Source organism: Streptomyces sp. 5-10, from assembly GCF_014712245.1.
Lineage (GTDB): Bacteria > Actinomycetota > Actinomycetes > Streptomycetales > Streptomycetaceae > Streptomyces > Streptomyces violaceusniger.
On sequence record NZ_JACVYG010000046.1, the window covers coordinates 1 to 56,142 of the forward strand.

Genomic DNA, 56,142 nt, shown 5'->3' on the forward strand with positions numbered 1-56,142 from the left:
GCGCCCGTGCCGCCGCCCGCGCCCGCGCCCGAGGCGCCCGCTCCCGGCGCGCCCGTACCCGTACCCGGCGCGCCCGTACCCGGCGTACCGGCGCCCGGGGCGCCCGCGCCGGAAGCGCCCACGCCCCTGCCCGCCGAGTACACCCCGACCGAGCGGCTTCCGGTCATGGGCCCGGGGCACACCATCAAGGACACCCCGCTCGTCCCGCCGCAGGACCGCCCCACCGTGGCGCTCACCCCGGTGCCCGAGCCCGAGGACGGCCCGCTGGCCCAGGACGAGGGCCCCGGCCCGCTGTACGTCGTGGGCGATGTCCACGGCTACCACGAGGAGCTGCGCGAGGCACTCGCCGCCGAAGGGCTGATCGACGCCAAGGGCAACTGGTCCGCGGGGAACGCCCGGTTGTGGTTCCTCGGCGACTTCACCGACCGCGGCCCGGACGGCATCGGCGTCATCGACCTGGTCATGCAGCTCTCCGCCGAGGCCGCCGCCGCGGGCGGCTACTGCAAGGCGCTGATGGGCAATCACGAGCTGCTGCTGATCGGCGCCAAGCGGTTCGGCGACACGCCGGTCAACTCCGGTGCCGGAACCGCCTCCTTCCAGGCGGCCTGGCTGCTCAACGGCGGCCAGCGCAGCGACATGGAGCGGCTCGAGGACCACCACCTCCAGTGGATGTCCCGGCTGGACGCGATGGCGGAGGAGGACGGCCATCTGCTGGTCCATTCCGACACCACCGCCTATCTGGAGTACGGCGACTCCATCGAGGCCGTCAACGACACCGTCACCGAGACGCTGCAGCGCAGCGACGCCGACGAGTGCTGGGACCTGTTCCGCAAATTCACCAAGCGGTTCGCCTTCCGCGACGAGGACGCCGGGCCCACGGCGGCCCGCGAATTGCTGGACACCTACGGCGGGGAGCGCATCGTCCACGGCCACAGCCCCATCCCGTATCTGCTCGGCGAGGTCGGCTCCGAGGACGGCGAGGACGGCGGCGCGCCCGCGGTCGAGGGCCCGCATGTCTACGCGGACAATCTCGCGGTGGCCATGGACGGCGGCATCACGATGGCCGGAAAACTGCTGGTCGTTCAACTTCCCCTGGCGAACTGAGGATTCAGCGGACGCTGTCCGGGGCAGATAGAGGGTTTCACCGGCGCGGGAGCAATTCGGGAAACTTGCTGTCACCCCGCGCCGGATCGGCTCTACCATCGGCTTATCCGTCGCAGGCTCTCCTCCGTTTCCGCCCGACTGCCCGGCAAAGCCGGCCGTCACGGCCCTACGGAGCATCGGGGGATGCACCATGAAAAGCGCTCCGCACCTGCTGACCGAGGACCGCCCGGAGTTCGAGCGGGTTCTCGACGAGGCACTGCGCACCGCGGACCGTCGCCCGGACCTCAGGGGTCTCGGGCAGCGGCTCACTGCCGAGCAGCTGCGCACGATGGCGCTCGGGGCATCGGCCGCCATAGCGGCATGCGCGGCCGACGAGTACCAGACCTACCGCGAGACTCGCGCCAAACTGCGCGAGCCCGCGCCGCTCTTCCCGCTCGCCGGGGACGTGGGCCGGCGCGAGCAGCCGGACGGCACGGTGGGGCTCGCCGGCGCGATGCAGGACGCCGCGGGAGCGGGGCTCGTGGCCATGCTCGCGGTGCTGGCCCCGGTGCTCGCCGGCGCCGCCGCGATCATCTTCCTCATCGTCGGCTACGTCCTCAACGTCCTGGACCCGGCCCCGTCCATCGCCCGGCCGATGGTCACCGCGGGCTGGTTCTTCGCCGCGCTGACCGCCGCGGGCATTCTGATCGCCGCCGTAGGACTGCTCCTGACCGCGCTGCGCAACGGCTCCAGCGCGATCCGCGGCGAGGCGCGCAGCGAGCGGCTGGAGGAGGTGGACCGCGCCAGAGAGGTCTGGCGCGAGGCCCTGCTGGAGCGCGGCATCCTGCCGTTCCTCCGCGAGGCCCTGGCCAACCCCTCGGCCCCGTCGCCCGCCGCGTACGTCCCGACCAACCCCGAGGCGGTCAGCCGCACCCCGCACCTCGGCTACAGCCGCCCCGGCTTCAGCACCGACGGCGAAGGCCCCAAGGCCCGCCCCCGCTACAGCAGCCCGGACTACACCAGCCCCGACTACGGCGGGCCGGAGCACCAGCCGGATTAGCGCTGGCGTGCGGTTTGTCCCCTGATTGATCAATTACCCACCGATCGAGGGAACTTCCGCCTATTCGGGGGAATTGGTGGACGGTGATGTTTAGCGTCCGTTGGTGGAGGTGATGCGCGATGCGCAAACACAACACACCGCCGGGCCCGTCCGCCCGGCACGACGCCATGGACGTCAACGACTTCGTCTACGCGGCCACGGGAGCCCGGCTTCGCCGACTGACCATGCCGGATGGCGAACACTGGTTCCCGACGGTCGACGTCTGCGCGGAACTCGGCCACAGCAACCCGCGAAAGGCGTTGGCAGATCATGTGCAGCCTGGCGGAAAGTCTACGCTCGAGAACGTAACCTCACGTTACAGTCTCAGCATTCCCGCAGGTAGGGAGTGGCGCCGAGACTTGCATCTGGTGAATCTGCAAGGGCTGATTCAGCTGGTGAATGGCTGCACCAAACCTGCGTGCCTGCCCTTCAAACAGTGGGTCTCACGGGTGATCGCCACCATCCAGCGCGAGGGCTCTTACGCGCTGGAGGTCTCCGAGGTCTCCCGCCCCACTCCACCGAGCGAGCTCATGGACGCGATCGTCCGACTGGAGATGCGGACCGAACGCTTCCATACGGAGGTACTGGATTCCCTGCACCGGTCCGAGCAGGCCTGGTCACAGATCCTCGACGCTCTGGGCTGCCGACCGGATGCGGAGCCCGAGGCGGACAAGCGGGAGCTGAGGCTCAGGACGGAGGATCTGTTCGCACAGTGGAAGGCCCGGCTGAGCATCACCGAGGATGTGTGGGCGGTGGCCGTCTACATCCTTCCCACGCTGGCGGAAGCCGGCCGGATCGGCTACTCGCTGGAGACGCTCGCGGACAAGACGGGGCTCACCCGGCAGCGGGTGCACGACTGTCTGCGGTTTCTCCAGAAGCACCGCTGCATCCGTCAGAACGGGCTGACGGACAGCGGGAACCCGATCTACGTGGCTGAGCTCCCGCCCGCGTAGCGACACGCGGAGGGTCCGAAGTCGCAAATCGAAGTTGCGGCTTCGGACCCGCCCTGCAACATACCGCCTGATGCGGCCACTCTGCCGGGCGTCACCCGTGATTTCGGCCTACGCGTCCACGCCTCAGTCCGCGATCGGCAGATATACGCGGTTGCCCGCCTCCGCGAACTCCCGGGACTTCTGGAGCATCCCCGCCTCGATCTCCTCGGGCGTCGCGTCGGCGTCGCCGCCGAACTGCTCCGTGATGCTTCTGCTGATCTTCATCGAGCAGAACTTGGGCCCGCACATCGAGCAGAAGTGCGCCGTCTTGGCCGGTTCCGCCGGGAGGGTCTCGTCGTGGAACGAGCGGGCCGTGTCCGGGTCGAGGGCCAGGTTGAACTGATCCTCCCAGCGGAATTCGAAGCGTGCGTCGGAGAGCGCGTCGTCCCATGCCTGGGCGTCCGGATGGCCCTTGGCCAGGTCGGCCGCGTGGGCGGCGATCTTGTAGGTGATCACGCCGGTCTTGACGTCATCGCGGTCCGGCAGGCCCAGGTGCTCCTTGGGGGTGACGTAGCAGAGCATCGCCGTGCCCCACCAGGCGATCATCGCGGCGCCGATGCCCGAGGTGATGTGGTCGTAGGCGGGGGCGATGTCGGTGGTGAGAGGGCCCAGGGTGTAGAAGGGGGCCTCCTCACAGACCTCCTGCTGGAGGTCGACGTTCTCCTTGATCTTGTGCATCGGGACATGGCCCGGGCCCTCGATCATCGTCTGGACACCGTGCTCCTTGGCGATCCGGTTGAGCTCGCCGAGCGTGCGCAACTCCGCGAACTGCGCCTCGTCGTTGGCGTCGGCGATCGACCCCGGGCGCAGTCCGTCACCCAGCGAGTAGGTGACGTCGTACGCCGCGAGGATCTCGCACAGCTCCTCGAAGTGGGTGTAGAGGAAGGACTCCTGGTGGTGGGCGAGGCACCACGCCGCCATGATGGAGCCGCCTCGGGAGACGATGCCGGTCTTGCGGCGGGCGGTCAGCGGGACGTACGGCAGCCGGACGCCGGCGTGGACGGTCATGTAGTCGACGCCCTGCTCGGCCTGTTCGATGACCGTGTCCTTGTAGATCTCCCAGGTCAGCTCCTCGGCCTTGCCGTCGACCTTCTCCAGCGCCTGATAGAGCGGCACGGTGCCGATGGGGACCGGGGAGTTGCGCAGCACCCATTCGCGGGTGGTGTGGATGTTGCGGCCGGTCGAGAGGTCCATCACCGTGTCGGCGCCCCAGCGGGTCGCCCAGGTCATCTTCTCGACCTCCTCCTCGATGGAGGAGGTGACGGCGGAGTTGCCGATGTTGGCGTTGACCTTCACCAGGAACCGCTTGCCGATGATCATCGGCTCGATCTCCGGGTGGTTCACATTGGCCGGGAGGACGGCGCGGCCCGCCGCGATCTCCTCCCGGACCACCTCGGGGGAGACGTTCTCGCGGATCGCCACGTACTCCATCTCCGCCGTGATCTCGCCCCGCCGCGCATAGGCGAGTTGGGTCACGGGGGCGCCCGGGCGGCCGCGCCGCGGCTGGCGCGGACGGCCGGGGAAGACCGCGTCGAGGTTGCGCAGCCCCCCACGGGGCGAGGTGTGCTTGATCCCGTCGTCCTCGGGGCGGACGGGACGGCCCGCGTACTCCTCGGTGTCGCCGCGGGCGACGATCCAGTTCTGCCGCAGCGGCGCCAGGCCGCGGCGGACATCCGTCTCGATGGTGGGGTCGGTGTATGGGCCGGAGGTGTCGTACAGCGTCACATCCTGGCCGTTGGTGAGGTGCACGCGGCGGACCGGGACCCGGAGGTCCGGGCGCGAACCCGCGACATATCCCTTATGCCAGCCGAATTCGGCCTTCTCGGCGCGCGATGGTGCATCCTGCTGAGTCATGAGACCCACTCCCTACGCCGGCATTACCCGGTAACAGGTTCAGCGGTCGGCGCAGCTGTCAGCGTCAGCGCCCTCTCAGCCCGGTGCTCCGAGCTCCCGCGATTGCAAAGGTTCGTCACCACGCTAACGGTTTATCCACAGCGCTGAACAGGGGGCCCACGTCTCTTGCGATGATGCGACCGTGACCACCATCCAGCAGGACCACCCGCCCGAGCAGCCCCGCCCCTCCGATCAGGCGCATGGCCACGGCCATGGACATTCCCATGGCCACTCCCACGGCCATGGCCCCGCCGCCCCTGTCTCCGCGCGCCTCCGCAAGATCATCGCGGCGGTGCTCATCCCCTTCGCCGTCGCCGTCGTGGCCGGTCTGATCGTGCTCTGGCCGGGCGGCACGCCCGACCACAAGGCGCACGGCCGCAGCGGTCTCGGCTTCGACCAGACGACCGTGGCCGGACGGGTGGTGAAGGTCGAGGAGGTGAACTGCGCCGATGTCAACGCCCAGCCGCAGGCGCCCACCGAGCCCGGCCAGGACGGCGCCGCCCAGAACGGCGCCCCCGGGCAGGGCGGGAGCTCCGGGCCCGCTGGGCAGGGCGGGAAGAAGAGCGTCTGCGAGAAGGCCACGATCGAGGTCACCTCGGGCAAGGACAAAGGCCGCACATTCCCCGAAATCGTCCAGCCCAACGCCTCGCGCCAGTTCAGCGCCGGGCAGGAGCTGAAGCTGTCGTACGCTCCCAAGGCGCCCAAGGAACTGCAGTACTCCGTGTCCGACGTCGACCGGTCGATGCCGATGGCGCTGCTGGCGGGGCTGTTCGCGCTCGCGGTCGTGGTGGTGGGGCGGCTGCGCGGGGTGTTCGCGCTGGTGGCGCTGGCGATCAGCTTCGGGGTGCTGACACTGTTCATCCTCCCGGCGATACTCCAGGGTTCCAATCCGCTGGTGGTCGCGGTCGTCGGGGGCAGCGCGATCATGCTTCTCGCGCTGTACATGTGCCATGGGCTGACGGCGCGTACGTCGGTCGCCGTGCTCGGCACCCTGGTGTCACTGCTGCTGATCGGGGTGCTGGGCTCGCTGTTCATCGGCTGGGCGAGCCTGACCGGCAACACGGACGACCAGACCGGGCTGGTGCACGGCCTCTATCCGAACATCGAGATACGGGGACTGCTGCTCGCGGGCGTGATCATCGGCTCGCTGGGCGTGCTGGACGATGTGACGGTCACCCAGACCTCGGCGGTGTGGGAGCTGCGGGACGCGGACCCGACCACGTCCCGGCGCAAGCTCTACGGGGCGGCGATGCGGATCGGGCGGGATCACATCGCCTCCGTCGTGAACACCCTGGTGCTCGCGTACGCGGGCGCGTCGCTGCCGCTGCTGCTGCTGTTCTCCATCGCGGACAGCGGGGTGGGCACGGTCGCCACGAGCGAGATCGTCGCGGAGGAGATCGTACGGACGCTGGTGGGCAGCATCGGGCTCGTCGCCTCGGTGCCGGTGACCACCGCGCTGGCCGTGCTCGTGGTCTCCGCGGACCGCACCCCGGCGGCGGACGGCGGCGCGGAGCGGGTGGCCGACGCGGGCGGCGCCCAGGCGGCCCGGACCGGCCGGGGCGGGCGCGGGCGGCGCCGCCGGGCGAAAACGCGCTGAGCCGACGGGTGAGGATGCCTTGAGCTGGCGCCGAGCCGTCGGGCACACTGCCCGGCCGGGGCGTACGCGGCACAACACCGGCCCTCGGCCCGCCGCGCATCCGGCGCTCAGCCCGCGTACCGGTCCTCGGCCAGGATGCGGTGGAGCTCGGCATCGAGATCGCCGACCGGGTCACAGGCCGCCGGCTCCTGGCCGAAAGGCACCACCCGGTCCGTCCGATCGAGGAAGGCCACCAGCGGAGCGGCCCCGGCCCGGAACAGGGCACGTTCACATCCCACTTGGAGTCTGATGAAGACGTCCGAAAGCCCCTCGGGGGAGGCGGGGGCGATGCGCACATCCCCCTCGCCGGTGGGTTTGCTCAACCCGTCCAGCAGCAGCTCCCGCGCGAAAGCCCAGCTCACCGGCGCGTCGCCGGGCAAATGGAAGGTGATCTCGACGGCATAGGGGTCGCTGCTGTCGTAGGACAGCTCGACCGGAATCCGGAAGGAGAGATCCTGCGAGACCAGGAAGGTCATCGTCACTTCCGCCTGAACTGTGTCACGCATCTCACGCATCGTTCGCCGCCCCGGGTTGTTTGCGCTTCGCCGACTCTGGAGCGTAGCGACTCGATTGCGGTGCGGAGTCGGTTTGCCTCGTGTGAGGGAACGAAACTGGCCAGTGTTGCCGTGAGGAGACCCGCGGGGCCGGGCGGCGCGGACGGCGCGGGCCCGGTGGGCGGGAGATCGGGGCCGGCGCACCGGCCGTATCGAAGATCGCTGTCGTCAACAGGCACCCCCGGGGTGTTGTTGCGAGGCAGACGCCGAAGGAAGAACGCCGAGGACTCGCACTGTAACGGCAGGGGTGGCGCCGGGCGGTGCTCCCGCCCCGGCGGTATCCCTCGCGCGGCGTATCCGCGCGAGGCGGGGTCCGTCAGGGCCCGCGTTGGACGCGTCAGGGCCTGCGCGGTGATGCGTCAGGGCCCACGGGGACGCGTCAAGGCCTGCGGGGACGCGTCAGCGCCTGGGTGACGCGGCGAGCGCCGCGCGGCGGGTCAGGAAGTGAACTTCCGTACGACGTAGATCAGCCCGGCGATCAGCACCACCAGCAGCAGCGCCTTGAAGACGAGGCTCACCACGAACCCGATCACGCTCATGATCAGGCCGCCGAACACGGCGAGGACGAGGACCGGTATCGCGATCCAGGTCACCCACCACGGCAAGCCCTGGAATATCCCCTTCGTGGTCACGTGACTCCCTGCTTTCTCTCCGAGCCGTGGGTCCGGACGCCGACGGCCGGTCTTCCCTGCCGTCGATGCTAGGACGGGACGAAGGCACGCGGGCGGCCCGCGCCCCCCGTCCTCCCCTGACCGGACCCCTACGGGACCGGCCGGCCACACGTCGGCTCCGCGATGGACAGGCCCTGGGCCGGGATCGGCTCTCCGGCGGCATCAAGCCCCGCGACGGCCTCAGCCCTCCGGCGGCGAGAACACCACCAGCACCCTCAGGTCCTCGGTGATGTGGTGGAACTTGTGCGCCGTGCCCGCCGGGACGTACACCACGCTGCCCCGCCCCACCTGCGTCGTCTCCATCCCCACCGTGATCGACGCCCGGCCGCTCATCACGACGTACACCTCGTCCTGGCCGTGCGGCGACTGCGGGTCGGCCTGGCCCGCGTTCAGCGCGTACAGCCCCACGGACATGTTCCGCTCCCGCAGGAACTGCAGATACGCGCCGTCGTTCGCGGCCCGCTCCGCCTCCAGCTCATCCAGCCGGAACGCCTTCATTCGCCTCTCCACCCCTACCTGACCCATGCCTACGGTGCCCCTGCCTGCGCCGGGGCCTGTCTGCGACGATCTCAACCATGAAGAATTTTCTCGTCAAGACGATCGCGAACGCCGGCGCCCTCGGCGTCGCCATCTGGCTGCTCAAGGACATCACGCTGACCGGTGACAACACCGGCCGCCAAGCGCTCACCCTCATTCTCGTGGCGCTGCTCTTCGGCGTGGTGAACGTGGTGGTCAAGCCGATCGTCAAGCTGCTGGCCTTCCCGCTGTTCATCCTGACCCTCGGGCTGATCACACTGGTGATCAACGCCCTGATGCTGTTGCTGACCTCCTGGCTCGCCGGAAAGCTGGACCTGACCTTCCACGTCGACGGCTTCGGCACCGCGGTGCTCGGTGGCCTGATCGTCTCCATAGTCGCGTGGGCCCTGCACGTCGTGCTGCCCGACGACAAGGACTGATCACGGCCGGAGATGATGAAAGGCATGAGAGACCCGTCGCCCTACCGTGTCTGCTTTGTCTGCACCGGCAACATATGCCGCTCGCCGATGGCCGAATATGTCTTCCGCGCCCATGCCGTGGAGGCCGGGCTGGACGGCCTCCTCGAGGTGGACAGCGCGGGCACCGGGCCCTGGCACGAGGGCGACGGGGCCGACCGCCGCGCCATCGACGTACTGACCGCCCATGGCTATGAGCAGGATCACACCGCGCGCCAGTTCCAGGCCGAGTGGTTCGATCATCTCGATCTGGTGATCGCCCTGGACAGCGGCCATCTGCACGAGCTGCGCGCGCTCGCGCCGACCCCGCACGACGCCGCGAAGGTACGGCTGCTGCGGCTTACGACCCGGACGCGGACCACGACGCGCTGGGCGGCCTCGATGTGCCGGACCCCTACTTCGGCGGGCTGGACGACTTCGAGGAGTGCCTGGAGATGATCGAGTCCGCCAGCGGCGGGCTGCTGGACGCGGTCGCCGAGGCCATCGACACCGCGGAGAAGATCGACCCCGCGGAGCAGGGCGCGGAGAGCGCCCGTGGCGAGCACGCGTCGGCCGCCGGTGGCCCGGACGCGGGGAAGGAGACCGCATGACCGGCGACGGCACCCGCACCGTACGGGCCGGACTGCCCGAGGCCGAGGCGTACGAGCCGACGCTGCCGGGCCCGGTCTTCGCCGCCCACTACCACCTCCCCGGCGACGCCGTCGGCCCCTACACCTACGGCCGGGACGCCAACCCCACCTGGTCCCTGCTGGAGCGGGCGATCAGCGAGCTGGAGTCGCCGGGCACCGACGCCGAGACGGTCGTCTTCTCCTCCGGTATGGGCGCGATCTCGGCCGTCCTGCTGTCCCAGCTGCGCCAGGGCGACGCGGCCGTCCTGCCGTCCGACGGCTATCAGCTGCTCCCGGCGCTGATCGAGCGGCTGGCGGGCTACGGGGTCACGGTACGTACCGCCCCGACCGGCGAGGACGCCCAGCTGGCTGCCCTGGAGGCCCTGGGCGACGGGACGAAGCTGCTGTGGCTGGAAACCCCGTCCAACCCCGGACTGGATGTCTGCGACATCCGCCGGCTCGCCGACGCCGCGCACGCCCGGGGCGCGCTGGTCGCCGTCGACAACACCCTCGCCACCCCGCTCGGCCAGCGCCCGCTGGAACTCGGCGCGGACTTCGCCGTGGCGAGCGGCACCAAGGCGCTCACCGGCCATGGCGATGTGCTGCTCGGCTATGTGACCTGCCGCGATCCTCGGCTCGCCGCGGAGGTGCGGGCCTGGCGCAAGACGGTGGGCGCGATCCCCGGCCCCATGGAGGCCTGGCTCGCCCACCGCTCCCTGGCCACCCTCCAACTGCGCGTCGACCGGCAGGCGGCGACCGCCCTGGCCCTCGCCGAGGCACTGCGCGACCGCCCCGAGATCACCGGGCTGCGCCACCCCGGTCTGCCGACCGATCCCTCCCACCGGGTGGCGGCCGGGCAGATGCGCGGCGGGCGCTTCGGCTGTGTGGTCTCCTTCACCCTGCCGGACAAGGAGCACGCGGAGCGCTTTCTGACCGCGCTGCGGCTGGTGGACGACGCCACCAGCTTCGGCGGGGTGCGCTCCACGGCGGAGCGGCGCGGACGGTGGGGCGGCGACGCGGTGCCCGAGGGTTTCATCCGGTTCTCGGTGGGCGCGGAGGACGCGGAGGACCTGATCGCCGATGTGCTGCGAGCGCTCGACGCGGCATCCGGCGCGGACGCGCCATCCGGCGCGGACCCGGCATCCGGCGCGGCGTCCACCGGGGCGGGTGGTTGACGACACGGCGTCCACTGGGCGGGTGGCTGAAAGCGGGCGGGTATGCCTGTGCGGGCGTCTCAAGCCTCCCCCCTCGTGGCTTGAGACGCCCCGGCTCTTCTCGTGGAGAACCGCTCGAACAAGGCTAGTTGACTCAGCGTCAGTGTCCAATCACAGTAGCGACATGGACCTATCGGCATATTTATAGTTGGCATGCGTTCGGGGCGCGACGAGGCGAGGGGAACCGCATGGATCTGGCCCTCTTACGCACCTTCGTCGCGGTTCACCGCGCCGGGTCCTTCACCCGCGCCGCCGGGCTGCTCGGGCTCTCCCAGCCCGCCGTCACCGGCCAGATACGCACCCTGGAGCGGCAGCTCGGCCGCCCCCTGTTCCTCCGTACGGCGCGCGGCGTCGTCCCCACCACGGTCGGGGACGAACTCGCCCACAAGGCCGCGCCGCATCTCGACGCCCTGGTGGAGATCACCGAGGCGGGCCTCGACGACCGCTCGACGCTGCGCACCCTGCATCTCGCGGGCCCTCCGGAGTTCACCGCGCTGCGCGCCCTGCCCGCGCTGACCACCCTGGTCACCCAGGGGCTGGCGGTGCGCTGCGCCTTCGGCAGCGCCGAGGAGCTGTTCGAGGGGCTGGGCGCCGGCCATCACGACCTGGCCATCACCACCGCCCGGCCACGGGGGCGGCTGCTGGCCGCCACCCCGCTGTGCGACGAGGAGCATGTGCTGGTCGCGGCCCCGCGCTGGGCCGCCCGGCTCGGCGGCCCAGCGGTGCTCCAGGTCAAGGGGGTGCGGGCGCTGGAGGCGCTGCCCGTCGTCGAGGTGCATGAGAGCCTGCCGCTGGTCACCCGCTACTGGTCGGCCGTCTTCGACGCCCGGCCGGTCACCGCCGGCACGGTCATCGCGCCCGATCTGCGCGCGGTGCTCTCCTGCGTCGCGCGGGGCGCCGGGCTCGGCGTCCTGCCGCGCTATCTGTGCATGGACGCGCTGGACGCCGGGGAGGTGGTGGCGCTGCTCAACCCGCCGGTGCCGCCGCTGCGCACCTATTTCCTGGTGGTACGGACGGGGGCGCTCGCGCTGCCGCATATCGCGCGGGCGCACGAGTGGCTGTTGCGCGCGGCTGTCGATTGGTGAGTAAGTGGTTTCGCGGGACCAAGGGTGCGGCAGATGTCCTGCATGACCGAACGACCCGTGGTCAAGCGCACCGCCCGTGCCATTCTCCTCGACGGCGACACCGCGCCCCGCATGATCCTGATCAAGCGCACCAAGCCCGGCCAGGCGCCGTACTGGATCACCCCGGGCGGCGGGATGGAGCCCGAGGACGCGACCGTCGTCGAGGCCCTGTACCGCGAGGTGGACGAGGAGCTGGGCGCGAAGGTGGTGGACGTGGTGCCCGCCTTCGTCGACACCGTCCCGCATCCCGACGAGAGCGCGGAGGGCTCGGGGGGTGTGGGTGCGGCCGGCGTGAAGGTGCAGCACTTCTTCGTCTGCAGACTCGCCTCGATGGACCTCGCCCGGCGGCACGGCCCGGAGGTGGACGAGCCGTGCGGGGAGTACGAGGTGGTGAGCGTCCCGTTCACCCGCGAGGGGATCGCCTCGGTCGAGGTGGTGCCGCCCTCGCTGCGGGCCTATCTCGACGCCAACATCGAGGGCGTGCTGGCCCTGCTCGCGGACGACCTCGGCTGAGCGAGGCCCTGCCGGGTGGATCTTCGCGGACAGGACCAGCGGAACAGGACCACAGGACCACAGGACCAGCGGAAGAGGATCCTCTGCCGGGCCAGGCCCTAACGGAACCAGCCGCTGAACGGCTGCTGGGTCTTCCGGGCCGCCCGCTGACGCGCCTCGGCCAGCACCCGCTCGGCCTCCTCCCGCCAGTCCTCGGGCCCCGCGTCGGGCCGGACCGGCGGCCGGATGGCCGGGCTGAGATCACGCACCACCGAGGGCTCAGCGGCCCGCCGAGCGAGGTCGGCCGCTTCGGGTCGCGCGGCCGGTTCTGGCTGTGCCGCCGGGTCGGGCCGTGCCGCGGGTCCGGCGGCCGGAGCCTGAGGGCCCAGGGCGTCCTGAGCGGTCGGAGCGGTCTGGGGAGGTAGGCCCACCGGCCACGAGACCGGTGACGTGGGCGGGGCGGGAGGGATGGCCAGGACCTGAGTGTCCGAGTCCGTCAGGGGCTGAGGATCCGGGGCGGCCTGGGCGGCCGGAGCCTGCGGGCCCGAGACCTCCAGCTCGGCCTGAGCAACCGGAACAGGCCGGGCAGGCTGACCCGGCAGGTCCACCGCCCACGAGGGCCTTGAGACGGGCGGGGCAGACGGAACGGGCTGGGCGGGAGAGGTAGACCGAGCAGGCGGCGCGGGCGGCGCAGGCCGGGCAAGCGGGGCAGACGGAGCGTGCGGCGCAGGCCGGGCAAGCGGGCCGGACGGAGCGTGCGGGCCGGACGGAGTGGGCGAAGCAGGCGGCGCGGGCGGGACCCGGCGGCCCTCGCGGGCCTCGGCCGCGGCGCCGAAGAAGTCGCCGCCCTTCCGCTTGACGTCGTCCGTCCCCCAGTCCCGCTCCCGGCCGTGCTCAAGGGCCTGGTCACCGGAGAGCCCCCGGCGCCCGGCGGCGTCGCCACCGCCGGTGCGCCGCTGCGCCGGGACCTTCTGGAGGTGCGGGATGTGCTTGGCGCAGTGGATGTACGCCTCCTCGACGGTCACCTCGACCCACACCACCGCGCGCCGCCCCGGCACCGGGTCCAGCGGCAGGTCGGCGTGCGCCTCGCGCATCTCGGCGTCCTCCACCACCCGGGCCCGGCCGTTCACATGCAGCCCGATCCGGTCCCGGAAGAAGTCGACCATGAGAATGCCGAGGTGGGGGTTCTCCTGGATATTGCCGAGGCTGGCCAGGACGCCGTTCCCCCGGTATTCGGGATAGGCCAGCGTGCGCGTGTCGAGCACTCTCAGAAAGCCGGGCGGACCCGCCCGGAACGTGCTGTCGCACTCCCCGTGCCGGTCGGAGGTGGCCAGGAAGAACATTTCCTGGCGCCCGATGAACTCCCGCATCCGGACATTCAGGTGATCCAGCACCTGGTCGTCGTAGAAACGGTCGGCGCGGTCGACGGTGCCCAGTCGCCGCTGCAGATGGTGTTCGCCGTCGCTCCCCGGACGCCAGGCGCGGTCGTCCAGGTGCTCCGCACTGTCCACGGTTCTCGTCCCCGTCCTGATTCGCCGTCCGGAATCGCCGGAATGCCTGCCTAGTGTTGGTGTTTCGTCGTATGCCGTCCGTGCCCGCGTCCTATTCCGCGGCCGCGGCGAGCTCCTCGATGGAGTCGTGCCGGATGCGGTGCGACGGAATGCCGATGCCCATCAGTGCGTCGACACCGCTGCGGATCATCCCGGGCGGCCCGGAGAGATAGGCGTCGAACGCGTTCCACGGGCCGTACTGCCGCACGGCGTCGGGCAGCCGGCCGCTGAGGCCGTTGGTCGGGCCGTCGGAGACGACGGGGCGGACCGCGAGCCACGGATGCTTCTGGGCCAGCCGCATCATGGTGTCGATGTCGTACAGGTCGTGATCGTTGCGGGCGCCGTAGAAGACCTCGACCGGACGGTTGCGGCCGTGGTCGGCGACGTCCTCGACCAGCGCCTTGATCGGCGCGATACCGGTGCCGCCGCCGAGGCAGAGCAGCCCGTTGTCGCTGGCGTGGTCGACCGTCATGGAACCGGCGGGGGGACCGAGGCGGATCACATCGCCGGGGCGGGCCCGGTGCACCAGCGCGGAGGACACCCATCCGGCCGGGACGGCCTTCACATGGAAGGAGAGCAGCCCGTCGGGGCGCGGCGCCGAGGCGAACGAATAGTGCCGCCATACCCGCGGCCACCAGGGCGTTTCCAGTGAGGTGTACTGGCCCGCCAGAAAGGGGTACGGCTGGTCCGGGCGGACGGTGATCACGGCGATGTCATGGGTGCGCAGCTCGTGCCCGACCACCTCGGCCTGCCACCACGCGGGGGCGATCAGCTCGTCCTCGGCGGCCGAGTCGATCATGATCTGGGAGATCTGGGTGTAGGCGCGCACCCAGGCGGCCTCGGCCTCGTCGCTCCAGGTGGTGACGGCGTAGCGGGTGAGCGCGCCGATCAGGCATTCGCCGACCGCGGGGTAGTGCTCGGGCTGGGTGCCGTACTTGCGGTGGCCGCGGCCGAGCCGGGAGAGGAACTCGGTGAGGATGTCGAGGTCGTCGATGAGCCGGGCGGCGGTGAGGATCGCCTTGAACAGCCGGTCGCGCTGGGCGTCCATGGCGGCGGGGAAGAGCGGCCGCAGCTCGGGGTGCTGGACGAAGAGCAGCGCGTAGAAGTACGAGGTGACCTTGTCGCTGATGGGCTCGACCTCGGCCATGGTGCGGCGCAGCAGGATCGCGTCGGGCGAGGCGGTCTCGGGCGCGATGAACGGCGAGTCGGGGCCGGGCCGGACGTCCTGCGGAGCCGGGGCCACCTCGTCGGGGCGCTGATGCTCCTCGCGCCCGGGGGCCGCGGGGCCGGGGGCGGCGGGGCCGTGCCCCGCGGGGCCGGGGGCCCGGCGGTCGGCCGTACGGCGGTCGTCGGTACGGCGGTCGTCGGTACGGCGGTCGTCGGTACGGCGGTCGTCCGGGCGACGGTCATCCGTACGGCGGTCGTCGGTGCGGCGGTCGCCCGCTCCCGGGCCGGGCGCGGGGGCCGGCTCCGCGGGGGTACGGCGGTCGGCTCCGGTGCCGACCGGCCGTATCGGGTTCACCGGGCGGCTGGGCGCGCGCTCATCGCTCTGCTGGTCCGGGGCCCTGCGGTCCTCGGCCGGTTTCCTGCTCGGGGTGAACCAGCCCCAGTCGCCACTGTTTCCGCCGGAGCCGTCGCTGCCGGCCGACGATGTGGTGGTCGGAGCGTCCATGGTTGCCTCGCCTCGAACATCTTTCTGTCGGTCTTCGCACTTCCGCTGCCGGAATGTGCCCGCAATTCCCCGTCCTGGTGCACTGGTTCAAGTGAGAATGGTCGTGCCGACCCTCTCCGTAACTCTCATCCGGGCAGCATGCCATGCTCGTTCCCCGCCCCGGGCACATAGCCCCGAAGTCCGGCAAACGGGGGCTGCGTTCCCCTTATGCTGGTTTGCCCTGGGATGCCCGTTCTGACCCCGTTACAGCACGCCGCACGGAACCGGACCCGACCCTACCGGCCCCGGATGAATTCACAAGCCCCAAGCGCCCTACATCTGTTACACCCACGAACTCATGTAATTACCGATAGTTACGAGCGGTTACCCATCAATTCGTAAGCCTCTCGGAGATCACGACCGCTATAGGCGTGGGATGCGATTTCGCTCACATGGTGGTCGGCGTTCACGGCGACCGAGACAGGAACCACCGTGAACAGTTCGGCGTCCGACAGAGAATCCCCGTAGGCCACGCAGTGATCCCTGGTCAAACCGAACTTCGCGCAGAGTTCATCGGCGATCCCGACCTTCGCGGCCGGGGTCAGGATCCCCGCCGGATCCACCGGCTCCCGGAACGGCACGGCGGGCCAGGCCGAGCCGTACGTGGCGTCCGCGCCCCACTCCAGCAGCCGCGACACGAAGAAGCCCGGCGAGAGCGAAATCACCGCACAGCGCTCGCCCCGCGCCCGGATGTCCGCCCATACCTCGCGGATCCCGGCCAGCCACGGCGCCCCCTCGAACGCCGCCGCCACATGCTCCTCCGTCAGGGCCGCCCACAGCGCACAGGCCCGTTCCGCGAACTGGGCCGTCGTCAGCTCCCCGCCCGCGAACGCCCGCTCCAGCGCGGCGATCTCCCGCTCCAGACCGAGCTGCCGGGAGATCTCGATCGCGGCGGCCGAGCCGTGGATGAGCGTCCCGTCCAGATCGAACAGATGCAGTCTGGTCATACCAGCCGAGCGTAGATGCACCCGCCGACGCCCACCGCCCCGGCCCGACGCCAACTCGCTGGGCCCGGAGCCATCGCACACCGACCCAGAGCCATCGCCTCGCCCCGGCGACCCCGGCCCGCCCGCGCCGCCGGGAGTACGCGCGGATACTCCCGACGTCAGACGCCCCGGGGCCGCCGCGCCGCCACGGTGGGGGCATGCGGCAACTCACCCGCCCCGTGCGCCGGGGCCTCCTCGTCCTTCATGTCGTCGTCTCCGTCGGATGGCTCGGGCTGACCCTCGGGGTGCTGGCCCTGGGGATCACCGGGGCCATGGCCGGCTCGGCCGAAGAGGCCGGGGCGGCGTACCGGTCGATGAATGTGCTGGGCGACTGGCTGCTGATCCCGATCAGCCTGCTGTCGCTGGCCAGCGGGATCGTGCTGTCGCTGGGGACGCCCTGGGGGCTGGCGCGCCACCGGTGGGTGTATGTGAAGTTCTGGCTGACGCTGATCACCACCGCCGCCACGGCGTTCGCCCTGCGCGCCCGGATCGACGCCGCGATGGCCGATGTGGTGGCGGGGCGGGCGGTCGGGGCGACCACGGATCTGATCCTGGCGCCGTCGGTCAGCCTGGGCGTCTACACCTTTCTCACCGCGATCTCGGTGATCAAGCCCTGGGGGCTGACCGCCCGGGGGAGGCGGCTGCGGGCGACAAAGCACCGATAATTGCATACGCGGTCTATTTCATCCCTGGACTATCCTGGAATCCGCTCACCCACCAAGGAGGGGTTCCATGCCGGACGAACCGCACGGCGCCGTCGCCCCGCCCGCAGAACAGGCCCTGGCCCAGGGCTGGTGCGCCCTGTCCTCCCTGCACGGCCGACTGGAGACGCATATCGAGCGCGCGCTGCAGGCCAAGCACGATCTGAGCGTCCGCGAATTCTCCGTGCTCAACGTACTCAGCGGGCAGCACGACGGCGACGGCGGCCATCTGCAGATGAAGCAGCTCGCCGACTCCGTCGTCCTCAGCCAGAGCGCCACGACCCGGCTGGTCACCCGGCTGGAGGACCGCGGTCTGCTCTCCCGCTACATCTGCCCCGACGACCGCCGCGGCATTTACACCAACGTCAGCGACGAGGGGCTGAAGCTCCTGGAGGAGGCGCGGCCGACGCATGACGCCGCGCTGCGCGAGGCCCTTGCCGAGGCCGCCCGGCGGCCGGAGCTGGCACCCCTCGTCGCCGCCGTGGAGGGGCTGACCGGGACCGCGTGCCGAGGGGCCTGACGTGCTGATCCCCGGTGGCCGTGGGCCCGTCGCCACCGTCCGGGGCTCGCGGGCCCCCACGTAGGCTCCACCGCATGAGCGACTTCGAGATACGGCGCGCGACCGCCGATGACATCCCGGCGATCGTGGCCATGCTGGCGGACGACCCGCTCGGCGCCCGCCGGGAGTCCCCGGACGACCTGGCCCCGTACCGCGCCGCCTTCGATCGGCTGGCCGCGGATCCGCAGCAGCGGCTGGTCGTGGCGGTCCGGGAGGGCCGCACCGTCGGCACCCTCCAGCTGACCGTGATCCCCGGGCTGTCGCGGCGCGGCGCCACGCGCTCGATCATCGAAGGCGTCCGGATCCACTCCGAGGAGCGCGGCGGCGGGCTGGGCACGCAGCTGATCGAATGGGCCGTCGAGGAGTCGCGCCGCGAGGGGTGTGTGCTGGTGCAGCTCACCTCGGACGCGACCCGTATCGACGCCCACCGCTTCTACGAGCGGCTCGGCTTCGAGGCCAGCCACATCGGCTTCAAGCTGCCGCTGGCCTGAACTGACCTGGTCTCATCTGTTTCACCTGTTCTCACTGGTTTTATTGGTCTCACCTCCCCGTCGGCGGCCTCACAGCGTCGCGAGGTCGACGGCCTCGGCCATCCGCCGGTAGCCCGCGTCGTTCGGGTGCTTGAAGTCGCCCGAGTCGTACGCCGGGTTCAGCCGCAGCGGATCGGACGGCGCGGCCATGACCTCCGCGAAGTCGACGACCGCGTCGAAGGCGCCCGAGGTGCGGATCCACTCGTTGATCGCGGCGCGCTTCGCCTCCGAGCGCGGGGTGTGGTACTCGGTGCCCTTGAACGGGAGGATCGTTCCGCCGATGACCTTGATCCCGCGGGCGTGCGCGAGAGCGATCAACTCCCGGTAACCGGCGATCACCTCCTCGGCCGACACCTGCGGATTGGGCTTGTAGGTGGGCAGGTCCACCTCGCTGAAGCCGATGTCGTTGAGCCCCTCGAGCAGGATCACCGACCGTACGCCCGGCTTGTCCAGGACATCGCGCCGGAAGCGGGCGCCCGCCCGGTCGCCGTACCAGGCCGAGTCGTGCAGCAGCAGATTGCCGCCGATCCCGGAGTTGAGGACGGGGCGCGGGGTACCCGCGGCCGCGAGGCGCTCGGCCAGCAGATCCGGCCAGCGGTGGTCGGCGTCGTAGGTCGAGCCGAAGCCGTCGGTGATCGAGTCGCCGAAGGCCACCACCGTGCCCGGGCGGCGCGGACCGCCGGTGACCTCGACATCGGAGAGGTAGTACCAGGAGTGGGTGGTCTCGGTGAAGGGCGTCCCGGCGCGGTCGGCGCGGTGGTCGCCGTCCGCGCGGAAGCTGCGGGCGTACGCCTGGGCGTGGAAGGTGGCGGGACCGGTCGGGCGGTCGAAGTACAGCGTGACCGTGACCGGCTGACGAGCCGCCACGCGCAGCGGGGCCGCGTCGCTCACCGTCTCCCCGCCCGCCGGGATCTCCACCGACCTCCGGTGTACGAAGGTCAGCGGGCGCAGGCTCGCGCCGTGGACGGAGGCGCCGTGCGCGGTACGGGCGATGGTCGCGCCCGCGATCCGCAGCGGCGCGGTGCCGTAACGGTTCGACAGCCTGATCCGGGCGGCCGTGCCGCCGCCGGTGACCCGGACGACCTGACGCAGGGTCTGGGCGGTGCGCTCGGCGAAGCCGCTCTCGGCCCAGTTCTTCTCGAAGCCCGAACTGGGGCGCTGGACGGGGGCGGCCCACCCGGCCGACCAGACGGTCCCCGGCCGGTCGCGGCCGGCCGCCGGGCCCCCGGGCCGGGCGGTGGCCGTCCCGGAGGCGGCCATGGAGGCCGCCATGACGGTGGTGAGGGCGAGCAGGGAGGCGCTGAGACGAAGCGTGGACAAGCGCATGGCGGGGCTCCTGGGGGAGGGGCGGATGAGTGGGTTGGTCAGGCCGCTCCCGTACGGGTCACGGGGGTACGTGAGCACGTGAGCACGTGAGCTCCGGCGTATCGACGCACCGGCGTACCCGACGAACCGACGTACCGGCGAACCGACGCACCGACGCACCGAGGTACGGGAGAACCGGTGACCAACCTGCCGCCCACCGCACCGCCGACCCAGCCCCCGGCCGTGCGTACCACTGGCGGGGTCAGGCTACGGCCGCCGGGTCCGGGCATGGCCTCCCCCCAGGAATGGCCTCCCCTCGTCCGGCGCGGTCACGGCGCGCCGAAGGCGGCCGACGGCCCGCTGAGGCCCCGCATGGCCCGCCCGGCGCAGCCCGGGGCCAGTCGCGGCCACAAAACCGCGCGGTGCGGCGGCAGGGGCCGGAACGCCGCAACCCCGCACCCTCCCGCCCCGCCTCCCCTCAGGGCACGCGCCAGCCCTCCGGGTCGACCCCGCCGGGCACCACGTCATCCGGGGCGTAGGGCTCCCGCGTGAACACGAAGGTGCCCAGGTCCAGATGGGCCGGGGCGCCGCCCTCCCCCTCGACCACCCGCAGCGTCTCCCCCGCGTAATAGCCGTCGAGCCCCGTCCAGGTGCCGTCCGGCTCGGCCCTGAAGCGGGAGGCCCGGCCTCCCCCGGCGGCCGGGGACAGCTCCAGTCCGCGGTCCGCGCGCAGTCGCAGATGGTAGGCGCGAGGGCCCCAGTACCAGGGGCCGGTCAGCGCCAGAAGCGCCGGATCGACCTCGGTCAGCGGCCGCCACGGCTCGGGGATACGGGGCTCGTGCTCCGCCACGATCCGTATGAGGTCGGCGGCGATGGCGCCGATCGCGGGCCCCGAGGTGGTGTTGGCCAGTGCGATCCCGGCCAGCCGGTCCTCGGCGCTCACCCACAGCGAGGCCAGGAAGCCGGGCATGGAGCCGGTGTGGCCGTGGAGGAACCGCCCGCCGTGCCGGACGAGCTGCGTCCCCAGGCCATAGCCGCCGTCCCAGTCCCCCTCCTCGGGGGCGACGGCGGGCGCCCGCATCTCGGCCAGCGACTCCGCGCCGAGCACCCGCTCGTCCCCGTCCAGCAGGAAGGCGGCGAAGCGGGCCAGATCCCCGGCGGTCGACCAGAGCTGTCCGGCCGGGCCCATCCGCCCGGTGTCCTCGGCCGGTTCGGGCAGCAGCACATCCGCCCAGGGGTGCACGGCCCATCCCCCGGCGTGCGGCGCCCGCGGCTCGAGCGACGTACGCCCCATCCCCAGCGGCTCCAGCACCTCATGCGCGAGCACCTCGCCCCAGGGCGCTCCGCGCAGCCGCTCGACCAGCGCGCCGAGCAGCGCGAAACCGGGGTTGGAGTAGTGGTGACGGCGGCCCGCGGGGTGGATCAGCGGGCGCTCGCCGAAGATATCGGCGGTTTCGGGCCGCAGCGCCCCGGGTGTGCGCTCCCACCACGGGCCGCGGGCCTCGGCGGCGAGACCCGAGGTGTGGGAGAGCAGCTGGGCCACGGTCGCGCCCTCGGCCTCCGGCACGTCCAGATGCTTGGCCAGCGGATCGCCGAGGTCCAGCAGCCCCTCGTCGCGCAGCCGCATCACCAGCACCGCCACAAAGGTCTTGGTCAAGGAGCCGATGCGGTACTGGGTGTCGGTGTCCGGTGCGGATCCGTCCACAGAGCTGCGCGAACCCGTCCACACCAGCCGCCCCTCCCGCACCACGGCCCCGACCATGGACGGGGCACGGCCCTCGGCCTGGCCGCGGGCGAGGCGCCGCAGCAGGGCACGGCGGGTGGCGGGCAGCGGCTCGGCGAACTCATCCACGTCGGGTGTGGTCATATCGGCACTGTACGGCGAGGGTCTGACAACGGTCAGTCATCGGCCTGGCGGCCGGGTACCACCCGGCCCCGCACCGCGCTCTGGCCTTGACGCCGGGGTCAAGGTCTACCGTCGAAGCCATGCGGATCGGAGAGCTGGCCGAACGGGCGGGTACGACCACCCGCACCCTGCGCTATTACGAGTCGCTCGGGCTGCTGCCCGCGCGTCGCACCGGCAATGGTTACCGGTCGTACGACGAGGACGATCTACGGCTGCTCCAGCAGATCCGCACGCTGCGGGACTTCGGCTTCGAGCTGGAGGAGACGCGCCCGTTCGTCGAGTGCCTGCGCTCCGGCCATCCGGCCGGTGACTCCTGCCCCGCCTCGCTGGAGGTCTACCGGCGCAAGCTCGCCGAGCTGGACGAGTGCATCGCCCGGCTGAGCGTCATCCGGGAGCGGGTCGGGACCCAGCTCGTCCAGGCGGAGCGGGCCCGCGCGGAGCTGGAGGCAGCGGCGGCGGCACCCGAGGGGGCCCCGGAGCCGCGCTGCGAGCTGACACCGCCCGGCCCGTGAGGCCACCGCCTCCGCGCCAGCTCCGAACAACGACCCCGACGACCCCGAAGCAACGACTCCGAGCAAGGACCCCAAAGGGAGATACGACATGCCACTGACACACGCCGGGGGAGTGGCCACGGTCACGGACGCCACCTTCGCCGAGGAGGTGCTGGCGGCCGAGCTGCCGGTGCTGGTGAAGTTCACCGCCTCGTGGTGCCCCCCGTGCCGGATGATCGCGCCGGTGCTGGCGGAGATCGCACAGGAGGAGGGCCACCGGCTGAAGGTGGTGTCCCTGGACGTGGACGAGAACCCCTCCACCACCAACGCGTACGGGGTCCTCTCGATGCCGACGCTGATGCTGTTCCGGGCGGGCGAGCCGGTGCGGTCGCTGGTCGGGGCCCGCAGCAAGCGGCGGCTGCTGGAGGAGCTCGGCGATGCGCTCCGACCCTGTCCCTGACGCGATCTGACGCGCGCCGGAGCGGCGGCCGAACCGCCCCTGCTACGTTGGCCGGACATGACCATCAGCGGGGGCGGCCGTCAGCGGCCGTGAGCGGCTATCAGGTGGCCGGCAGTGGGGGCGGAAAAGGTGAGATCAGCGGTGCGCGTCCTGGTGCAGGGGAAACCCGTCGACTCCTATCCGGCGCTGCCTCCCGAGGCCGGGCGCGGTTCCCCGCGCCGGATCACCGAGGTCGGCGAGGAGGTGCTCCGCCGCTCCTGCCGCGAGGTGACCGAGTTCGGCACGCCCGAGCTGAGCGCCCTCATCGACGACATGTTCCTCACCATGTACATCGCCGACGGCGCCGGGCTGGCCGCCAATCAGGTCGACGTCGACCTGCGGCTGTTCGTCTACGACTGCCCGGACGACCACGGCGTACGCCACGTCGGCCACATCATCAACCCCGTCCTCGACCAGCCCGACCCGGCCCACCGGCAGCTCATCGAGGAGGCCGAGGGCTGTCTGTCCGTACCGGGCGCGCGGATGGACGTACCGCGCACCGACCGCACCGTGGTCCGCGGCGTCGACAAGGACGGCAACCCGCTGGTGATCGAGGGCACCGGCTACTTCGCCCGGTGTCTGCAGCACGAGGCCGACCACCTCTCGGGGCATCTCTACATCGACCGGCTCTCCAAGCGCGACCGCAAGGACGCGCTGCGGCAGATGGCGGACCGGCACGAGGAGGTCCTCGCCCGCCGCGTGGAGAAGGCGACGGCCCTGGGCCACCAGCTCCAGCCCTGACCCGGCCCCGCCCGGCCACCGCCTAGCGCAGCCGTCGCGCTCGCAGCACGGTGTCATGGGTGTGGTGGGTGCCGGCGGGGGCGGGGGCGGTGCGTGGACGGGTTTCGTTGACGACAACCGCCCAGCCGTCGTCGAGCACCCCGGCGATGTCGTCGGGCTGGTAGTAGTCCCCCGGGTCGAAGCCCTGCTCCGGGTGCGGGGTCAGATCGGCGAGGTCATGCGTGGCGAACAGCAGGGTGCCCCCGGGCGCGACGGCGTCCAGCAGGCCATGCAGCGCGCCGTGGTCCGGCTGGCGCTTGAGCGGAAAGTACTGGACGGACACCAGGTCGAACGCCGCGGCCGGAGGCGGCGTGCCGGTCAGATCGGCCCGCGTCCACGCCACCCGGCCCCCGATGTCCGCGGCCGCCGCGGCGGCGCGCTCCAAGGCGACCCGGGAGATGTCCACCGCGGTCACCTGCCACCCCCGCCGAGCCAGCCAGACCGCGTCGCCACCCTCCCCACACCCCACATCGAGCGCCTGCCCCGGCGGAAGCTCGGCGACCTCGCTGACCAGCACCCCGTTGGGCGCCCCGCTGAACAGCTGATCGCGGCTGCGATACATGTCGTCCCAGAACTCCGTGTCCATGCCCGCCAACCTGCCCCCACCCAGGACGAGCTGACAAAATTCTTTGCGAAAGCGGCAAAGCGCGGGCCAGGCAGAGGCAGCGGCTGTCAGGTCTGGGCCATGTCCACGAAGCGGGAGTAGTGGCCCTGGAAGGCGACCGTGATCGTGGCCGTCGGGCCGTTACGGTGCTTGGCCACGATCAGGTCCGCCTCGCCCGCGCGCGGCGACTCCTTCTCGTAGGCGTCCTCGCGGTGGAGCAGGATGACCATGTCGGCGTCCTGCTCGATGGATCCACTCTCTCGGAGGTCCGAGACCATCGGCTTCTTGTCCGTGCGCTGCTCGGGGCCTCGGTTGAGCTGGGAGAGCGCGATGACGGGCACCTCCAGCTCCTTGGCCAGCAGCTTCAGGTTTCGCGACATGTCCGAGACCTCCTGCTGACGGCTCTCGGGGCGCCGGGCGCCGCCGGACTGCATCAGCTGGAGGTAGTCGATGACGACCAGCTGGAGGTCATTGCGCTGCTTGAGCCGACGGCACTTGGCGCGGATCTCCATCATCGACAGGTTCGGGGAGTCGTCGATGTAGAGCGGGGCCTGGGAGACGTCCGGCATCCGCCGGGCCAGCCGGGTCCAGTCCTCGTCGGTCATGCTGCCGGAGCGCATGTGGTGGAGCGCCACCCGGGCCTCGGCGGAGAGCAGACGCATGGCGATCTCGTTGCGGCCCATCTCCAGGGAGAAGATGACGCTCGGCATGTTGTGCTTGATGGAGCAGGCGCGCGCGAAGTCGAGGGCCAGGGTGGACTTGCCCATGGCGGGGCGGGCGGCGATGACGATCATCTGGCCCGGGTGCAGCCCGTTCGTGAGGGAGTCCAGGTCGGTGAAGCCGGTGGGCACGCCGGACATCTGCCCGCTGCGCGAGCCGATCGCCTCGATCTCGTCGAGCGCGCCCTCCATGATGTCGCCGAGCGGCAGATAGTCCTCGCTAGTGCGCTGCTCGGTGACGGCGTAGATCTCCGCCTGGGCGTTGTTGACGATCTCGTCGACGTCCCCGTCCGCCGCGTATCCCATCTGGGTGATGCGGGTGCCGGCCTCGACGAGGCGGCGCAGCACGGCGCGCTCGTGGACGATCTCCGCGTAGTACTCGGCGTTGGCGGCGGTGGGGACCGACTGGACGAGGGTGTGGAGATACGAGGCGCCGCCGACCCGGGCGATCTCGCCACGCTTGGTCAGCTCGGCGGCGACGGTGATCGGGTCGGCCGGCTCGCCCTTGGCGTAGAGATCCAGGATGGCCTGGTAGACGGTCTCGTGGGCGGGCCGGTAGAAGTCATTGCCCTTGAGGACCTCCACCACGTCGGCGATGGCGTCCTTGGAGAGCAGCATGCCGCCGAGGACGGACTGCTCGGCGTCGAGGTCCTGGGGCGGAACGCGCTCGAAGCCGGAGCCTTCCCAGGGGGAGCCGCCGCCTCCGTCGCGGTCGTTGCCGTCGCGGCCCCGGCCGCCGCCGTCACCGCGGCGGAAGCGGGGGGACGGGAACCGGTCGGACGGGCCGGAGTCCGCCCATGGGTCGTCCATGGGCTCGGGCACGCTCACCCCGCCACCTCCTCCCGTCCGCGAAGCGAACCTCGCCGTGCCCGTCCTTCTTAGGGCACGGCTATGACACAACTGAGCGGCCGGCTTTCCGGACACGGCGCATCGGAGGCTGGGGGTTCCAGGGCCGGATCGGGTGGCGGGCGCCGGACCACGGTAGGCCCGTCGGCACCGCCAGCCAACTTGGTTATCCACAGGGCCTGTGGATGATGGGATCCATCCTGTGGGTAAGTCGCGCGAACCTGTGCACGGGCCGGGGGACAGTGCTGTGGACAAACACACAATCACCCCGAGAGTCCATGCCTGACCTGCGGTTTCTCTATCCAGTGGCTGTGCAGAAGAAAAACTTCCGCCCCCAGCGCAAGATCACAACAAAGGGCGCAGAGAAGATCGTCCCGCGCGCCGCCTTGTAAGGACCAGTGACAGCTTGTGTCTCTTACCTGTGGACGATTAGATTGCCCTCATGACACAGGCCCCCACGAGCGCGCGGAGCACCCAGCGCCACCACGACCGCGAGATCATCGCACTCGCGCTTCCCGCCTTCGGCGCACTCGTGGCGGAACCCCTCTTCGTCATGGTCGACAGTGCCGTCGTCGGCCATCTGGGCACCGCCCAGCTGGCCGGTCTCGGCGTCGCCGCGGCCCTGCTCGCCACCGCCGTCAACATCTTCGTCTTCCTCGCCTACGCCACCACCGCGGCGGTGGCCCGCCGGGTCGGCGCGGGCGACCTCGCCGGGGCGATACGGCAGGGCATGGACGGCATCTGGCTGGCCCTGCTGCTCGGCGCCGCCGTCATCGCCGTCGCCCTTCCCACCGCCCCCGCCCTCGTCGACCTCTTCGGCGCCTCGGACACAGCCGCGCCCTACGCCATCACCTATCTGCGGATCAGTGCCCTCGGCATCCCCGCGATGCTGGTGGTCCTCGCGGCCACCGGTGTGCTGCGCGGCCTCCAGGACACCCGGACCCCGCTGTATGTCGCCATCGGCGGCTTCGGGGCCAACGCCGCGCTGAACGCCACCCTGGTCTATGGGGCCGGGCTGGGCATCGCGGGCTCGGCCTGGGGCACGGTGATCGCCCAGAACGCCATGGCCGCCGTCTACCTCGCCGTCGTCGTCCGAGGCGCGCGGCGCCATGGCACCTCGCTGCGGCCCGATGCCGCGGGAATCAGGGCCTGTGCCCACGCCGGGGCACCGCTGCTGATCCGTACGCTCTCGCTGCGCGCCGTGATGCTGATCGCGACGGCTGTGGCGGCCCGCCTCGGCGACACCGAAATCGCCGCCCACCAGATCGTGCTCACCCTGTGGAGCCTGCTGGCCTTCGCCCTGGACGCCATCGCCATCGCGGGCCAGGCGATCATCGGACGCTATCTGGGCGCCGGCGACGAGGAGGGCGCGCGGGCCGCCTGCCGTCGCATGGTGCGGTGGGGCATCGCCTCGGGCGTGGTGCTGGGCCTGCTGGTGGTCGCCGCCCGGCCGCTGTTCATCCCCCTGTTCACCACCGATTCCGCGGTACGGGACGCCCTGCTGCCCGCCCTGTTGGTCACGGCCCTCATCCAGCCGGTCTCGGGGGTGGTCTTCGTCCTCGACGGCGTGCTGATGGGCGCGGGCGACGGGCCGTATCTGGCCTGGGCGATGATCGCCACACTGGCCGTCTTCGCCCCGGTGGCGCTGCTGGTGCCCTCGCTCGGCGGGGGCCTGACGGCGCTGTGGTGCACCATGGCGCTGATGATGTCGGTCCGGATGACGACCCTGTGGCTGCGCACCCGCTCCGGCCGCTGGATCGTCACCGGCGCGGTACGAAGCTGAGTCCAGGTCCCACCAGTCAGCCCCCGGCACGGCGGAGGGCAGCGGAAGGCCGGCACGGCAGAAGGCCGACATGGCGGAGGGCCGCACCCCACAACAGGGTGCGGCCCTCCGGTGCGCTGTGCACGGTGCCGACGGCGACCGTCATGGCCGTCGTCAGGCGGCGACGACCTCGACGCCGACCTTGGCGGCAACCTCGGCGTGCAGACGGACCGAGACCTGGTGCGCGCCCAGGGTCTTGATCGGGGCCGACACCTCGATGCGGCGCTTGTCGACCTCCGGGCCACCCGCGTCCTTGATCGCCGAGGCGATGTCGGCCGGGGTGACGGAGCCGAAGAGCCGACCGGCGTCGCCGGCACGGGTCTTCAGGCGCACCTTGACGCCCTCGAGCTGAGCCTTGACCTCATTGGCCTGCTCGATCGTGGCGATCTCGCGGATGCGACGACCGCGGCGGATCTGCTCGACGTCCTTCTCGCCGCCCTTGGTCCAGCGGAGCGCCAGACCACGCGGGACCAGGTAGTTACGGGCGTAACCGTCCTTGACGTCCACGACGTCACCGGCGGCACCGAGGCCGGAGACCTCGTGGGTGAGGATGATCTTCATGATTCGGTCACCCTTCCCTTATCGCGCGGTGGAGGTGTAGGGCAGCAGCGCCATCTCACGGCTGTTCTTCACGGCCGTGGCGACGTCACGCTGGTGCTGGGTGCAGTTGCCGGTGACCCGGCGGGCACGGATCTTGCCGCGGTCGGAGATGAACTTCCGCAGCAGGTTCGTGTCCTTGTAGTCGACGTAGGAGATCTTCTCCTTGCAGAACACGCAAACCTTCTTCTTCGGCTTGCGAGCAGGCGGCTTCGCCATTGTCTCTCTCCAGTGTGATCAAGAAGTGTGTGCTGGTCGCCCTGACCAGACCGCGCGCTGTTTCACGTGAAACAACGCCTCGGGCCTAGAAGGGCGGCTCGTCCGAGTAGCCCCCGGAGTTGCCGGAGCCGCCGCCCCAGCCACCACCACCGCCGCCCTGGCCGCCGGCCGGAGCGCCGGTCGCCCACGGGTCGTCGGCCGGAGCGCCGCCGCCCTGCTGCTGGCCGCCGCCGCTGGGGCCACCGCCCCAGCCGCCGCCGCCCTGGCCGCCACCGCCGCCGTAACCACCCTGACCACCGCGACCGGTGGTCTTGGTGACCTTGGCTGTGGCGTTGCGCAGGCTGGCGCCGACCTCGTCGACATCCAGCTCATAGACCGTGCGCTTGATCCCCTCGCGGTCCTCATAGGACCGCTGCTTCAGACGGCCCTGCACGATGACGCGCATGCCGCGCTGAAGGGACTCGGCCACGTTCTCCGCGGCCTGCCGCCACACCGAGCACGTGAGGAAGAGGCTCTCGCCGTCCTTCCACTCGTTGGTCTGCCGGTCGAAGGTACGGGGAGTGGACGCGACGCGGAACTTCGCGACCGCCGCACCGGACGGGGTGAAACGCAGCTCGGGGTCGTCGACGAGATTGCCGACGACCGTGATGACGGTCTCGCCTGCCATTGGGGGAACCTCTCGGCGGGTACTGCTGGGCTGCTTGCTACTCGTTGCGATTCGGCCCCGATGACCGCTGAACGCTTATGCGGTCAGTGGGTCTCGGGACGGAGGACCTTGGTCCGGAGGACCGACTCGTTCAGGTTCAGCTGGCGGTCGAGCTCCTTGACGACCGCGGGCTCGGCCTGCAAGTCGATGACCGAGTAGATGCCCTCGGGCTTCTTCTTGATCTCGTACGAGAGACGACGACGGCCCCAGGTGTCGACCTTCTCGACCTTGCCGTTGCCCTCACGGACGACGGAAAGGAAGTTCTCGATCAGCGGGGAGACAGCGCGCTCCTCGAGATCGGGGTCGAGGATGACCATCACCTCGTAGTGACGCATGTGGAACCCACCTCCTTTGGACTCAGCGGCCACGGTCGTTCCGTGGCAGGAGGGTCGTGATGCGTATCCGCTTCGGCGTCAGTGCAGACACCACCGCGGACGGTACACAGTACCCGGCTTCGGCCGCCCGCTTGAAATCCGGGCGTCTTGGCCCGCAATCTGTACACATCGGGTGTGAGCGGCGTAACAGTTCGCCGCCTTGCTCTATGTGCCTACCTGGAGGTGCCCCATGGCACAGGCAGCACGATCCCACCACGGCTTGTTCACCTTCCTGGACACCGATGGCAAGTCGCATCCCGTAGAGAACACGGTCGCCGTGGCGACCCTGGTGATCGGCGTGATCGCCTTTGTCACGGCTCATTTCCCCCACCTCCACCTGGTCAGCTCATGGGTCGGGCTGATCGGGATGATCAGCGGTGCCTGGGGCCAGCTGAGGTCCGTGACCACTGGTGAGCGGTTCCTGCTGATCATCGGGCTCGGTGCCTCCGGGGTCGGCTTCTATCTCGGCATGGCGCATGGAGGGCTCTTCGGCGGCGTGCTGGGCTGAGCCCGCCCGGAGCCCGGTTGTCCCCGGGCCCGAACGGGGCGTGTCCCGGTCGCAGTAGGCTTCGGCGCGAGAGCCGGAGCCCCGACCCTGGGGACAAACCTGCCGAGGAGCGCCCCACATGAGCCTGACCTTGAGGACGATCAGCCGAGAGCAGCATCTGGCGTACATCCAGAGCCTGCCGGCGGCAAGCCACATGCAGGTGCCTGCATGGGCTGACGTCAAGTCGGAGTGGCGCTCGGAGAACCTCGGCTGGTTCGACGCCACGGGTCAGCTCGTCGGCGCCGGTCTCGTCCTCTACCGCCAGCTGCCCAAGATCAAGCGCTATCTCGCCTATCTCCCCGAGGGCCCGGTCATCAACTGGTACGCCCCCAACCTCGAGGACTGGCTGCGTCCGATGCTCGCGCATCTGAAGCAGCAGGGCGCCTTCTCCGTGAAGATGGGCCCGCCGGTCATCATCCGCCGCTGGGATTCCGCCGCGATCAAGTCCGGCATCCAGAACCCCGACGTCAAGCGGCTGCGCGATGTCGAGGCCACCTTCATCGAGCCGCGCGCCTTCGAGGTGGCCGAGCGGCTGCGGCGCATGGGCTGGCAGCAGGGCGAGGACGGCGGGGCCGGCTTCGGTGACGTCCAGCCGCGGTACGTCTTCCAGGTACCGCTGGAGAACCGGTCCCTGGAGGATGTCCACAAGGGCTTCAATCAGCTGTGGCGCCGCAACATCAAGAAGGCCGAGAAGGCCGGTGTCGAGGTCGTCCAGGGCGGCTACGAGCATCTGCCCGAGTGGCAGCGGCTCTACGAGATCACAGCGGAGCGCGACCACTTCCGGCCCCGCCCGCTCAGCTACTTCCAGCGCATGTGGACGGCCCTCAACACCGAGGACCCCAATCGGATGCGGCTGTACTTCGCGATGCACGAGAACGAGGCCGTGGCCGCCGCCACGATGCTGATCGTCGGCGGCCATGTCTGGTACTCCTACGGCGCCTCCGCCAACCACAAGCGCGAGGTCCGGCCCTCGAACGCGATGCAGTGGCGGATGCTCCGCGACGCCTACGCACTGGGCGCGACCGTCTATGACCTGCGCGGCATCAGCGACTCCCTCGATGAGACGGATCATCTCTTCGGTCTGATCCAGTTCAAGGTGGGCACCGGCGGGCAGGCTGCCGAATACCTCGGCGAGTGGGACTTCCCGCTCAACAAGCTCCTGCACAAGGCGCTCGACATCTACATGTCGCGCCGCTGACCACGATTCGCTGTCTCCCATACCTCCAATACACCGCGGCTATGAGAAAGGTTCCGGGACCGGCCAATGGCGCTCACCCTCTATGTCGACACCGCGCGCTGGCGGGCGCACCAGCAATCGGTGATCCAGCAGTTCCCGGGGATAGTCCCGGTCTGCAAAGGCAACGGCTACGGCTTCGGCCATGAGCGGCTGGCCGAGGAAGCCGCCCGTTTCGGCAGCGACATCCTCGCGGTCGGGACCACGTACGAGGCCGCCCGGATGAAGGACTTCTTCAGCGGTGACCTGCTGGTGCTCACCCCCTTCCGCCGCGGTGAGGAGCCGGTGCCGCTGCCGGACCGGGTGATCCGTTCGGTCTCGTCGGTCGACGGCGTCTACGGCCTGGTGAACGCGCGCGTGGTCATCGAGGTCATGAGCAGCATGAAGCGGCACGGCGTCACCGAGGAGGACCTGCCCAAGCTGCACGCGGCGATAGAGAACGTCCGGCTGGAGGGGTTCGCCATCCACCTCCCGCTCGACCGCACCGACGGCCTGGACGCGGTCGAGGAGGTCATCGCCTGGATGGACCGGCTGCGGGCGGCGCGCCTGCCGCTGCACACCATGTTCGTCAGCCACCTCAAGGCCGAGGAACTGGCCCGGCTGCAGCAGCAGTTCCCGCAGACCCGCTTCCGGGCGCGGATCGGCACCCGGCTGTGGCTGGGCGACCACGACTCGACGGAGTACCGGGGCTCGGTGCTCGACGTCACCCGGGTCTCGAAGGGCGACCGCTTCGGCTACCGCCAGCAGAAGGCCGCCTCCGACGGCCATCTGGTCGTGGTCGCGGGCGGCACCTCCCACGGCGTCGGTCTGGAGGCGCCCAAGGCGCTGCACGGGGTGATGCCCCGCGCCAAGGGGGTCGCCCGCGCCGGTCTGGCGACCGTCAACCGCAACCTCTCGCCGTTCGTGTGGGCGGGCAAGCAGCGGTGGTTCGCCGAGCCGCCGCACATGCAGGTGTCCATCCTGTTCGTGCCCAGTGACGTCCAGGCACCCCAGGTGGGGGATGAGCTGGTGGCGCATCTGCGGCACACCACGACCCAGTTCGACCGGCTGCTCGACCGCTGAACCCACGCCGCCGGGAGGAGTTCCGCACCGCCGGGAGGGGCTCCCGTCCGGGGCTCACTCCCGGTGGACGCCCCAGTCCACCAGCGCCGCGCCCTCATAGCGGGACGCGCGCCGCGCCTCTCCCAGCACGAACGCGTCCGGGGCCCGGTCCAGCACGCCTCCCCCGGGGTCGTCCGACCCGTCCCGGCGCACCGGGTCCCGCTCCGGCACCAGCGCGTCCCGGACGATCAGGGCGCACAGATACAGCGTCCCCAGCAGATGCACGGCGATCGCCAGCTGATAGCCCTCCGCGGGCAGCCCCCGGTGCTGGTCGCCGCTGCCCGTGTACGCGAGGTACATCCAGATCCCCAGGAAGTACATGACCTCGCACGCCTGCCAGACCAGGAAGTCCCGCCAGCGCGGCCTGGCCAGTGCGGCCAGCGGGATCAGCCACAGCACGTACTGCGGTGAGTAGACCTTGTTGGTGAGCACGAACGCCGCGACGATCAGGAAGGACAGCTGGGCCAGGCGCGGACGGCGCGGGGCGCACAGGGCGAGCGCCGCCACCCCGAGGCAGGCCAGGGCCATCAGCACGGTGCCGTAGGTGTTGACGTCCTCCAGGGGGTTCCCGGTGCGCTGGGANTTGACGTCCTCCAGGGGGTTCCCGGTGCGCTGGGAGATGATCAGCCACACCGAGCCGAAGTCCACGGGGCGCTCCTGGCTGAAGGTGTAGAACGTCTTCCAGCCGTCGCGGATGTGCGGTCCGCCCTGCGTACTGATCATCACGGGGAGGTTCACCACGAGCCAGGCGGCCAGGGCTCCGCCCGCGGTCGTCCAGAAGGCCCGCAGCCGCCCCGCCCGCAGGCAGAGCACCAGCAGCGGACCGAGCAGCAGCCCTGGGTAGAGCTTGGCGGCCGTCGCGAGCCCCAGCAGCACACCGGCGGCCAGCGGGCGGCTGCGGGACCACATCAGCAGGGCGGCGGCCGTAAGGGCGACGGCGAACAGGTCCCAGTTGATGGTGGCCGTGAGCGCGAAGGCGGGGGCGAGGGCGACCAGCAGCGCGTCCCAGGGGCGGCGGCGGTGCGTACGGGCCACACAGACCGCGATGACCGCGGTGCAGACCATCAGCATGCCCGCGTTGACCAGCCAGTAGATCTGCTCGCGGTCCTGGATGGAGCCGCCGTGCGGGGTCATCCAGGAGGCGACCTCCATGAAGAGGCCGGTGAGGACCGGATACTCCAGGTACTGCATCCCGCCCGAGACGTTGTCCGGTATGCGGTCGAAGTACGGGACGAGGTCGAGGGCGAAGCCGCGGCCGTTGTAGAGGTGCGGTATGTCGGAGTAGCAGGCGTGGGTGTACTGGGCGGTGGCCCCGTAGAACCAGCCGCCGTCGTAGCAGGGCAGCTTCTGCACCATGCCCAGGGCGAACATGCCGATGGCGACGATCGCCACGATCCGCACCGGGGTCCACCAGCTCGTGCCCAGCAGGGCCCGGCGCCCGGTCGGCCCACCGATCAGCTCGCTGCCGGCCGCGGCCACCGGGTCCTCGGCGGTCGGCCGTACGGGCTGGGCCTGTGGGTCCTCGCGCACGCTCATGGCCCCCATCCTGCCGTACGAGCCCCGCCGGAGGAGCCAGGACCGGCCCAGCGGCCGCTGAGTGCGCCGCGGACGCCCCGGCGGTCCCTGGGGCCGGGGAGAGGTGTGCCAGAGGCGCAGAGAGCCGTCCAGGGCCCGGAACGGCGCCGGCCGCGCCGGAGCGGGTTCGCTCCGGCGCGGCCGGCGAGGGTGGACGGGTCGTACGGGACCGCGTGCTATTCCTTCCTGCGGGTCCCGGACGGGCCGCCGAATATGCCACCGGGGCCGCCCGGGTCCTCCGTGGTCGGCGATGTGGACGGGCCTCCCGGACCGCCGTTCGCGCCGCCGTTCTGGTTGCCGCCGTTGCCGTTGCCGCCGTTGTCCTGGCAGTTCAGGTCCAGCGGGTCACAGGTGTCCGTCGGGGTCGGGCTGCCGGACGGCGACTCCGAGGGGGACTCCGACGGAGATTCCGAAGGCGACTCCGACGGGGACTCGGACGGCTTCTCCGTCGTCTGGGTCGGGCTCGGGCTGGCGTCCTCGCCGAAGACCTTCTGCCCGATCGGGGTGGCCGCGGGGAAGTCCTTGACCGGCACGCCCTTCAGGGCACCGCGCATGTAGTCGGCCCAGATCTCCGCCGGGAACGACGCACCGTGGATCGTCTCCTGGCCGCCCACACCGCGCATGGACAGGAACTTCTGGCTCTTGGCCTGGTCGTCCACCCGCCACATGCCGATCGCCGTGGACAGCTGCGGGGTGTAGCCGGAGAACCAGGCCGACTTGTTCTCGTCGGTGGTTCCGGTCTTGCCCGCGACCGGACGGCCGATCTTCGCCGAGGTGCCGGTGCCGCGCTGGACCACGTTCTCCAGGACGTCGGTGACGTTGTTCGCCACGTTCGAGTCGAACGCCCGCTTGAGCTCGGCGTCCTGCTTGTGGTTGTAGACCGGGCCGTTCTTGTCCTCGACCCGCTCCACCGAGTACGGCTCGGCCTGCTGACCGCTGGCCGCGAAGGTGGCGTACGCCCCGGCGAGCCGGATGGCGCTGGGCGCCGAGGTGCCGAGCGAGAACGTCGGGGTGATCGAGGCCAACTGCTCCTTGCTGAGGCCCGCGGCCAGGGCCGCGTCCCGCACCTTGTCGGTGCCGACGTCCATGCCCAGCTGGATGAACGGGGTGTTCACCGAGTACTGCATCGCGGTGCGCAGGCTGATCGGGCCCTTGTCCTCGTCACCGTCGTTGCGCTGGTGCCACTCCTTGCCGTCCTTGTCGTGCCAGACGGTGCCGTCGTAGTCCCGCAGGGTCACCTTGTTGTCACCGTTGTAGACACTGCTCGGCGAGACCAGGGTGCGCTCGGAATCGGGTTGCTCCCGTGGGCCCTTCGGATCCCGGACGCCATTGGTCATCGCGGCGGCCATCACGAAGGGCTTGAAGGTCGAGCCCACCTGGACACCGGTGTAGTCGGCGTTGTTGCGGTAGTGCTCCAGCGCGTTCTTGCCGCCGTAGATGGCCAGGATCTTGCCGGTCTTGGGCTCCACCGAGGCGCCGCCGAACTGGACGTACTTGTCCACGTCGCGCTGTTTCGGCTTGATGTTCTCCTTGGAGACCTTCTCGACCGCCCGGGTCAGCTCACTGATCTTCTTCCGGTCGAAGGTGGTGTGGATCTGATAGCCACCCTTGTCCAGTTTTGACTTGCTGATGCCGGTGTTGGCGATGATGTAGTTGTCGGCGAGGTCGGTCAGGTAGCCGATCTGGCCCTGCTTGTTCGTGGCCACCTTCGGGTTCTGCGGCATCGGGAAACCCTTGGCGATCCACTTCTGGGCCTCCGCCCTGGGCATCCTGTGCACGGCGACCTCGCGCCGCAGGATCCACTCCCAGCGCTGCTTGGCCCGCTTGGTGTTGGCCTCCTTGGTGGCGGCGGCGCCGTAGCCGCCGTTGGGGTCGTAGAGGTTGGGGCCGTTGAGCGTCGAGGCCAGGAAGGCGCTCTGGCTGGGCGTCAGGTCCGCGCAGTCCCGGTCGTAGTAGGCGCGGGCGGCCGCCTGGCAGCCGTAGGCACCGCGTCCGTAGTACGCGGTGTTCAGATAGCTCCCGAGGATGTAGTCCTTGTCCTTGGTCGCGCCCACCTTTATGGAGATGAACAGCTCCTTGACCTTACGCGTGAGCGTCTGTGACTGGTCGAGGTAGGTGTTCTTCACGAACTGCTGGGTGATGGTCGAACCACTCTGGGTCGCTCCACCCTTCGCCATGTTGACGACCGCGCGGGCGATACCCATCGGGTCGACGCCGCTGTCGTCGTAGAAGCTGGCGTTCTCCGCGGAGATCACCGCGTTCTGCATGGACTTGGGGATCTTGCTGAGGGGGACGATCTGGCGGTTGAGGTCGCCACCGCCGGAGACCACCATCTGCTTGCCGTCCGCCCAGTAGTAGACGTTCTTCTGGGTCTGGGACGCGGCCTGGGCGGTCGGCACTTCCACCAGCCACAGCCCTATGCCGACGGCGCCGAGCAGCACCGCGAAGAAGAAGATGAAGGTTCCCGTCACCAGCCTCCAGGACGGAACCCAGCGCCGGAAACCCGACCGCCCAGCGCGCGGGTAGTCGATGAAGCGCTTCTTGCCGGGGTGCCCATCGCCCCCCGAGCCACGTCCGCGGCCGCCGCCCGTCCCCCGTCGGCCGCCTCCGCGACCGCCGGAGCCCGCGCCGGCCGCGCTCGACTCGGATACTCGTCTCCGGCCACCGCCACGTTGGGCGGCGCGGCGGGCCGCCGCACGGCCGCCGTAAGGACGCTCTTCCCCCTCGGGGGTGGCGCCCGACCCGGCTGCGGCGTTGTGCGTAGGTGCTGCGCGGCGGCCGGACGACTGCTGTCCGGCTCGCCGGGCCGCTGCTCGTCCGCCGCCTTGGGGTTGCGGCGGCTTGCGACGGTGCTCGCTCATGGAACGACTTCTCCTCGGGCAGGCGCTATCGCCTGAAAGCGGCAGATGGCTTCCGGTCCCCCCAATGTGCGATCCGGTCGCACCAGGCAACCGGACGCACTGCATCCGGGACGAGGACGCATCTCGGCGTCACTTGGTTCCCATAGGTCTGCATGGCGAACAGAGTACGCACGGTCAAAACCCGCCCAGCCGCCACCTTCGCTCCATAACCGTCAGATTGAGTGCCACGAATTGATGATGTGACGGCGTTCACCGTGGTCCCTCTTGTCCCATCCCGAGCACGGTTCTATCGTCTGGATGTATCGAGTCGATACATCAGCTCGACATAGCGGGCCCGGAGGAGAGGGGAGGCGGGGAATGAGCAGACGCTCAGGCGTCCTGGAGTTCGCCGTCCTCGGCCTGCTGCGCGAGTCGCCGATGCACGGATACGAGCTGCGGAAGCGGCTCAACACCTCACTCGGGGTGTTCCGCGCGTTCAGCTACGGCAGCCTCTATCCCTGCCTCAAGACGCTGGTCGCCAACGGCTGGTTGATCGAGGAATCCGGCAGCGCCTCCCAGGACGCTCTCGCGGCGCCCCTCTCCGGCCGCCGGGCGAAGATCGTCTACCGGCTCACGGCGGCGGGGAAGGAGCGGTTCGAGGAGCTGCTCTCCCACACCGGGCCGGACGCCTGGGAGGACGAGCACTTCGGCGTTCGGTTCGCCTTCTTCGGCCAGACGTCACGAGACGTTCGGATGCGGGTGCTGGAGGGGCGGCGCAGCCGCCTGGAGGAGCGCCTGGACAAGATGCGCGCCGCCATGGCCCGCACCCGCGAGCGCCTGGACGACTACACCCTCGAGCTGCAGCGACACGGTATGGAGTCGGTGGAGCGCGAGGTGCGCTGGTTGAACGAGCTGATCGAGAGCGAGCGGGCCGGACGCGATCGGCGCGACGGCACCGCCGGGCAGGACCGGACGACCGAGCGGGACGAGGACCGGCCGCCACAGCAGGACCAGTCAGAAGATGCGGACGGCCCGCCCCGGCACCGGGGTGGTTCCCGGCCGGATCCGTCCGATGACACCGCCAAGTGAGGCCCGGCATCCGCGGGGCCTCGTCCAGTACACACAGGGAGCAACCGGAATGGGTTCGGTTCGTGTAGCCATCGTCGGCGTGGGCAACTGCGCCGCCTCGCTGGTGCAGGGCGTCGAGTACTACAAGGACGCCGACCCGGACACCCGCGTGCCGGGTCTGATGCACGTGCAGTTCGGCGACTACCACGTGAAGGACGTGGAGTTCGTGGCCGCCTTCGACGTGGACGCGAAGAAGGTCGGCCTGGACCTCGCGGACGCCATCGGCGCCAGCGAGAACAACACCATCAAGATCTGCGACGTGCCGACGACCGGTGTCACGGTCCAGCGCGGCCACACGCTCGACGGACTCGGCAAGTACTACCGCCAGACCATCGACGAGTCCGACGAGACCCCGGTCGATGTCGTCCAGGTCCTCAAGGACAAGCGGGTCGACGTTCTGGTCTGCTACCTCCCGGTCGGCTCCGAGGACGCCGCCAAGTACTACGCCCAGTGCGCCATCGACGCGAAGGTCGCCTTCGTCAACGCGCTCCCGGTCTTCATCGCCGGCACCAAGGAGTGGGCGGACAAGTTCACCGAGGCCGGGGTACCGATCGTCGGTGACGACATCAAGTCGCAGGTCGGCGCGACCATCACGCACCGCGTGATGGCCAAGCTGTTCGAGGACCGGGGCGTCATCCTGGACCGCACCATGCAGCTGAACGTCGGCGGCAACATGGACTTCAAGAACATGCTCGAGCGGGAGCGCCTGGAGTCCAAGAAGATCTCCAAGACCCAGGCCGTCACCTCGCAGATCCCCGACCGCGAGCTGGGCGCCGACAACGTCCACATCGGCCCCTCGGACTACGTGGCCTGGCTGGACGACCGCAAGTGGGCCTATGTCCGCCTGGAGGGCCGCGCGTTCGGCGACGTCCCGCTGAACCTGGAGTACAAGCTCGAGGTGTGGGACTCCCCGAACTCCGCGGGTGTCATCATCGACGCGCTGCGCGCCGCCAAGATCGCCAAGGACCGCGGCATCGGCGGCCCGATCCTCTCGGCCTCCTCGTACTTCATGAAGTCGCCGCCGGTGCAGTACTTCGACAACGAGGCGCGGGAGAACGTGGAGAAGTTCATCAGGGGCGAGGTCGAGCGCTGAAGCGCCATGCGCTGATTCCCGCCGCGTGATCACGGGCCTCCGGGTAATACACCCGGAGGCCCGTGTGGTGTGTGAGGCTGACGCCATGCCTGTTGTGCGTGATCTCCGCGTACTGCTGCAACTGCGGGACTTCCGCCGCCTCCTGGCCATCCGGCTGCTGTCCCAGTCGGCCGACGGCGTCTACCAGGTGGCGCTCGCCACCTATGTGGTCTTCTCCCCGGAGAAGGAGACCTCCGCCGCGGCCATCGCCTCCGCCATGGCCGTTCTACTGCTCCCCTATTCCCTGCTGGGCCCCTTCGCCGGAGTGCTGCTGGACCGCTGGCGCCGGCGGCAGGTGCTGCTCTACGGCAATCTGCTGCGCTCGGGGCTGGCCGCCGGAACCGCCGTGCTGGTGCTGGGCCAGGTGCCGGAGTGGCTCTTCTACGTCTCGGCCCTGTCGGTGACGGCCGTCAACCGCTTTGTGCTGGCCGGGCTTTCGGCGGCCCTGCCCCGGGTCGTGGACAGCCAGGAGCGTCTGGTCATGGCCAACTCCCTCTCGCCCACCGCCGGAACGCTCGCCGCCACGGCAGGGGGCAGCCTCGCCTTCATCGTCCGGCTGTCGGGCCCGGGAGGCACCTCCTCGGACGCGCTGGTGGTCCTGGTGGGCGCCGCGCTCTATCTCATCGCCGGGCTCACGGCCCTGCTGATGGCACCGGGTCTGCTGGGGCCGGATCCCGCGGCCCTTCAGCCCCGTCTCTCCGCGGCCCTGATGAGCACCGCGCGGGGTCTGGTCGCGGGCGTACGCCATCTTCTGGAGCGCCGGGATCCCACCGTGGCGCTGACCGCGATGACGCTGATGCGCTTCTGCTACGGCGCGCTCACGGTGACGGTGCTGATGCTCTGCCGCTACGCATGGGCCGACACCGAGTCCCAGGGGCTCGCGCTGCTGGGGCTGGCCGTCGGCGTCTCGGGCGCGGGCTTCTTCGCGGCGGCGGTGATCACACCGTGGGCGGTGGCCCGGCTCGGGGCCCGTACGCCCTCCCGGCCGGACGGCCGACTCTCCTGGGTGATGGTGTGCGCGGGGAGCGCGACCCTCCTGGAGCCGGGGCTCGGGCTGCCCTTCGAGCCCGCTCCCATGCTGATCGCCGCGTTCATCCTCGGGCTGGTCACCCAGGGCGCGAAGATCGCCACCGACACCGTGGTGCAGTCCGCCATCGCCGATGACTTCCGCGGGCGGATCTTCTCCCTCTATGACGTGCTGTTCAATGTCGCCTTCGTGGGAGCCGCGGCGGTCGCCGCGGTGATACTGCCACCGGACGGCAGGTCGGCCGCACTGCTGATCTGTGTGGCGCTGCTCTACGCGGCCACCGCACTCCTGGTGAGGTTTCACGTGAAACATGACCGACGGAGCGCCAAGCGGGTCGATGTTTCACGTGAAACGTGAGGGAGCGGGGGCTCAGCCCTCCGGCTGAGCTTCCCACCACTCCTGGAGCGCGGCGATCGCGGCGTCCCGCTCCATCGGGCCGTGCTCCAGCCGCAGCTCCAGCAGATGCTTGTACGCCTTGCCGACCTGCGGCCCCGGGGGGATGCCGAGGATCTTCATGATCTCGTTGCCGTCCAGATCCGGGCGGATCGCATCCAGTTCTTCCTGCTCCTGCAGCCGGGCGATGCGCTCCTCGAGGCCGTCGTACGCACGCGAGAGCGCCATCGCCTTCCGCCGATTGCGCGTGGTGCAGTCCGAGCGGGTCAGCTTGTGCAGCCGGTCCAGCAGCGGCCCGGCGTCACGGACATAGCGGCGGACCGCGGAGTCGGTCCATTCCCCCGTGCCATAGCCGTGAAAGCGCAGATGCAGCTCGACCAGGCGGGAGACATCCTTGATCAGCTCATTGGAGTACTTGAGCTTCGTCATCCGGTACTTGGTCATCTTCGCCCCCACCACCTCGTGGTGGTGGAAGGAGACCCGGCCGTCCTTCTCGAAGCGGCGCGTCTTGGGCTTGCCGATGTCATGCAGCAGCGCGGCCAGCCGCAGCGTCAGATCGGGGCCCTCGGTCTCCAGGTCGATGGCCTGGTCCAGCACCGTCAGCGAGTGCTCATAGACATCCTTGTGGCGGTGGTGCTCATCGCGCTCCAGGCGCAGCGCCGGAAGCTCCGGCAGGACGCGGTCGGCGAGCCCCGTCTCCACCAGCAGCCGCAGCCCCTTGCGGGGGTGGTCGGACAGGACGAGCTTGTTGAGCTCATCACGCACCCGCTCCGCCGAGACGATGTCGATGCGCTCGGCCATCGCCGTCATCGCGGCGACCACCTCGGGGGCCACCTCGAAGTCGAGCTGCGCCGCGAAGCGCGCGGCACGCATCATCCGCAGCGGATCGTCGGAGAAGGACTCCTCGGGCGTCCCCGGGGTGCGCAGCACCCGGGCGGCGAGATCTTCCAGACCGTGGTGCGGGTCGATGAACTCCTTCTGTGGAAGCGCCACCGCCATCGCGTTGACCGTGAAGTCCCGACGGACCAGGTCCTCCTCGATGGAGTCGCCGTACGACACCTCGGGCTTCCGAGATGTCCGGTCATAGGCTTCTGACCGATAAGTGGTGATTTCGATCTGGAAGCTTTGATCCGACCCGCTTCCGGGGGACATGCCCTTGCGGCAGCCGACCGTACCGAAGGCGATGCCGACGTCCCAGACCGCGTCCGCCCAGGGCCGTACGATCTTCAGTACCTCCTCCGGCCGCGCGTCCGTGGTGAAATCCAGATCGTTACCGAGCCGGCCGAGCAGCGCGTCCCGTACCGAGCCGCCGACCAGGGCCAGGCGGAAACCGGCCTGCTGGAAACGACGGGCAAGATCGTCGGCAACGGGAGAGACCCGCAGGAGTTCGCCCACGGCGCGGCGCTGCACCTGGCTGAGCTCGTTGGGCGACTGCGGGGATCGGCTGTCATTGTTGGCGTTCGGCACAACAGAACAGGGTACGTGGCCGCGCGCCCCCGAGAGTCCACCCCCGAGGGGGGCCACCACTGCGTAACGATCTTGTGGAGCCCTCCACAGCACTTCGTCACAGCGGGCATCGTTACCATTCCGTGGACGCACATTGCGACGACCACTGACGACCTACTGACGACAAGGGACGGGCGAGCGCGTGGCCGATGCGGCAGACCTCCGGGGGACAACTTCCGCTCGTGCCCGGCGATGGTTGCGGCGCACGGCGGCCCTGCTGGCCGCGGCGCCGATGCTCGCGGGCCTGGCACAGATTCCGGCGGCACCCGCCGCCCACGCCGAGAGCAAGGCCACCGGCTCGCGATCGGTGGACGTCTCCATCACCTCACTGACCCCCACCGCGCCGAAGAAGAGCGACACCCTCACCGTCAGCGGCACCGTCACCAACGACACCAAGGGCACGGTCTCGGGGGCCCGGGTGGGTCTCCGGGTCGGCCCGACCATGAACGGCCGCAGCGCGATCGACACCACCGCCCACCGCACCGGCTATACGGAGGGGCTCGACGGCACCGAGATCGACCGCAAATACGCCAAGAAGATCGGCAAGCTGCCGGCCGGCACCAGCCGTGACTTCTCCCTCTCCATACCGGTGGATCAGTTGCACCTGGGGGAGAACGGCGTCTATCAGCTCGGCGTCTCGCTGACCGGTGGCACCTCCCATCAGCCCTGGCCGCAGGTGCTGGGCATCGAGCGGACCTTCCTGCCCTGGCAGTCGGGCCCGTCCCAGAAGAAGTCCCAGCTCACCTATCTGTGGCCGCTGATCTCCGCCACCCATGTGACCGCCCGCACGGACAACGACGAGGACCGCACCCCGATCTTCCGGGACGACCGCCTGGCCAAGGAGCTGGCCCCGGGCGGCCGGCTGCAGCAGATGGTCGCCCTGGGGAAGAACCTCCCCATCACCTGGGTGATCGACCCCGACCTGCTCGCCACGGTCGACGCGATGACGAAGAACTACGAGGTCCAGAATCCCTCGGGCAAGGGGACCAGGGCGGGCCACGGCCAGACCGTCGCCAAGCAGTGGCTGGACGCCCTCCAGAAGGCCGTGGAGGGCAAGCAGGTGGTCGCGCTGCCGTTCGCCGACCCCGACCTCGCCTCGCTCGCCCACCGAGGTAAGAACGTCACCGGCGCCCTCAGCCACCTCCAGGGCGCCACCGAGCTCGCCTCGACGACCGTGGAGACCATCCTCGGGGTACGGCCGCGCACGGACTTCGCCTGGCCCGTCGAGGGCGCGGTCGACTCCTCGATCGTGGACGTCGCCACCTCCGCGGGCGCACACAACGTCATCGCCCGCAGCGACAGCCTGCGCGAGACCGGCGGGCTCTCCTACACCCCCACCGCGGCCCGGCAGATCGGCGGCGGCAATACGGCGGTGGTCTCCGACGCACGGCTGTCGACGGCCTTCACCGGCGACATGTCCAAGGCGGAGAACTCCACCCTCGCCATCCAGCGATTCCTGGCCCAGAGCCAGATGATCAACCTCCAGGCGCCGGACAAGCAGCGCAGCATCGTGGTCGCCCCCCAGCGGACGCCCACCACCAGCCAGGCGCAGGCGATGGCGGCGGCCCTGGAGGGGCTCTCCGGGCAGTGGACCCAGCCACTGAGCCTGGGGCAGGCCGCGAAGGCCAAGCCCGACCCGAACGCCACCCAGCGGGTGCCGAGCGCCCGCTCGTACCCCCGGGCGCTGCGCGCGCGGGAGCTGCCCATCGAGGCGTTCAACAGCATCCAGGAGACCCAGAAGACCCTGGACAATTTCGAGCCGATCCTGACCGCCAAATACCGGGTGGTCACCCCCTTCGGGAACGCGATCAGGCGCGAGATGTCGACCTCATGGCGCAGCGAGGCGCAGAACGCGACCGGCTTCCGGCACGACGTACAGACCTATCTCTCTGGGCTCACCAATAAGGTGCGCCTGGTCCCGAAGTCGAACATGACCCTCTCCGGGCGCAGCGCGACCGTCCCGGTGACCGTCCAGAACAACCTGGTGCAGAGCGTCGAGCTGCGGCTCGTCCTGCGCTCCCAGCAGGGCAACCGGCTGGCGGTCGGCGACCCCCAGCTGGTCAATGTGGAGGGCGGCCACAGCCAGTCCGTGAAGTTCGGCACCACGGCCAACGCGAACGGCCCGGTGTGGGTCTCGGCGCAGCTCTACACCCCGGACGGGCAGCCGTACGGCGACGAGATGATGTTCGAGGTGAATGTCACCGAAATCACGTCGACCGTGATTCTGGTGATCGCCGGCGGTGTGCTGCTGCTCGTCCTCGCCGGTGTCCGGATCTACATCCAGCGCAAGCGCGCGGCCGCCAGGGGCGGTGAGGACGGCGGGGACGGGGAAGACGCCGAGGAGGCGCACGGGCAGGATGAGGACGACAGCGAGGCCCCGGAGACCGATCGGTGTGACCGCGCACACGCCCTCGTGCCCGAGCAGCCGAGTGACCCGGCGCCGGACACCGGATCGCAAAGCGGTGGCCCGTCCGGCTCGGGTGAGAAAGTGGACCATTGAGCAATTGCCGGGGCCGGTGGGCCGCAGTGGACGATGAGGTGGGGTAGCGATGAACGCGCCGTATGACGGTGATGGCCGAGTGCCACCGCCGCCGCAGCCGTCCCCTCACGGCCCCCACGACCCTTACGGACAGGAACCGCACCAGCGGGATCCGTATCTGGGCGACGCCCACCAGGTGCCCCCGGCCGATCCGCGCCAGTCCTACGGCCAGCAGTACTACGCACCGGATCCGTACCTGGACGATTCGTACGCGACGGGCAGCTTCACGCCCTACCCGTATCCGACGCAGGATCGCTACGCCCACGATCCGCTGACGGACCCCCTGTACGACCGCCGCTCCTCCCACGCACCGCAGCAGGACGGCTACCAGCAGCAGTACTACCAGCAGCCACCCACGCCGCAGGGCCCCGACCCGCGCGTCTGGTCCCCCGAGGCCTCCGCCGGCCACCAGGGCGCGGTACAGCAGCCGTACCCCGCCGATCAGGCGGGCCAGGGCTATCCGGGGGCCGGCGACGGCTACGGGGTGGGGGAGCAGCCGCAGCGGGACGCCTTCGCGCACCTCTACCGCGATCAGCAGCCCTATGAGCCCCGGCCCGGCCAGGGCCAGGGCTATCCACAGGGCCCGGAGGACCACCCCCAGGCCCAGGCGCCCGCTCAGGGGCAGGCGCCGGTCCCCGGGCCGTCCAGATCGGAGTCCGCCGGCGCGACGGCCGCCGCCCCCACGGTGGCCGCCCCGGTGGTGACCGCTCCCGCGGCCGACCCCGAACCGAAGACGCCCTCAGGGGGCAAGGGCCGCGCGTCCAGCGTGCTCCAGTCCAGCGCGCTGATGGCCGCGGGCACCCTGGTCTCCCGGCTCACCGGCTTCGTCCGGCAGATGGTGGTCCTCGCGGGACTCGGCGCGGCCACCCTCGGCTCCACCTACGCCCTCGCGTACACGCTGCCGACGATGGTGTACATCCTCACCATCGGCGGCGGTCTGAACTCCGTCTTCGTCCCCCAACTCGTGCGCGCGATGAAGGAGGACGACGACGGTGGCGAGGCATTCGCCAACCGGCTGCTCACCCTGGTCATGGTGGTGCTCGGCCTCCTGGTCGCGGTGACCGTCGTCGCCGCGCCGGTGCTGATCCGCGTGATGTCGCCGACCATCGCGGACAACCCCGCCGACAACGAGGTCGCGGTCACCTTCGCCCGCTACTGCCTGCCCACCATCTTCTTCATGGGCATTCACGTGGTGGTCGGCCAAATCCTCAACGCCCGGGGCCGGTTCGGGGCGATGATGTGGACACCCGTCCTGAACAACATCGTCATAATCTTCACCTTCGGCCTGTTCATCTGGGTCTTCGGCACCGCTGGCAGCTCCAAGATGGACACCACCACCATCACCGCCGAAGGCATCCGGCTGCTGGGCATGGGCACCCTGCTGGGCCTCGTCGTCCAGTCCCTGGCGATGTTCCCCTACCTGCGGGCCACCGGCTTCCGCTTCCGGCCGCGCTTCGACTGGCGCGGCCACGGCCTCGGCAAGGCCGCCAAGCTGGCCAAGTGGACGGTCCTGTTCGTCCTCGCCAACCAGGCCGGCGTGCTGGTCGTGACCCAGTTGTCCACCGCGGCGGGTGCCGAGGCCGAGAACCAGAACGCGCCGGGCATGAGCTTCGTCGGCTACTCCAGCGCCCAGCTCATCTGGGGCATGCCGCAGGCGATCATCACCGTCTCCGTCATGGCCTCCCTGCTACCCCGGATCTCCCGGGCGGCCCACGACGGGGACTCCGGAGCGGTCCGCGACGACATCTCGCAGGGGCTGCGCACCTCCGCGGTCGCCATCGTCCCGCTCGCCTTCGGCTTCATCGCCCTGGGCATCCCCATGTGCACGCTGCTGTTCGGCGCCTCCGGCACCGATGCGGCCGTCTCCATGGGCTACATCCTCATGGCGTTCAGCCTGGGCCTGATCCCCTTCTCCGTGCAGTACGTCGTCCTCCGCGGCTTCTACGCCTACGAGGACACCCGCACCCCCTTCTACAACACGGTGATCATCGCAGCCGTCAACGCCGCCGGATCCGGGCTCGCCTATCTCCTGCTCCCCGCCCGCTGGGCCGTCGCCGGTATGGCGGCCGCCTACGGCCTGGCCTACGCCATCGGCGTGGGTGTGGCCTGGAAGCGGCTGCGCAACCGGCTGGGCGGCGATCTGGACGGCCCCCGCGTCGTGCGCACCTACACCCGCCTCGTCGGCGCCAGCATCCCCGCCGCCCTCCTGGGCGGTGGCGCGGCCTACGCCATCATGCAGACCCTCGGAATGGGCGTCGCCGGCTCCGTAGCGGCTTTGCTGGGCGGCGGTCTCGTTCTTATCGCGGTCTTCTACATTGCTGCGAAACGGATGCGCGTTGATGAGCTGACGGCCATGGTCGGTATGGTGCGCGGACGACTCGGACGCTGATCATTGAGCACAACCATCGTCCGCCACCGTGTGTCGTGCATAGCGGCGGACTGTGGGCACAATTGTCTTGGCTCGGAGTAGGCGCAACGGATGGGGAGGCAGGAACGACGGTGGCGGAACGGAGCACGGCTGCCGTCGACGTGGCCGACAGCGGTGGAGAGGAGCCGCTGACCGCCGAGGCGGGTAAGGCCACGGCCGACGGGGCGGGGACGAAACAGAAGGTCGGCAAGGGGACAGAGGCCGCGGTCACCGACGATACGGGCGCCGCGGCCGAAGCGAACCCGCTCGAGCTGCACAGCGGTCACAAGTTGGCCAGACGCTACCGTCTGGAGGAGTGCGTCACCCGTCTGGACGGATTCAGCAGTTGGCGTGCCGTGGACGAGAAACTGCGGCGTGCCGTCGGGGTGCATGTCGTGCCCGCGGACCATCCGCGCGCCAGGTCGGTGCTCGCCGCCGCCCGTTCGGCGGCCCTGCTGGGCGATCCCCGCTTCGTCCAGGTCCTCGACGCCGTCGAGGAGAACGATCTCGTCTATGTCGTCCATGAGTGGCTTCCCGACGCCACCGAGCTCACCGCCGTGCTGGCCGCCGGGCCGCTCGAGCCGCACGACGCGTACCAACTGGTCAGCCAGGTCTCCCAGGCCATGGCCGCCGCCCACCGCGAGGGCCTGGCCCATCTGCGGCTGAACCCCGGCTCCGTACTGCGCACCGAGTCCGGTCAGTACCGCATCCGCGGACTGGCCGTCATGGCCGCCCTGCGTGGTATCAGCGTCGACCACCCCCAGCGCACCGACACCGAGGCGATCGGCGCACTGCTGTACGCGGCGCTCACGCAACGCTGGCCGTACGAGGCCGACGCCTACGGCCTCTCCGGGCTACCCAAGGGCGTGGGCCTGATCGCCCCCGACCAGGTCCGCGCGGGAGTGCACCGCGGTCTGTCCGAGCTCGCGATGCGCGCGCTGGTCAACGACGGGGCCACCGCGTCCCGTCAGGACCAGCCCTGCACCACCCCCGAGGAGCTGGCCAAGGCCGTCGCGGCGATGCCGCGCATCCGGCCGCCGGAGCCCGCCTTCACCCCTTCCCCGGCGTACCAGCGCACCACGTACCAGCAGGGTGTGTACGGCCAGCAGCCGAACCGCGGCGGCACCGCGCACCCGGCCCCTCCGGCCGCTCCCGTGCCGCCTCCGCCGCCGCTGCAGAGCCGCACGGGCAAGGCCCTCAAGTGGACCGTCTCCGCCCTTCTGATCGCCGCTCTCGGCCTCGGCAGCTGGCAGCTCGCGGACACCCTCCTCAAGGAGGAGAACAAGTCCAGCCCGGGCAAGTCCACCGGTGAGAAGGACAACGGCAAGAGCGTGAAGCCCGTGGGCAAGCCGCTCAGCATCGAGAGCGCCACGGAGTTCTCGCCGCTGGACGCGCCTTTCGCCCCGGACAAGGTCGATGGTGCCGTCGACGGCGATACGGACACCGCCTGGGTGACCAAGGAGTTCTACAACTACCCGAACTTCGGTAACCTGCCCAACCGCAAGCAGGGCAGCGGCATCATCGTCGACCTCGGCAGCGCCAAAAAGGTCGCGAGCCTCGATATCGACTTCTACAGCGCCGGCCAGAAGGTGGAAGTCCTCGCCGCCGATCCCTCCGCCTCCGACCCCACCTCACTCAGCGCCTTCTCCAAGCACCTCACCGATCTGAAGAGCGTCGGGAAGAAGCTGTCCACCGTTCTCGACAAGCCGGTACGGACGCGATACGTCCTGGTCCACATCACGGAACTTCCGACCAGCACCGCTGATCGCTACCGTGGCGGCATCTCGGAGATCAAGGTCAAGGGCTGACCCTCTACGGTCGGCCGAGAGGGGAGGGGCTCAACGTTGGACGACGCCACCATCGGCGGAGCGAGCGACGGCGAGCTCCTCGCCCGGCACGTCGACGGCGATCCGGACGCCTTCAGCGAAATAGTGCGGCGCCACCGCGACAGACTCTGGGCGGTGGCGCTGCGCACTCTCGGCGACCGTGAGGAAGCGGCCGACGCGGTCCAGGACGCGCTCGTCTCCGCCTATCGCGCTGCCCACACCTTCCGGGGCCAGTCCGCCGTGACCACGTGGCTGCACCGCATCACGGTCAACGCCTGTCTGGACCGGGCCCGCAAGGCCGCCTCCCGTCGCACCTCCCCCGTCGACGACACCGAGCGGCTCGAGCAACTTCTGGAACCCCATGAGTCAGCCGCCGCCCCCGCCGAGCGAGGCGATCTCCACCGCGAACTGCTGCGGGCGCTGCGCACCCTTCCCCCCGAGCAGCGCGCGGCCCTGGTGCTGGTCGATATGCAGGGCTACCCCGTCGCGGAGGCTGCGAAGGTGCTGGACGTTCCCACCGGCACCGTGAAGAGCCGCTGCGCCCGGGGCCGCGCGCGACTGCTGCCCCTCCTCTCACATCTCCATCCCAGTGGGAGGGGTAGCTCACCCTCGGGCAGGGGAAGGAACCGGACGCAGGGGACGTCCGTCCCACCGACGGCAGGACCGAACGACACAGATGCCGTGAAGGGCGGAGGTGGGCGAGCGTGACATCCTCGACGGACACGGAAGAGCACCCTGAGGTCGCGGAGATCTCCGCACTCACCGAGGGTCTGCTCTCTCCGTCCCGCGCCGTCGATGTGCGCACTCACCTCGCGAGCTGCGTGCTGTGTGCGGACGTATGGGAGTCCCTGGACGAGATTCGCTCCCTGCTCGGAACTCTCCCCGGGCCGGTGCGGATGCCCGCCGATGTCGCGGGCCGCATCGACGCGGCGCTGGCCGCCGAAGCGCTCCTCGACGCGACCGCCCCCGAGCGCGTGGCCGATGTTTCACGTGAAACTCCGGATCCGGACGCCGCGCCCACGCCTGTTTCACGTGAAACAGCCGATGACGCCTCCAGCACCCCCGACTCCGACGACACCGTGGAGCCCACGACCAAGCCGTCCATCGGGGCGGACCGGCCCGCCGGGCGCCCGCGTGGGGCCACCGGGCCAGGACGGGGGGCCACCGGACCCGGCACCCGCCCCGGCCGCGCCCGCCGCTGGCGCAAGGCCGTCCTCGGCGGCGCATGCGCCGCGGCGGTGATCGGCATCGGCTCCTTCTTCTTCCAGAGCGGCTCCTCCGGCGATCACAAGGACAGCGACCCTCAGGCGCACGCCAGCCAGAGCTCCAGCGGGAACTCCGCCCTCTCCTCGGGCACGCTCAAGGACCGCGTGCACGCGCTGCTCGCCGACCGGAAGTCCACCGCGTCGAACGGCGTCACCGGGCAGGGCAACTCACCCGATGTGCCGCTGCGCGCCAATAACGACCCTGAGGTGCCGTCCTGTGTGCAGAGCGGCACCGGCCGCAAGGAGCCGGCTCTCGCGGCGCAGCAGGACACCTACGACGGCCAGAGCGCCTATATCGTCGTCCTCCCACACCCCTCCGACAGCTCGCTCGTCGATGCCTTCGTGATCGACGCGTCCTGCGTCTCGGCGTCCCCGACGACCCCCGGGGAGCTTCTGGTGACCCGGACCTATCCGCGTCGCTGAGGCACACCGCACACAGGGGCCCTGCCTGACAGCGCTCGGGAATGCCTGACCCGTAGGATCCGTTGGGTGGGGTGGCAGCGGAATTCCGGGGGAACCCGGGGCCGCCCGCCCAGTCAGCAGTCCGGCAGTCGGCAGAGACAAGGAAGACATCCGTGAGCGACGTCCGCAACGTGATCATCATCGGTTCCGGGCCCGCGGGCTATACGGCCGCGCTCTACACCGCCCGCGCTTCCTTGAAGCCGCTGGTCTTCGAAGGCTCCGTGACCGCGGGTGGTGCCCTGATGAACACCACCGATGTGGAGAACTTCCCCGGCTTCCGGGACGGGATCATGGGCCCCGACCTGATGGACAACATGCGGGCCCAGGCCGAGCGCTTCGGCGCCGAGCTCGTTCCGGACGACGTGACCGCGGTCGACCTCGGTGAGCCGATCAAGACCGTCACCGACTCCGCCGGTACGGTCCACCGGGCCAAGACCGTCATCGTGGCCACCGGCTCTCAGCACCGCAAGCTGGGGCTGCCGCGCGAGGACGAGCTCTCCGGCCGCGGCGTCTCCTGGTGTGCCACCTGTGACGGGTTCTTCTTCAAGGACCAGGACATCGCCGTCATCGGCGGCGGCGACACGGCCCTGGAGGAGGCGACCTTCCTGTCGCGGTTCGCCAAGTCGGTCACGGTGGTCCACCGCCGGGACACCCTGCGCGCCAGCAAGGCGATGCAGGAGCGGGCGTTCGCAGACCCGAAGATCTCGTTCATCTGGGACAGCGTGGTCGAGGAGATCCACGGCGACGGCAAGCTCTCCGGTCTCACGATCCGCGACGTCAAGAAGGACGAGACCGCCGAGCTGCCGGTCACCGGACTGTTCATCGCGATCGGCCACGACCCGCGCACCGAGCTGTTCAAGGGCCAACTAGGCCTGGACGACGACGGGTACCTGAAGGTGGACGCGCCCACCACCCGGACCAACCTGCCCGGTGTCTTCGCCGCCGGCGATGTGGTGGACCACACCTATCGTCAGGCGATCACCGCGGCCGGCACCGGTTGCTCGGCGGCGCTGGACGCCGAGCGGTACCTCGCCTCGCTGGGCCAGGGCGACGCCACCGTCTGACTCCGCTTCCCACCTCTGCACCAACTCACTAAGGAGATTCCCATGGCCGGTGCCACGGTCACCGTGACGGACGCCGACTTCGAGGAGAAGGTCCTCAAGAGCGACAAGCCGGTACTCGTCGACTTCTGGGCCGCCTGGTGCGGTCCGTGCCGCCAGATCGCCCCCTCCCTGGAGGCCATCGCGGCCGAGCACCCCGACAAGATCGTCATCGCCAAGCTCAACATCGACGAGAACCCGGCGACGGCCGCCAAGTACGGCGTGATGTCCATCCCGACGCTCAATGTCTACCAGGGTGGCGAGGTCGCCAAGACCATCGTCGGCGCCAAGCCCAAGGCTGCCATCGAGCGCGACCTGGCCGACTTCATCGGCTGAGCGCACCACGCGTCGCCCTCAAACACGAAGGGGCTGCCCATCGGGGCAGCCCCTTCGTGTTTCACGTGGAACCCGCTACAGCGGTGTTTCACGTGGAACCCGCTACAGCGGCCGCAGCGCGGGCTCCTTCTGGACGGCGCCGAGCAGCCGGTCCAGCGCCAGCTCGACATCCTCCTTCCAGGAGATCGTCGTCCTCAGCTCCAGCCTCAGCCGGGGATAGCGAGGATGCGGCCGTACGGTCTTGAAGCCCACCGCCAGCAGATGATCGGCGGGCAGCACACACGCCGGTTCCTTCCAGGTGGCGTCCCCGAACGCCTCCACCGCCTTGAAGCCTCGGCGGATCAGATCCTTGGCGACGGTCTGCACCATGACCCGGCCCAGCCCCTGCCCCTGATATCCGGGCATCAGCCACGCCGTCATCAGCTGGACGGCGTCCGCCGCGACCGGACTGGTCGGGAAGGCCGTGGAGCGCGGTACATACGCCGGAGGCGCGTACAGCACAAAGCCCACCGGGACCTCATCGACATAGACCACCCGGCCGCAGGATCCCCACTCCAGCAGAACGGCGGAGATCCATGCCTCCTTCTCCAGCTCCGGCCGGCCGGCCCTTACGGCTGCTTCGCCGCTGACCGGATCGAGCTCCCAGAAGACACAGGCGCGGCAGCGCTTGGGGATGTCCGGGAGGTTGTCCAGCGTGAGCGGTACGAGCCGACGCCCCATGAAGCCAGTCCTTCACTTCCGTGGCCAGCCGCGCCACGGGCGGCTGACAGCGCACTACGCTCCCTGAGCAGACTGCCGACGAAACCGCCGACAGCTCCCAGGCCCAATCCTGTGGCCAACAGTCCGGTGCGGCTCACCGATCGCATGGCCCTGCCCTCCACATGCGGCGCCTCCACATGGATCCGCCCTACCTGATCGCATCGTATCCGTGCCGAGATTGCACCGATACCGCCCTTGGGCAAACAGCGGGTCGCGTTCCGACCATGTCGGAACGCGACCCGCCCCGCGCTGCCCTTCCGTACGGCATGACCGCACGGGCAGCGCCTCACTCGTCCTCGTCCGCCGCTCCGCTCTCGGAGGAGAGCGGCTGCTCCAGCACCGGCCCCTCGCCGGGGGCCAGCGTGCCGAGGATCCGCTCCAGATCCTCTATCGAGGCGAACTCGACGACGATCTTTCCCTTCTTCTGACCGAGGTCGACCTTCACCCGCGTCTCGAACCGATCGGAGAGACGTGAGGCCAGATCCGTGAGCGCGGGGGACACCCTCGCACCCGCCCTCGGGCTCTTGGGCTTGGCCGTACCGCCCGATCGCGATCCCATCAGGGTGACGATCTCCTCCACCGCACGCACCGAGAGCCCCTCGGCGACGATGCGATGGGCCAGTCGGTCCTGCTCCTCCGGGTCGTCCACGGAGAGCAGCGCCCGGGCATGGCCCGCGGAGAGGACCCCGGCGGCCACCCTGCGCTGGACGGACGGGGAGAGCTTCAGCAGCCGCAGCGTATTGGAGACCTGCGGACGCGAGCGCCCGATGCGGTCGGCCAGTTCGTCATGCGTGCAGTTGAAGTCCTTCAGCAACTGGTCGTACGCCGCCGCCTCTTCCAGCGGGTTCAGCTGGGCCCGGTGGAGGTTCTCCAGCAGCGCGTCCAGCAGGAGCTTCTCGTCATCGGTGGCCCGGACGATCGCGGGGATCTTCTCCAGCCCGGCCTCACGACAGGCCCGCCAGCGGCGCTCGCCCATGATGAGCTCATAGCGCTCCGGCGCCAACTGCCGTACGACGACGGGCTGGAGGAGACCGACCTCCTGGATCGAGGTGACCAGTTCGGCGAGCGCGTCCTCGTCGAAGACCTCACGGGGCTGCCGCGGGTTGGGGGTGATGAAGTCCAGCGGCAGCTCGGCGAAGTGGGCCCCGGCCACCTCCTCCGGCATCGCCTCCGGGGCGGCGGTCTCGGGCTCCTGCTCCCGCGGCGCGGGCTCGGTTTCCTGTGGAACGGTCTGCGTGGCCAGTCCGGCCACCTTGGCCGCCGCCACTCCGCGCTCCTGGGTGAGCACCGGGACCGCGGTCGGTGAGGTGGTGGCCCCGGTCGTCGTGACCGCTCCCGCCCCCGCCGAGGATGCGGCGTTGTCCGCCCCCTTCGGCGCGGGAGGGATCAGGGCACCGAGCCCACGGCCCAGTCCTCTGCGTCGCTCACTCACTGAATCCCCTCCTGCATGCTGCTGTGCTGGTCGTGCTGGCTGAGCTCGGGCAAGGCATGAGCGTGCTGGGTGTCGTAGTGCACGCCGACACCTCTGAGGGCGATCTCGCGGGCCGCCTCCAGATAGGAGAGCGCCCCACTCGACCCCGGGTCATAGGTGAGGACGGTCTGCCCATAGCTGGGGGCCTCGGAGATGCGCACCGATCGGGGAATACTCGTCCGGAGCACCTCACCGCCGAAGTGGCTCCGCACCTCGTCGGCGACCTGGGAGGCCAGCCGGGTGCGACCGTCGTACATGGTGAGAAGGATCGTCGAGACATGGAGCTTGGGGTTGAGATGGCCCCGCACCAGATCGACATTCCTCAGCAGCTGCCCCAGCCCCTCCAGCGCGTAGTACTCGCACTGGATCGGGATCAGCACTTCCGCGCCGGCCACCAGCGCATTGACCGTCAGCAGGCCCAGCGAGGGCGGGCAGTCGATGAGGATGTAGTCCAGCGGCTGCTCATACGCCTCGATGGCCCGCTCAAGTCGGCTCTCCCTGGCCACCAGAGAGACCAACTCGATCTCGGCACCGGCGAGATCGATCGTGGCCGGAGCACAGAACAGGCCCTCCACATCCGGGACCGGCTGCACCACATCGGACAGCGGCTTGCTGTCGACCAGTACGTCATAGATCGATGGAACCTCGGCGTGGTGGTCGATCCCCAGCGCCGTCGAGGCATTGCCCTGTGGGTCGAGGTCGATCACCAGCACACGACCACCGTGCAGGGCGAGCGAGGCGGCCAGGTTGACCGTGGTCGTGGTCTTCCCGACCCCGCCCTTCTGGTTGGCGACCACGATCACCCGGGTCTGCTCCGGCCTGGGCAGCCCCTCACCGGCGCGTCCCAGGGCTTCGACCGCCAGTTGAGCGGCACGACCGATAGGGGTGTCGTCCATCGGAGGCGGCGTTTCACGTGAAACATCCTCCCCCGGCGATTCGGTACGGGGGCCGGGGACCGGATCGGTCATCGGCCCCGCGATGTTGGCGTCGGACCGCAAGGATTCACTCTCCTCGACATCAGGCTCGCGATATGCAGAGCCTGCCATGCTTTTGGGGTCGTGAACCAGCGAGGCCCGTTCTCCTGTGGATGAATCCACGTTCACACGGGGTCGGCGGTCGCGGGGCAAGGCCGCCGCACGACCGCGACTGATGATTCCATGCAGCAGAGAGCGACGTTTCACGTGAAACACGATGCACGGGAGGCCTCGTCAATGGGTCGCGACACTCCGGTATGTGTAGTTTTGCCAGCTTGTATGGAGCAATGCCCTTGATTCAGGGCCGACGGCGCGGCGACCGGCGAGCCGCCTTGGCCCGCTTCGCCGCGAAGCGCACACCCCCGGGGCTCTCCCCGACCTCGACCCGCACCACCGTGGACGGCGGGTCCACCACTCCCTCACCGACATGCAGCACCGAGGTCCCCACCACGCCCAGCTTGCCCAGCGCGGCCCGGGCCTGCTTCAGCTCCTCCTCGGCGGTGTCGCCCTTCAGCAGCAGCATCTCGCCGTACGGGCGCAGCAGCGGAACCCCCCAGCCGGCCAGCCGGTCCAGCGGGGCCACCGCCCGAGCCGTCACCACATGCATCGGGGTCAGCTTGCCGAGGACCTCCTCGGCGCGACCGCGCACCACCGTCACATGCTCCAGCCCCAGCAGCTCCACCACTTCCCGCAGAAAGTTGGTCCGGCGCAGCAAGGGCTCCAGCAGCGTGATCCGGAGATCGGGACGGGTCAGGGCGAGCGGGATACCGGGGAGCCCGGCCCCCGACCCCACATCGCAGACGGTGACCCCCTCGGGCACCACTTCGGAGAGCACGGCGCAGTTCAGCAGATGCCGCTCCCACAGCCGCGGCACCTCACGCGGGCCGATCAGCCCGCGGGTCACTCCCACATCGGCCAGCAGCTCGCCATAGCGGACGGCCTCCGGGAAACGGTCACCGAATACGTCCCTTGCCTCGGGGGGCGCCGGGGGGAGCTCCGCTGCTTCCGTCACGGGGACCGTCCTTCCGTACCGAACACTGTGCTGAACGATGATGTAAGGCTGACAAGATTCGGCCCCGTCTGCGTGCAGACGGGGCCGTGTGGATCACGAGGCGGAACCGCTTCAGACCGGAAGCACGACCACGCAGCGCTGCGGCTCCTCGCCCTCGGACTCACTGCGCAGCCCGGCGGCGGCCACGGCGTCGTGCACCACCTTCCGCTCGAAGGGCGTCATCGCCTTGAGCTTCACCGGCTGAC

At 70.2% G+C, this 56,142-nt stretch carries 50 protein-coding genes and 2 pseudogenes (1 of these 52 only partly in view); 29 read left to right on the forward strand and 23 right to left on the reverse strand.

Going from position 1 to position 56,142, the window contains the following annotated elements:
- Positions 1-6: 6 nt before the first annotated feature.
- The 3 genes from IEJ02_RS36275 to IEJ02_RS36285 all read left to right on the forward strand — a co-directional run bounded on the left by IEJ02_RS36275 (position 7) and on the right by IEJ02_RS36285 (position 3,135).
- Positions 7-1,104, forward strand: a complete 1,098-nt coding sequence (locus IEJ02_RS36275) for a metallophosphoesterase (protein WP_191068735.1) — start codon at positions 7-9, stop codon at positions 1,102-1,104.
- Between the two features lie 190 nt (positions 1,105-1,294).
- Entirely contained in the window at positions 1,295-2,143 is an 849-nt protein-coding gene (locus tag IEJ02_RS36280; RefSeq protein WP_191068692.1) for a hypothetical protein, read from the forward strand.
- A 119-nt stretch (positions 2,144-2,262) separates the two neighbouring features.
- Positions 2,263-3,135, forward strand: a complete 873-nt coding sequence (locus IEJ02_RS36285; RefSeq protein WP_191068693.1) for a BRO family protein — start codon at positions 2,263-2,265, stop codon at positions 3,133-3,135.
- A gap of 123 nt (positions 3,136-3,258) precedes the next feature.
- Here the strand turns inward: IEJ02_RS36285 and thiC are convergent, their stop codons facing one another.
- Positions 3,259-5,028 carry a phosphomethylpyrimidine synthase ThiC gene (gene thiC, locus IEJ02_RS36290; RefSeq protein ID WP_137978676.1) on the reverse strand — a complete coding sequence of 590 codons (1,770 nt, stop codon included), beginning with the start codon at positions 5,026-5,028 and terminating at the stop codon, positions 3,259-3,261.
- 181 nt (positions 5,029-5,209) lie between these two features.
- On the opposite strand from thiC, the gene IEJ02_RS36295 reads away from it, so the two are divergent.
- Positions 5,210-6,664 (forward strand): YibE/F family protein, encoded by a 1,455-nt coding sequence (locus IEJ02_RS36295; protein ID WP_191068694.1) that lies wholly within the window; start codon positions 5,210-5,212, stop codon positions 6,662-6,664.
- A gap of 107 nt (positions 6,665-6,771) precedes the next feature.
- Here IEJ02_RS36295 and IEJ02_RS36300 read toward each other — a convergent pair whose 3' ends face one another.
- The 3 genes from IEJ02_RS36300 to IEJ02_RS36310 form a co-directional block, all read right to left on the reverse strand.
- Entirely contained in the window at positions 6,772-7,209 is a 438-nt protein-coding gene (locus tag IEJ02_RS36300; protein WP_037954688.1) for an SsgA family sporulation/cell division regulator, read from the reverse strand.
- 485 nt (positions 7,210-7,694) lie between these two features.
- Positions 7,695-7,889 carry a DUF5326 family protein gene (locus IEJ02_RS36305; protein WP_020870014.1) on the reverse strand — a complete coding sequence of 65 codons (195 nt, stop codon included), beginning with the start codon at positions 7,887-7,889 and terminating at the stop codon, positions 7,695-7,697.
- 219 nt (positions 7,890-8,108) lie between these two features.
- On the reverse strand, positions 8,109-8,426 hold the full coding sequence (locus tag IEJ02_RS36310) for a cupin domain-containing protein (RefSeq protein WP_137978678.1): 318 nt from the start codon (positions 8,424-8,426) through the stop codon (positions 8,109-8,111).
- A 77-nt stretch (positions 8,427-8,503) separates the two neighbouring features.
- Between IEJ02_RS36310 and IEJ02_RS36315 the strand changes: the two genes are divergently transcribed.
- From IEJ02_RS36315 to IEJ02_RS36335, 5 genes and pseudogenes are all read left to right on the forward strand, one after another.
- Positions 8,504-8,884 carry a phage holin family protein gene (locus tag IEJ02_RS36315; RefSeq protein WP_191068695.1) on the forward strand — a complete coding sequence of 127 codons (381 nt, stop codon included), beginning with the start codon at positions 8,504-8,506 and terminating at the stop codon, positions 8,882-8,884.
- Positions 8,885-8,908: 24 nt separating this feature from the next.
- Positions 8,909-9,510, forward strand: a pseudogene (locus IEJ02_RS36320) (low molecular weight protein-tyrosine-phosphatase).
- On the forward strand, positions 9,507-10,703 hold the full coding sequence (locus IEJ02_RS36325; RefSeq protein WP_191068696.1) for a cystathionine gamma-lyase: 1,197 nt from the start codon (positions 9,507-9,509) through the stop codon (positions 10,701-10,703). The pseudogene IEJ02_RS36320 and the gene IEJ02_RS36325 overlap by 4 nt, the downstream one beginning before the upstream one ends.
- A gap of 227 nt (positions 10,704-10,930) precedes the next feature.
- A complete protein-coding gene (locus tag IEJ02_RS36330; protein WP_191068697.1) occupies positions 10,931-11,827 on the forward strand; it encodes a LysR family transcriptional regulator in 897 nt (298 codons plus the stop codon).
- A gap of 42 nt (positions 11,828-11,869) precedes the next feature.
- Positions 11,870-12,379, forward strand: coding sequence for an NUDIX domain-containing protein (locus tag IEJ02_RS36335; protein WP_191068698.1), 510 nt, complete (start codon positions 11,870-11,872; stop codon positions 12,377-12,379).
- Between the two features lie 752 nt (positions 12,380-13,131).
- Here IEJ02_RS36335 and IEJ02_RS51185 read toward each other — a convergent pair.
- The 3 genes and pseudogenes from IEJ02_RS51185 to IEJ02_RS36350 form a co-directional block, all read right to left on the reverse strand.
- Positions 13,132-13,806: pseudogene (locus IEJ02_RS51185) on the reverse strand (pyridoxamine 5'-phosphate oxidase family protein); the annotation flags it as partial.
- A 154-nt stretch (positions 13,807-13,960) separates the two neighbouring features.
- Positions 13,961-15,580, reverse strand: coding sequence for a globin domain-containing protein (locus IEJ02_RS36345; protein WP_191068699.1), 1,620 nt, complete (start codon positions 15,578-15,580; stop codon positions 13,961-13,963).
- 353 nt (positions 15,581-15,933) lie between these two features.
- Complete coding sequence (locus IEJ02_RS36350) at positions 15,934-16,566, reverse strand: HAD family hydrolase (RefSeq protein WP_191068700.1); 633 nt, start codon at positions 16,564-16,566, stop codon at positions 15,934-15,936.
- A 197-nt stretch (positions 16,567-16,763) separates the two neighbouring features.
- On the opposite strand from IEJ02_RS36350, the gene IEJ02_RS36355 reads away from it, so the two are divergent.
- The 3 genes from IEJ02_RS36355 to IEJ02_RS36365 all read left to right on the forward strand — a co-directional run bounded on the left by IEJ02_RS36355 (position 16,764) and on the right by IEJ02_RS36365 (position 18,356).
- Positions 16,764-17,270 carry a DUF2269 domain-containing protein gene (locus tag IEJ02_RS36355; RefSeq protein ID WP_137978684.1) on the forward strand — a complete coding sequence of 169 codons (507 nt, stop codon included), beginning with the start codon at positions 16,764-16,766 and terminating at the stop codon, positions 17,268-17,270.
- A 67-nt stretch (positions 17,271-17,337) separates the two neighbouring features.
- Entirely contained in the window at positions 17,338-17,826 is a 489-nt protein-coding gene (locus IEJ02_RS36360) for a MarR family winged helix-turn-helix transcriptional regulator (RefSeq protein WP_191068701.1), read from the forward strand.
- Between the two features lie 74 nt (positions 17,827-17,900).
- Positions 17,901-18,356 (forward strand): GNAT family N-acetyltransferase, encoded by a 456-nt coding sequence (locus tag IEJ02_RS36365; RefSeq protein WP_191068702.1) that lies wholly within the window; start codon positions 17,901-17,903, stop codon positions 18,354-18,356.
- Positions 18,357-18,425: 69 nt separating this feature from the next.
- Here the strand turns inward: IEJ02_RS36365 and IEJ02_RS36370 are convergent, their stop codons facing one another.
- Together IEJ02_RS36370 and IEJ02_RS36375 are read right to left on the reverse strand one after the other, a co-directional pair.
- Positions 18,426-19,721 carry an SGNH/GDSL hydrolase family protein gene (locus IEJ02_RS36370; protein WP_191068703.1) on the reverse strand — a complete coding sequence of 432 codons (1,296 nt, stop codon included), beginning with the start codon at positions 19,719-19,721 and terminating at the stop codon, positions 18,426-18,428.
- 457 nt (positions 19,722-20,178) lie between these two features.
- A complete protein-coding gene (locus IEJ02_RS36375; protein ID WP_137978687.1) occupies positions 20,179-21,567 on the reverse strand; it encodes a serine hydrolase domain-containing protein in 1,389 nt (462 codons plus the stop codon).
- Positions 21,568-21,686: 119 nt separating this feature from the next.
- On the opposite strand from IEJ02_RS36375, the gene IEJ02_RS36380 reads away from it, so the two are divergent.
- From IEJ02_RS36380 to def, 3 genes are all read left to right on the forward strand, one after another.
- The gene (locus IEJ02_RS36380; protein WP_191068704.1) at positions 21,687-22,118 is read left to right on the forward strand and encodes a MerR family transcriptional regulator; all 432 of its coding nucleotides are present in this window, start codon (positions 21,687-21,689) and stop codon (positions 22,116-22,118) included.
- An 88-nt stretch (positions 22,119-22,206) separates the two neighbouring features.
- Positions 22,207-22,557, forward strand: coding sequence for a thioredoxin (gene trxA, locus IEJ02_RS36385; RefSeq protein WP_223865059.1), 351 nt, complete (start codon positions 22,207-22,209; stop codon positions 22,555-22,557).
- Between the two features lie 141 nt (positions 22,558-22,698).
- A complete protein-coding gene (gene def / locus IEJ02_RS36390) occupies positions 22,699-23,337 on the forward strand; it encodes a peptide deformylase (RefSeq protein ID WP_191068705.1) in 639 nt (212 codons plus the stop codon).
- A 22-nt stretch (positions 23,338-23,359) separates the two neighbouring features.
- Here def and IEJ02_RS36395 read toward each other — a convergent pair whose 3' ends face one another.
- A complete protein-coding gene (locus tag IEJ02_RS36395; RefSeq protein ID WP_191068706.1) occupies positions 23,360-23,962 on the reverse strand; it encodes a class I SAM-dependent methyltransferase in 603 nt (200 codons plus the stop codon).
- Positions 23,963-24,048: 86 nt separating this feature from the next.
- The gene (gene dnaB / locus IEJ02_RS36400; protein ID WP_137978689.1) at positions 24,049-25,527 is read right to left on the reverse strand and encodes a replicative DNA helicase; all 1,479 of its coding nucleotides are present in this window, start codon (positions 25,525-25,527) and stop codon (positions 24,049-24,051) included.
- 460 nt (positions 25,528-25,987) lie between these two features.
- On the opposite strand from dnaB, the gene IEJ02_RS36405 reads away from it, so the two are divergent.
- On the forward strand, positions 25,988-27,328 hold the full coding sequence (locus tag IEJ02_RS36405; RefSeq protein ID WP_191068707.1) for an MATE family efflux transporter: 1,341 nt from the start codon (positions 25,988-25,990) through the stop codon (positions 27,326-27,328).
- Between the two features lie 153 nt (positions 27,329-27,481).
- Here IEJ02_RS36405 and rplI read toward each other — a convergent pair whose 3' ends face one another.
- The 4 genes from rplI to rpsF all read right to left on the reverse strand — a co-directional run bounded on the left by rplI (position 27,482) and on the right by rpsF (position 29,224).
- The gene (rplI, locus tag IEJ02_RS36410) at positions 27,482-27,928 is read right to left on the reverse strand and encodes a 50S ribosomal protein L9 (RefSeq protein WP_137978691.1); all 447 of its coding nucleotides are present in this window, start codon (positions 27,926-27,928) and stop codon (positions 27,482-27,484) included.
- An 18-nt stretch (positions 27,929-27,946) separates the two neighbouring features.
- Entirely contained in the window at positions 27,947-28,183 is a 237-nt protein-coding gene (rpsR, locus tag IEJ02_RS36415; protein WP_003978893.1) for a 30S ribosomal protein S18, read from the reverse strand.
- An 85-nt stretch (positions 28,184-28,268) separates the two neighbouring features.
- On the reverse strand, positions 28,269-28,850 hold the full coding sequence (locus IEJ02_RS36420; RefSeq protein WP_137978692.1) for a single-stranded DNA-binding protein: 582 nt from the start codon (positions 28,848-28,850) through the stop codon (positions 28,269-28,271).
- Between the two features lie 83 nt (positions 28,851-28,933).
- Positions 28,934-29,224 (reverse strand): 30S ribosomal protein S6, encoded by a 291-nt coding sequence (gene rpsF / locus IEJ02_RS36425; RefSeq protein WP_030827724.1) that lies wholly within the window; start codon positions 29,222-29,224, stop codon positions 28,934-28,936.
- Between the two features lie 229 nt (positions 29,225-29,453).
- Between rpsF and IEJ02_RS36430 the strand changes: the two genes are divergently transcribed.
- From IEJ02_RS36430 to IEJ02_RS36440, 3 genes are all read left to right on the forward strand, one after another.
- Entirely contained in the window at positions 29,454-29,771 is a 318-nt protein-coding gene (locus tag IEJ02_RS36430) for a hypothetical protein (RefSeq protein ID WP_137978693.1), read from the forward strand.
- A gap of 118 nt (positions 29,772-29,889) precedes the next feature.
- Positions 29,890-31,008, forward strand: a complete 1,119-nt coding sequence (locus IEJ02_RS36435; protein ID WP_137978694.1) for a lipid II:glycine glycyltransferase FemX — start codon at positions 29,890-29,892, stop codon at positions 31,006-31,008.
- Positions 31,009-31,074: 66 nt separating this feature from the next.
- The gene (locus IEJ02_RS36440; protein ID WP_191068708.1) at positions 31,075-32,106 is read left to right on the forward strand and encodes an alanine racemase; all 1,032 of its coding nucleotides are present in this window, start codon (positions 31,075-31,077) and stop codon (positions 32,104-32,106) included.
- Positions 32,107-32,160: 54 nt separating this feature from the next.
- On the opposite strand, the gene IEJ02_RS36445 is transcribed toward IEJ02_RS36440, so the two are convergent.
- Positions 32,161-33,681, reverse strand: coding sequence for a glycosyltransferase family 87 protein (locus IEJ02_RS36445; RefSeq protein WP_191068709.1), 1,521 nt, complete (start codon positions 33,679-33,681; stop codon positions 32,161-32,163).
- A 215-nt stretch (positions 33,682-33,896) separates the two neighbouring features.
- Positions 33,897-36,581, reverse strand: a complete 2,685-nt coding sequence (locus tag IEJ02_RS36450; RefSeq protein ID WP_191068710.1) for a transglycosylase domain-containing protein — start codon at positions 36,579-36,581, stop codon at positions 33,897-33,899.
- A gap of 357 nt (positions 36,582-36,938) precedes the next feature.
- Between IEJ02_RS36450 and IEJ02_RS36455 the strand changes: the two genes are divergently transcribed.
- The 3 genes from IEJ02_RS36455 (at position 36,939) to IEJ02_RS36465 (ending at position 40,204) form a co-directional block, all read left to right on the forward strand.
- Positions 36,939-37,649, forward strand: a complete 711-nt coding sequence (locus tag IEJ02_RS36455; RefSeq protein WP_191068711.1) for a PadR family transcriptional regulator — start codon at positions 36,939-36,941, stop codon at positions 37,647-37,649.
- A 49-nt stretch (positions 37,650-37,698) separates the two neighbouring features.
- Complete coding sequence (locus tag IEJ02_RS36460) at positions 37,699-38,781, forward strand: inositol-3-phosphate synthase (protein ID WP_191068712.1); 1,083 nt, start codon at positions 37,699-37,701, stop codon at positions 38,779-38,781.
- Positions 38,782-38,866: 85 nt separating this feature from the next.
- On the forward strand, positions 38,867-40,204 hold the full coding sequence (locus IEJ02_RS36465; protein WP_191068713.1) for an MFS transporter: 1,338 nt from the start codon (positions 38,867-38,869) through the stop codon (positions 40,202-40,204).
- 12 nt (positions 40,205-40,216) lie between these two features.
- Here IEJ02_RS36465 and IEJ02_RS36470 read toward each other — a convergent pair whose 3' ends face one another.
- Entirely contained in the window at positions 40,217-41,707 is a 1,491-nt protein-coding gene (locus IEJ02_RS36470) for a CCA tRNA nucleotidyltransferase (RefSeq protein ID WP_191068714.1), read from the reverse strand.
- A gap of 181 nt (positions 41,708-41,888) precedes the next feature.
- Between IEJ02_RS36470 and IEJ02_RS36475 the strand changes: the two genes are divergently transcribed.
- The 7 genes from IEJ02_RS36475 (at position 41,889) to trxA (IEJ02_RS36505) (ending at position 51,681) form a co-directional block, all read left to right on the forward strand.
- Positions 41,889-44,246, forward strand: a complete 2,358-nt coding sequence (locus tag IEJ02_RS36475) for a DUF6049 family protein (protein ID WP_191068715.1) — start codon at positions 41,889-41,891, stop codon at positions 44,244-44,246.
- Positions 44,247-44,295: 49 nt separating this feature from the next.
- A complete protein-coding gene (gene murJ, locus IEJ02_RS36480) occupies positions 44,296-46,674 on the forward strand; it encodes a murein biosynthesis integral membrane protein MurJ (protein WP_191068716.1) in 2,379 nt (792 codons plus the stop codon).
- 110 nt (positions 46,675-46,784) lie between these two features.
- A complete protein-coding gene (locus IEJ02_RS36485) occupies positions 46,785-48,500 on the forward strand; it encodes a protein kinase family protein (RefSeq protein ID WP_191068717.1) in 1,716 nt (571 codons plus the stop codon).
- Between the two features lie 36 nt (positions 48,501-48,536).
- Positions 48,537-49,226, forward strand: coding sequence for an RNA polymerase sigma factor SigM (gene sigM / locus IEJ02_RS36490; protein ID WP_191068718.1), 690 nt, complete (start codon positions 48,537-48,539; stop codon positions 49,224-49,226).
- Entirely contained in the window at positions 49,223-50,206 is a 984-nt protein-coding gene (locus IEJ02_RS36495) for an RsmA family anti-sigma factor (RefSeq protein WP_191068719.1), read from the forward strand. The genes sigM and IEJ02_RS36495 overlap by 4 nt, the downstream gene beginning before the upstream one ends.
- Before the next feature lie 152 nt (positions 50,207-50,358).
- Positions 50,359-51,309: a thioredoxin-disulfide reductase gene (gene trxB, locus IEJ02_RS36500; RefSeq protein WP_191068720.1), complete on the forward strand. Its 951-nt coding sequence runs from the start codon at positions 50,359-50,361 to the stop codon at positions 51,307-51,309.
- Positions 51,310-51,351: 42 nt separating this feature from the next.
- On the forward strand, positions 51,352-51,681 hold the full coding sequence (trxA, locus tag IEJ02_RS36505; RefSeq protein WP_014061966.1) for a thioredoxin: 330 nt from the start codon (positions 51,352-51,354) through the stop codon (positions 51,679-51,681).
- A 102-nt stretch (positions 51,682-51,783) separates the two neighbouring features.
- On the opposite strand, the gene IEJ02_RS36510 is transcribed toward trxA (IEJ02_RS36505), so the two are convergent.
- The 5 genes from IEJ02_RS36510 to IEJ02_RS36530 form a co-directional block, all read right to left on the reverse strand.
- Positions 51,784-52,401: a GNAT family N-acetyltransferase gene (locus tag IEJ02_RS36510; RefSeq protein WP_037954609.1), complete on the reverse strand. Its 618-nt coding sequence runs from the start codon at positions 52,399-52,401 to the stop codon at positions 51,784-51,786.
- A 325-nt stretch (positions 52,402-52,726) separates the two neighbouring features.
- Positions 52,727-53,872: a ParB/RepB/Spo0J family partition protein gene (locus IEJ02_RS36515; RefSeq protein WP_191068721.1), complete on the reverse strand. Its 1,146-nt coding sequence runs from the start codon at positions 53,870-53,872 to the stop codon at positions 52,727-52,729.
- On the reverse strand, positions 53,869-54,957 hold the full coding sequence (locus tag IEJ02_RS36520) for a ParA family protein (protein ID WP_191068722.1): 1,089 nt from the start codon (positions 54,955-54,957) through the stop codon (positions 53,869-53,871). Before IEJ02_RS36520 ends, IEJ02_RS36515 begins: the two co-directional genes overlap by 4 nt.
- Positions 54,958-55,183: 226 nt before the next feature.
- Complete coding sequence (rsmG, locus tag IEJ02_RS36525; RefSeq protein ID WP_037954600.1) at positions 55,184-55,897, reverse strand: 16S rRNA (guanine(527)-N(7))-methyltransferase RsmG; 714 nt, start codon at positions 55,895-55,897, stop codon at positions 55,184-55,186.
- A gap of 111 nt (positions 55,898-56,008) precedes the next feature.
- A protein-coding gene (locus IEJ02_RS36530; RefSeq protein ID WP_020869968.1) for a Jag family protein crosses the window boundary here: on the reverse strand, positions 56,009-56,142 show its 3' portion. The gene runs 376 nt beyond the window's last position; 134 of the gene's 510 nt are visible here — the last part of the coding sequence; its start codon lies beyond the right edge, outside the window; it ends in the stop codon at positions 56,009-56,011.

Excerpts from the sequence above, each read along its gene's own strand:
- IEJ02_RS36280 (WP_191068692.1), top strand. The coding sequence starts at position 1,295 with ATGAAAAGCGCTCCGCACCTGCTGACCGAGGACCGCCCGGAGTTCGAG.
- IEJ02_RS36285 (WP_191068693.1), top strand. The coding sequence starts at position 2,263 with ATGCGCAAACACAACACACCGCCGGGCCCGTCCGCCCGGCACGACGCC.
- thiC (WP_137978676.1), bottom strand. The coding sequence starts at position 5,028 with ATGACTCAGCAGGATGCACCATCGCGCGCCGAGAAGGCCGAATTCGGC.
- IEJ02_RS36300 (WP_037954688.1), bottom strand. The coding sequence starts at position 7,209 with ATGCGTGACACAGTTCAGGCGGAAGTGACGATGACCTTCCTGGTCTCG.
- IEJ02_RS36310 (WP_137978678.1), bottom strand. The coding sequence starts at position 8,426 with ATGAAGGCGTTCCGGCTGGATGAGCTGGAGGCGGAGCGGGCCGCGAAC.
- IEJ02_RS36315 (WP_191068695.1), top strand. The coding sequence starts at position 8,504 with ATGAAGAATTTTCTCGTCAAGACGATCGCGAACGCCGGCGCCCTCGGC.
- IEJ02_RS36325 (WP_191068696.1), top strand. The coding sequence starts at position 9,507 with ATGACCGGCGACGGCACCCGCACCGTACGGGCCGGACTGCCCGAGGCC.
- IEJ02_RS36330 (WP_191068697.1), top strand. The coding sequence starts at position 10,931 with ATGGATCTGGCCCTCTTACGCACCTTCGTCGCGGTTCACCGCGCCGGG.
- IEJ02_RS36335 (WP_191068698.1), top strand. The coding sequence starts at position 11,870 with ATGACCGAACGACCCGTGGTCAAGCGCACCGCCCGTGCCATTCTCCTC.
- IEJ02_RS36345 (WP_191068699.1), bottom strand. The coding sequence starts at position 15,580 with ATGGACGCTCCGACCACCACATCGTCGGCCGGCAGCGACGGCTCCGGC.
- IEJ02_RS36350 (WP_191068700.1), bottom strand. The coding sequence starts at position 16,566 with ATGACCAGACTGCATCTGTTCGATCTGGACGGGACGCTCATCCACGGC.
- IEJ02_RS36355 (WP_137978684.1), top strand. The coding sequence starts at position 16,764 with ATGCGGCAACTCACCCGCCCCGTGCGCCGGGGCCTCCTCGTCCTTCAT.
- IEJ02_RS36360 (WP_191068701.1), top strand. The coding sequence starts at position 17,338 with ATGCCGGACGAACCGCACGGCGCCGTCGCCCCGCCCGCAGAACAGGCC.
- IEJ02_RS36365 (WP_191068702.1), top strand. The coding sequence starts at position 17,901 with ATGAGCGACTTCGAGATACGGCGCGCGACCGCCGATGACATCCCGGCG.
- IEJ02_RS36370 (WP_191068703.1), bottom strand. The coding sequence starts at position 19,721 with ATGCGCTTGTCCACGCTTCGTCTCAGCGCCTCCCTGCTCGCCCTCACC.
- IEJ02_RS36375 (WP_137978687.1), bottom strand. The coding sequence starts at position 21,567 with ATGACCACACCCGACGTGGATGAGTTCGCCGAGCCGCTGCCCGCCACC.
- IEJ02_RS36380 (WP_191068704.1), top strand. The coding sequence starts at position 21,687 with ATGCGGATCGGAGAGCTGGCCGAACGGGCGGGTACGACCACCCGCACC.
- trxA (WP_223865059.1), top strand. The coding sequence starts at position 22,207 with ATGCCACTGACACACGCCGGGGGAGTGGCCACGGTCACGGACGCCACC.
- IEJ02_RS36395 (WP_191068706.1), bottom strand. The coding sequence starts at position 23,962 with ATGGACACGGAGTTCTGGGACGACATGTATCGCAGCCGCGATCAGCTG.
- IEJ02_RS36405 (WP_191068707.1), top strand. The coding sequence starts at position 25,988 with ATGACACAGGCCCCCACGAGCGCGCGGAGCACCCAGCGCCACCACGAC.
- rplI (WP_137978691.1), bottom strand. The coding sequence starts at position 27,928 with ATGAAGATCATCCTCACCCACGAGGTCTCCGGCCTCGGTGCCGCCGGT.
- rpsR (WP_003978893.1), bottom strand. The coding sequence starts at position 28,183 with ATGGCGAAGCCGCCTGCTCGCAAGCCGAAGAAGAAGGTTTGCGTGTTC.
- IEJ02_RS36420 (WP_137978692.1), bottom strand. The coding sequence starts at position 28,850 with ATGGCAGGCGAGACCGTCATCACGGTCGTCGGCAATCTCGTCGACGAC.
- rpsF (WP_030827724.1), bottom strand. The coding sequence starts at position 29,224 with ATGCGTCACTACGAGGTGATGGTCATCCTCGACCCCGATCTCGAGGAG.
- IEJ02_RS36430 (WP_137978693.1), top strand. The coding sequence starts at position 29,454 with ATGGCACAGGCAGCACGATCCCACCACGGCTTGTTCACCTTCCTGGAC.
- IEJ02_RS36435 (WP_137978694.1), top strand. The coding sequence starts at position 29,890 with ATGAGCCTGACCTTGAGGACGATCAGCCGAGAGCAGCATCTGGCGTAC.
- IEJ02_RS36440 (WP_191068708.1), top strand. The coding sequence starts at position 31,075 with ATGGCGCTCACCCTCTATGTCGACACCGCGCGCTGGCGGGCGCACCAG.
- IEJ02_RS36450 (WP_191068710.1), bottom strand. The coding sequence starts at position 36,581 with ATGAGCGAGCACCGTCGCAAGCCGCCGCAACCCCAAGGCGGCGGACGA.
- IEJ02_RS36455 (WP_191068711.1), top strand. The coding sequence starts at position 36,939 with ATGAGCAGACGCTCAGGCGTCCTGGAGTTCGCCGTCCTCGGCCTGCTG.
- IEJ02_RS36460 (WP_191068712.1), top strand. The coding sequence starts at position 37,699 with ATGGGTTCGGTTCGTGTAGCCATCGTCGGCGTGGGCAACTGCGCCGCC.
- IEJ02_RS36465 (WP_191068713.1), top strand. The coding sequence starts at position 38,867 with ATGCCTGTTGTGCGTGATCTCCGCGTACTGCTGCAACTGCGGGACTTC.
- murJ (WP_191068716.1), top strand. The coding sequence starts at position 44,296 with ATGAACGCGCCGTATGACGGTGATGGCCGAGTGCCACCGCCGCCGCAG.
- trxA (WP_014061966.1), top strand. The coding sequence starts at position 51,352 with ATGGCCGGTGCCACGGTCACCGTGACGGACGCCGACTTCGAGGAGAAG.
- IEJ02_RS36510 (WP_037954609.1), bottom strand. The coding sequence starts at position 52,401 with ATGGGGCGTCGGCTCGTACCGCTCACGCTGGACAACCTCCCGGACATC.
- IEJ02_RS36520 (WP_191068722.1), bottom strand. The coding sequence starts at position 54,957 with ATGGCAGGCTCTGCATATCGCGAGCCTGATGTCGAGGAGAGTGAATCC.